Origin of the sequence: Roseburia sp. AM16-25, assembly GCF_003473825.1 — a bacterium.
Lineage (GTDB): Bacteria > Bacillota > Clostridia > Lachnospirales > Lachnospiraceae > Pararoseburia > Pararoseburia lenta.
The window spans coordinates 382-58,052 of sequence record NZ_QUCW01000003.1; the positions used below are offsets into that span (position 1 = coordinate 382).

50 protein-coding genes (1 of these 50 running past the window's edge) are annotated in these 57,671 nt (G+C 43.5%); 44 read left to right on the forward strand and 6 right to left on the reverse strand.

Features of this window, described 5'->3' with window-relative positions:
* Positions 1-152 precede the first annotated feature (152 nt).
* The 8 genes from DW183_RS07485 to DW183_RS07520 all read left to right on the forward strand — a co-directional run bounded on the left by DW183_RS07485 (position 153) and on the right by DW183_RS07520 (position 7,123).
* The gene (locus DW183_RS07485; protein ID WP_118281380.1) at positions 153-365 is read left to right on the forward strand and encodes a hypothetical protein; all 213 of its coding nucleotides are present in this window, start codon (positions 153-155) and stop codon (positions 363-365) included.
* Positions 366-381: 16 nt separating this feature from the next.
* Complete coding sequence (gene ybaK / locus DW183_RS07490) at positions 382-867, forward strand: Cys-tRNA(Pro) deacylase (RefSeq protein ID WP_199649420.1); 486 nt, start codon at positions 382-384, stop codon at positions 865-867.
* A 138-nt stretch (positions 868-1,005) separates the two neighbouring features.
* Entirely contained in the window at positions 1,006-1,659 is a 654-nt protein-coding gene (fsa, locus tag DW183_RS07495; protein WP_118281381.1) for a fructose-6-phosphate aldolase, read from the forward strand.
* A 178-nt stretch (positions 1,660-1,837) separates the two neighbouring features.
* Positions 1,838-2,254 (forward strand): hypothetical protein, encoded by a 417-nt coding sequence (locus DW183_RS07500; RefSeq protein ID WP_118281382.1) that lies wholly within the window; start codon positions 1,838-1,840, stop codon positions 2,252-2,254.
* A gap of 45 nt (positions 2,255-2,299) precedes the next feature.
* On the forward strand, positions 2,300-2,758 hold the full coding sequence (locus DW183_RS07505) for an NfeD family protein (protein ID WP_243069542.1): 459 nt from the start codon (positions 2,300-2,302) through the stop codon (positions 2,756-2,758).
* A 281-nt stretch (positions 2,759-3,039) separates the two neighbouring features.
* Positions 3,040-5,298, forward strand: coding sequence for a glycoside hydrolase family 2 protein (locus DW183_RS07510; protein ID WP_118281383.1), 2,259 nt, complete (start codon positions 3,040-3,042; stop codon positions 5,296-5,298).
* Between the two features lie 227 nt (positions 5,299-5,525).
* The gene (locus tag DW183_RS07515) at positions 5,526-6,461 is read left to right on the forward strand and encodes a D-2-hydroxyacid dehydrogenase (RefSeq protein ID WP_118281384.1); all 936 of its coding nucleotides are present in this window, start codon (positions 5,526-5,528) and stop codon (positions 6,459-6,461) included.
* A 74-nt stretch (positions 6,462-6,535) separates the two neighbouring features.
* On the forward strand, positions 6,536-7,123 hold the full coding sequence (locus tag DW183_RS07520) for an HD domain-containing protein (RefSeq protein WP_118281385.1): 588 nt from the start codon (positions 6,536-6,538) through the stop codon (positions 7,121-7,123).
* Positions 7,124-7,192: 69 nt separating this feature from the next.
* Here the strand turns inward: DW183_RS07520 and DW183_RS07525 are convergent, their stop codons facing one another.
* Entirely contained in the window at positions 7,193-8,176 is a 984-nt protein-coding gene (locus DW183_RS07525) for a zinc dependent phospholipase C family protein (protein ID WP_118281386.1), read from the reverse strand.
* A 231-nt stretch (positions 8,177-8,407) separates the two neighbouring features.
* Between DW183_RS07525 and DW183_RS07530 the strand changes: the two genes are divergently transcribed.
* From DW183_RS07530 to DW183_RS07545, 4 genes are all read left to right on the forward strand, one after another.
* Positions 8,408-9,907, forward strand: coding sequence for a radical SAM protein (locus DW183_RS07530; protein WP_118281387.1), 1,500 nt, complete (start codon positions 8,408-8,410; stop codon positions 9,905-9,907).
* Between the two features lie 443 nt (positions 9,908-10,350).
* Positions 10,351-11,778, forward strand: coding sequence for an ATP-binding protein (locus tag DW183_RS07535; protein WP_118281388.1), 1,428 nt, complete (start codon positions 10,351-10,353; stop codon positions 11,776-11,778).
* Between the two features lie 166 nt (positions 11,779-11,944).
* Positions 11,945-12,802, forward strand: a complete 858-nt coding sequence (locus DW183_RS07540; RefSeq protein WP_256386608.1) for a transketolase — start codon at positions 11,945-11,947, stop codon at positions 12,800-12,802.
* Positions 12,790-13,728, forward strand: coding sequence for a transketolase family protein (locus tag DW183_RS07545; RefSeq protein ID WP_118281390.1), 939 nt, complete (start codon positions 12,790-12,792; stop codon positions 13,726-13,728). Before DW183_RS07540 ends, DW183_RS07545 begins: the two co-directional genes overlap by 13 nt.
* A 124-nt stretch (positions 13,729-13,852) precedes the next feature.
* Here the strand turns inward: DW183_RS07545 and DW183_RS07550 are convergent, their stop codons facing one another.
* Positions 13,853-14,815, reverse strand: coding sequence for an AraC family transcriptional regulator (locus tag DW183_RS07550; RefSeq protein WP_118281391.1), 963 nt, complete (start codon positions 14,813-14,815; stop codon positions 13,853-13,855).
* Positions 14,816-14,929: 114 nt separating this feature from the next.
* Between DW183_RS07550 and DW183_RS07555 the strand changes: the two genes are divergently transcribed.
* The 4 genes from DW183_RS07555 to eno all read left to right on the forward strand — a co-directional run bounded on the left by DW183_RS07555 (position 14,930) and on the right by eno (position 19,558).
* The gene (locus DW183_RS07555; protein WP_118281392.1) at positions 14,930-17,632 is read left to right on the forward strand and encodes an alpha-L-rhamnosidase; all 2,703 of its coding nucleotides are present in this window, start codon (positions 14,930-14,932) and stop codon (positions 17,630-17,632) included.
* Positions 17,610-17,828 (forward strand): hypothetical protein, encoded by a 219-nt coding sequence (locus DW183_RS07560; RefSeq protein ID WP_118281393.1) that lies wholly within the window; start codon positions 17,610-17,612, stop codon positions 17,826-17,828. Before DW183_RS07555 ends, DW183_RS07560 begins: the two co-directional genes overlap by 23 nt.
* Positions 17,818-18,048, forward strand: coding sequence for an alpha/beta hydrolase (locus DW183_RS07565; protein WP_118281394.1), 231 nt, complete (start codon positions 17,818-17,820; stop codon positions 18,046-18,048). Before DW183_RS07560 ends, DW183_RS07565 begins: the two co-directional genes overlap by 11 nt.
* A gap of 214 nt (positions 18,049-18,262) precedes the next feature.
* Positions 18,263-19,558 (forward strand): phosphopyruvate hydratase, encoded by a 1,296-nt coding sequence (gene eno / locus DW183_RS07570; protein WP_118281395.1) that lies wholly within the window; start codon positions 18,263-18,265, stop codon positions 19,556-19,558.
* 291 nt (positions 19,559-19,849) lie between these two features.
* On the opposite strand, the gene DW183_RS07575 is transcribed toward eno, so the two are convergent.
* Complete coding sequence (locus tag DW183_RS07575) at positions 19,850-21,211, reverse strand: M20/M25/M40 family metallo-hydrolase (protein ID WP_118281396.1); 1,362 nt, start codon at positions 21,209-21,211, stop codon at positions 19,850-19,852.
* Positions 21,212-21,361: 150 nt separating this feature from the next.
* Between DW183_RS07575 and DW183_RS07580 the strand changes: the two genes are divergently transcribed.
* From DW183_RS07580 to DW183_RS07610, 7 genes are all read left to right on the forward strand, one after another.
* Positions 21,362-22,336 carry a tRNA dihydrouridine synthase gene (locus DW183_RS07580; RefSeq protein ID WP_118281397.1) on the forward strand — a complete coding sequence of 325 codons (975 nt, stop codon included), beginning with the start codon at positions 21,362-21,364 and terminating at the stop codon, positions 22,334-22,336.
* 76 nt (positions 22,337-22,412) lie between these two features.
* The gene (locus DW183_RS07585) at positions 22,413-22,715 is read left to right on the forward strand and encodes a Dabb family protein (protein ID WP_118281398.1); all 303 of its coding nucleotides are present in this window, start codon (positions 22,413-22,415) and stop codon (positions 22,713-22,715) included.
* 22 nt (positions 22,716-22,737) lie between these two features.
* The gene (locus DW183_RS07590; RefSeq protein WP_118281399.1) at positions 22,738-24,069 is read left to right on the forward strand and encodes an MFS transporter; all 1,332 of its coding nucleotides are present in this window, start codon (positions 22,738-22,740) and stop codon (positions 24,067-24,069) included.
* A 201-nt stretch (positions 24,070-24,270) separates the two neighbouring features.
* Positions 24,271-24,642: a GntR family transcriptional regulator gene (locus tag DW183_RS07595; RefSeq protein ID WP_118281400.1), complete on the forward strand. Its 372-nt coding sequence runs from the start codon at positions 24,271-24,273 to the stop codon at positions 24,640-24,642.
* Between the two features lie 9 nt (positions 24,643-24,651).
* Positions 24,652-25,566 (forward strand): ATP-binding cassette domain-containing protein, encoded by a 915-nt coding sequence (locus DW183_RS07600; RefSeq protein WP_118281401.1) that lies wholly within the window; start codon positions 24,652-24,654, stop codon positions 25,564-25,566.
* 13 nt (positions 25,567-25,579) lie between these two features.
* Positions 25,580-26,191, forward strand: coding sequence for a hypothetical protein (locus DW183_RS07605; protein ID WP_118281402.1), 612 nt, complete (start codon positions 25,580-25,582; stop codon positions 26,189-26,191).
* On the forward strand, positions 26,175-26,849 hold the full coding sequence (locus DW183_RS07610) for a hypothetical protein (RefSeq protein WP_118281403.1): 675 nt from the start codon (positions 26,175-26,177) through the stop codon (positions 26,847-26,849). Before DW183_RS07605 ends, DW183_RS07610 begins: the two co-directional genes overlap by 17 nt.
* A gap of 79 nt (positions 26,850-26,928) precedes the next feature.
* Here DW183_RS07610 and DW183_RS07615 read toward each other — a convergent pair whose 3' ends face one another.
* On the reverse strand, positions 26,929-27,975 hold the full coding sequence (locus tag DW183_RS07615; protein ID WP_118281404.1) for an aldose epimerase family protein: 1,047 nt from the start codon (positions 27,973-27,975) through the stop codon (positions 26,929-26,931).
* A 265-nt stretch (positions 27,976-28,240) separates the two neighbouring features.
* On the opposite strand from DW183_RS07615, the gene DW183_RS07620 reads away from it, so the two are divergent.
* The 16 genes from DW183_RS07620 to DW183_RS07695 all read left to right on the forward strand — a co-directional run bounded on the left by DW183_RS07620 (position 28,241) and on the right by DW183_RS07695 (position 49,649).
* Entirely contained in the window at positions 28,241-30,070 is a 1,830-nt protein-coding gene (locus tag DW183_RS07620) for a family 43 glycosylhydrolase (protein ID WP_118281405.1), read from the forward strand.
* Between the two features lie 293 nt (positions 30,071-30,363).
* A complete protein-coding gene (trkA, locus tag DW183_RS07625; protein ID WP_118281406.1) occupies positions 30,364-31,722 on the forward strand; it encodes a Trk system potassium transporter TrkA in 1,359 nt (452 codons plus the stop codon).
* 26 nt (positions 31,723-31,748) lie between these two features.
* Positions 31,749-33,206, forward strand: a complete 1,458-nt coding sequence (locus tag DW183_RS07630; protein ID WP_118281407.1) for a TrkH family potassium uptake protein — start codon at positions 31,749-31,751, stop codon at positions 33,204-33,206.
* A 162-nt stretch (positions 33,207-33,368) separates the two neighbouring features.
* The gene (locus DW183_RS07635) at positions 33,369-35,195 is read left to right on the forward strand and encodes a Firmicu-CTERM sorting domain-containing protein (RefSeq protein WP_118281408.1); all 1,827 of its coding nucleotides are present in this window, start codon (positions 33,369-33,371) and stop codon (positions 35,193-35,195) included.
* Positions 35,192-35,788 (forward strand): exosortase family protein XrtG, encoded by a 597-nt coding sequence (gene xrtG, locus DW183_RS07640; RefSeq protein WP_118281409.1) that lies wholly within the window; start codon positions 35,192-35,194, stop codon positions 35,786-35,788. The genes DW183_RS07635 and xrtG overlap by 4 nt, the downstream gene beginning before the upstream one ends.
* Positions 35,772-37,169: a TIGR03111 family XrtG-associated glycosyltransferase gene (locus DW183_RS07645; RefSeq protein ID WP_118281410.1), complete on the forward strand. Its 1,398-nt coding sequence runs from the start codon at positions 35,772-35,774 to the stop codon at positions 37,167-37,169. Before xrtG ends, DW183_RS07645 begins: the two co-directional genes overlap by 17 nt.
* A 33-nt stretch (positions 37,170-37,202) precedes the next feature.
* Complete coding sequence (locus tag DW183_RS07650) at positions 37,203-38,309, forward strand: hypothetical protein (RefSeq protein WP_118281411.1); 1,107 nt, start codon at positions 37,203-37,205, stop codon at positions 38,307-38,309.
* Between the two features lie 3 nt (positions 38,310-38,312).
* Positions 38,313-38,786, forward strand: a complete 474-nt coding sequence (locus DW183_RS07655; protein ID WP_118281412.1) for a 6-carboxytetrahydropterin synthase — start codon at positions 38,313-38,315, stop codon at positions 38,784-38,786.
* 2 nt (positions 38,787-38,788) lie between these two features.
* On the forward strand, positions 38,789-41,257 hold the full coding sequence (locus DW183_RS07660; protein WP_118281413.1) for a 6-pyruvoyl-tetrahydropterin synthase-related protein: 2,469 nt from the start codon (positions 38,789-38,791) through the stop codon (positions 41,255-41,257).
* A gap of 6 nt (positions 41,258-41,263) precedes the next feature.
* A complete protein-coding gene (locus tag DW183_RS07665) occupies positions 41,264-43,693 on the forward strand; it encodes a 6-pyruvoyl-tetrahydropterin synthase-related protein (protein ID WP_118281414.1) in 2,430 nt (809 codons plus the stop codon).
* A 2-nt stretch (positions 43,694-43,695) separates the two neighbouring features.
* Complete coding sequence (locus DW183_RS07670; RefSeq protein ID WP_118281415.1) at positions 43,696-44,544, forward strand: class I SAM-dependent methyltransferase; 849 nt, start codon at positions 43,696-43,698, stop codon at positions 44,542-44,544.
* Between the two features lie 117 nt (positions 44,545-44,661).
* Positions 44,662-45,999 carry a TrkH family potassium uptake protein gene (locus DW183_RS07675; RefSeq protein WP_118281416.1) on the forward strand — a complete coding sequence of 446 codons (1,338 nt, stop codon included), beginning with the start codon at positions 44,662-44,664 and terminating at the stop codon, positions 45,997-45,999.
* An 11-nt stretch (positions 46,000-46,010) separates the two neighbouring features.
* Positions 46,011-46,658, forward strand: a complete 648-nt coding sequence (locus DW183_RS07680) for a potassium channel family protein (RefSeq protein WP_118281417.1) — start codon at positions 46,011-46,013, stop codon at positions 46,656-46,658.
* Between the two features lie 15 nt (positions 46,659-46,673).
* Positions 46,674-46,925, forward strand: a complete 252-nt coding sequence (locus tag DW183_RS07685) for a hypothetical protein (protein ID WP_118281418.1) — start codon at positions 46,674-46,676, stop codon at positions 46,923-46,925.
* A gap of 23 nt (positions 46,926-46,948) precedes the next feature.
* The gene (locus DW183_RS07690) at positions 46,949-48,931 is read left to right on the forward strand and encodes a DUF4118 domain-containing protein (RefSeq protein ID WP_118281419.1); all 1,983 of its coding nucleotides are present in this window, start codon (positions 46,949-46,951) and stop codon (positions 48,929-48,931) included.
* Positions 48,924-49,649, forward strand: a complete 726-nt coding sequence (locus DW183_RS07695; RefSeq protein WP_118281420.1) for a response regulator transcription factor — start codon at positions 48,924-48,926, stop codon at positions 49,647-49,649. Before DW183_RS07690 ends, DW183_RS07695 begins: the two co-directional genes overlap by 8 nt.
* 43 nt (positions 49,650-49,692) lie before the next feature.
* Here the strand turns inward: DW183_RS07695 and DW183_RS07700 are convergent, their stop codons facing one another.
* Together DW183_RS07700 and DW183_RS07705 are read right to left on the reverse strand one after the other, a co-directional pair.
* Positions 49,693-50,778 (reverse strand): endonuclease/exonuclease/phosphatase family protein, encoded by a 1,086-nt coding sequence (locus tag DW183_RS07700; RefSeq protein ID WP_118281421.1) that lies wholly within the window; start codon positions 50,776-50,778, stop codon positions 49,693-49,695.
* A 175-nt stretch (positions 50,779-50,953) separates the two neighbouring features.
* A complete protein-coding gene (locus tag DW183_RS07705) occupies positions 50,954-51,961 on the reverse strand; it encodes a LacI family DNA-binding transcriptional regulator (protein WP_118281422.1) in 1,008 nt (335 codons plus the stop codon).
* Positions 51,962-52,096: 135 nt separating this feature from the next.
* Between DW183_RS07705 and DW183_RS07710 the strand changes: the two genes are divergently transcribed.
* The 5 genes in view from DW183_RS07710 to DW183_RS07730 are tightly spaced (at most 53 nt apart) and all read left to right on the forward strand, a layout consistent with a single transcriptional unit that may run on beyond the window.
* On the forward strand, positions 52,097-53,497 hold the full coding sequence (locus DW183_RS07710; protein ID WP_118281423.1) for an L-fucose/L-arabinose isomerase family protein: 1,401 nt from the start codon (positions 52,097-52,099) through the stop codon (positions 53,495-53,497).
* Between the two features lie 15 nt (positions 53,498-53,512).
* Positions 53,513-54,343, forward strand: a complete 831-nt coding sequence (locus DW183_RS07715) for a transketolase (RefSeq protein WP_118281424.1) — start codon at positions 53,513-53,515, stop codon at positions 54,341-54,343.
* The gene (locus DW183_RS07720) at positions 54,344-55,294 is read left to right on the forward strand and encodes a transketolase family protein (RefSeq protein WP_118281425.1); all 951 of its coding nucleotides are present in this window, start codon (positions 54,344-54,346) and stop codon (positions 55,292-55,294) included.
* Between the two features lie 12 nt (positions 55,295-55,306).
* A complete protein-coding gene (locus DW183_RS07725; RefSeq protein WP_118281426.1) occupies positions 55,307-56,830 on the forward strand; it encodes an FGGY-family carbohydrate kinase in 1,524 nt (507 codons plus the stop codon).
* 53 nt (positions 56,831-56,883) lie between these two features.
* Positions 56,884-57,671: the 5' portion of a DUF5060 domain-containing protein gene (locus tag DW183_RS07730; protein ID WP_158573038.1), read on the forward strand. 745 nt of this gene lie beyond the right edge of the window; only the first 788 of its 1,533 coding nucleotides appear in the window; the start codon lies at positions 56,884-56,886; its stop codon lies beyond the right edge, outside the window.

Genomic DNA, 57,671 nt, shown 5'->3' on the forward strand with positions numbered 1-57,671 from the left:
CTTTTTATATCCGTTTTATCATCTGCATCGGCAGGTGATTTTTTATTGTGGTAAAAGATAGAAATATTAAAGAATTATTAAGAAGTCATGACAAGCGTTTACTTTCTATAGTAAATGCTATATGATATGGAAAATATGAAAGAGGTGATTTTATGCTGACAGCATTATTTATTATTGCATTTATCTGGTTTATGTGGAAAGTGATCGCGCTGGCGGTCAAGATGACATGGGGATTTTTAAAGATTGGTTTCTATATTATATTTTTGCCGATCGTAGTCATTGGACTTTTCCTGGGAGGGCTGATCTATATAGCCTTGCCGATCTTGATCATTGGCGGTATCATAGCCCTTGTAATATCAAAATAAGAAATCAGGTGTAAAAATGGCAAAGAAAGCAAAAGAAGAAAAGACAAATGTTATGCGTCTTTTAGAACAGGCAAAGGTAGAATATAAACATTATTCTTATGCAAATACAGATGCCATCAGTGGTGTAGAAGTGGCAGAGGTTTTGGGGCAGAATGTGGATAAAGTCTTTAAAACGCTGGTGACTGTGGGGAAAAGCGGCGAGCACTATGTTTTTGTTGTGCCGGTGGCAGAAGAACTGGATCTGAAAAAAGCAGCAAATGCGGTAGGAGAAAAGTCGATTGCCATGGTAAAGTCCAAAGAATTATTAGGACTTACCGGCTATATCCATGGTGGCTGCTCACCGATCGGTATGAAGAAATTCTTTCAGACAGTCATTCATCAAAGTGCAGAGGATTTTGATACGATCATCTTTAGCGGAGGCAAAATCGGCTATCAGGTGGAGGTGTCCTTAGAGGGCTTGCGCAAGGTCATAGCATTTACAACAACAGACATTATTGTCTAGGACATTATTTATCGAGTGGATTTTTTGAGGAAGTTAGTTCATTTTTTTATCATCATCAGGAAACTGGATTGTACTTTTTCTTTTGAACTCGTACAATGAGGACGTTGAGAGAAAACTACAATTTAGGAGGAATGCAGGATGAAGTTTTTTATTGATACAGCGAATGTAGATGACATCAGAAAAGCCAACGATATGGGTGTGATTTGTGGAGTGACGACCAATCCATCCCTGATCGCAAAAGAGGGCAGGGATTTTAATGAAGTCATCAAAGAGATCACATCTATCGTTGATGGACCGATCAGTGGTGAGGTAAAGGCTACAACCGTAGATGCAGAGGGAATGATCAAAGAAGGTAGAGAGATCGCAGCCATCCATCCAAACATGGTTGTTAAGATTCCTATGACTGTAGAAGGACTGAAGGCAGTAAAAGTTCTTTCCGCAGAAGGCATCAAGACAAATGTTACTTTAATCTTCACTGCAAATCAGGCACTTCTGGCAGCAGAAGCAGGGGCTACCTATGTATCTCCGTTCTTGGGAAGACTGGATGACATCAGCCAGCCGGGTATAGGCCTGATTGAAGACATCGTGACCATCTTTGATAATTATGGATATGACACAGAGATCATTGCAGCATCTATCCGCAACCCGATTCATGTTACGGATTGTGCACTTGCAGGAGCAGATATTGCAACTGTACCTTACAAGGTGATCGAGCAGATGACAAAGCATCCATTGACAGATGCCGGAATTGAGAAGTTCCAGGCAGATTACCGTGCTGTATTTGGTGACTAATATTTATAGATAAGTAAAACTGCGCATGACAGGTGTCGGCTGAGGCTGGCACCTGTTTCTGTTATAGCGTTTATTTGTCGAATTCGAGCGACTTTCGATGACAAAAGTCGTTCCATCATGTATAATAAGACGCAAACAAAGATGTTTATGGCATAAGATATTATATAAGGAGAAAACCATGGCATACGATTTTGAAAAGGAACGCAATGAGGCTATTGCTGCGGGCGAACGCGCATTAACATCACTTCGCGCGGCAAGGGAGGAACTTCGCTCTGCCGGAAACTGGGGTCTGGTTGATCTTTTTGGTGGAGGGATGATCAGTGGGCTTGTGAAACACTCAAAGATGGGGAATGCCCAGCGTTATATGGAGCAGGCTAAGTTAGATCTGCAAAGTTTTAGCAGGGAGTTGCAGGATATAAATATGACGCACAACCTTAATTTGAATGTGGGAGATTTCCTCACATTCGCAGATTTCTTTTTCGATGGACTGATTGCAGACTGGCTGGTACAGGATCGCATCAATGAAACCAAAAATCAGGTGGAAGATGCCATTCGTCAGGTGGAGGATATCGTAAGACGTTTGCGTATACTGTAGTTTATCGAGTATATGGGGGACTATTTTCTGGAATGGAGGATACAGATGGAATTTTGGATGAATTTAGTATTAAGTGATTGGATGTATTTATGGCTGGCGGTCATTGTTATCACGGCTGTAATAGAAATCATAACCGTAGGATTGACTTCTATCTGGATCTCCGGGGGAGCGCTGGCAGCGCTTATCGTGTGTTTGTGTGGCGGACATCCGGGCTTGCAGATCGCGGTATTTTTTGTTGTGACTTTTATCCTCTTGTATTTTACAAGACCATGGGCAAAAAAATATCTGGAGAGTCGAAAGGTTGCGACCAACTACGAGGAGTGCATCGGCAAGGAAGTGCGTGTCATTGAGGAAGTCGACAATCGCAAGGAAAGCGGAAAAGTCCTTTATAACGGTATGGAGTGGACAGCACGTGCTGAGGATGACGAGCAAATATATGCTGTAGATGAGGTGGCGGTCGTATCCGAGATCCGTGGTGTCAAGATGATCTTAAAGCGCAAGTAGCATATAAGGAAATAAGACAGAAAAAAGACGGTAGCATTTACACAGTGTGGGTGTTACCGTTTTTGTGTTATGACGACTGCTAATCAGAGCGAGATTTGCAGAGCGTATCTCGTCTCGGTTTGGTAAATAATAAAAAATTGCAAAAGAACAAGAAATTTTGAATGAAAAAGCAAATTTTTGAATAGGGATTTCTTCAAAATGCTCTATGATGTAGTTAGCAAAGAAGAATGTCAGCATTACACATTCAAATATAGAAAGAAACTACAAAAAGGAGAGCGAGTATGAGCAAGAAATTTACTTGGAATGAAAACTGGAAGTTCACAAAAGATGCTGTCACAGTATCTGATAAGACAACTTCCGCAGGAAACTGGGAGACATTGGATCTGCCACATACCTGGAATGGCGAGGACGGACAGGACGGTGGAAGCGATTATTATCGTGGAACCTGCTACTATGCAAAGAACCTTTCTAAGGCAGAGGTTGCTGAGGGCAAGGAAGTTTATATTGAGTTTGAAGCAGCAAACTCATCCGCAGAGTTATTCGTAAATGGCGAGTCTGTTGCAAAGCATGATGGCGGATATTCTACCTGGAGAGCCAACATCACACCATATTTAAAGGATGAAAACGAGATCGTGGTTGCTGTTGACAATGCACCAAATGATTATGTATATCCGCAGAATGCAGACTTTACCTTCTACGGCGGACTCTATCGTAAGGTATCTCTGATTTTAGTCGATGAGACACGCTTTGATCTGGACTATTACGGAAGTCCTGCCATTAAGGTAACACCGGAAGTGACAGGAGATGATGCCAAGATCACAACAGAGGTATATCTGACAAACGCAGGAAGTACAGAAGAACTGGTATTTACCATTACAGATGGAGACACAGTAGTTGATACCGTGACTGTATCAGCAGACAAGACAGAGGTAGAGCAGACCATCACAAATGTGCATCTCTGGAATGGACGTAAGGATCCACATCTTTATACCATGCATGTAGAGTTAAAGAAAAATGGTACAGTCGTTGATGAGAGAAGCACACGTTTCGGCTGCCGTACCTTTAAGGTTGACCCGGAAAAGGGATTTTTCTTAAATGGCGAGCATTATCCACTTCGTGGTGTATCCCGTCATCAGGACAGACCGCATATCGGTAATGCACTTACACCTGAGATGCATGAAGAAGATGCTAAGATCATTTATGAACTTGGCGCAACCACCATTCGTCTGGCACATTACCAGCATGACCAGCACTTCTACGATATGTGTGATGAGTTAGGATTTGTACTCTGGGCTGAGATCCCATATATTTCTGTGCATATGCCAAATGGACGTGAAAATACCATTTCACAGATGAAGGAACTGGTCGTACAGAATTACAACCATGCGTCTATTTTCTTCTGGGGACTTTCCAATGAGATCACCATGAAGGGTGCAAAGGATCCTGACCTTTTAGAGAACCATCATATCTTAAATGATATGGTTCATGAAATGGATAAGACAAGACTTACCACTATGGCGGTTATCTCCATGTGTGATATTTCAGAGAGCCAGTATATAGAGATCCCTGATCTGGTATCTTATAACCAGTATCTGGGATGGTACGGCGGAAAGATCGAGGAGAACGGACCATTTATGGATTCCTTCCATGAGATGTATCCAAATATCCCGATCGGTATGAGTGAGTACGGCGCAGAAGCCTACAAGTGGCATTCTTCTCACCCGGAGCAGGGCGATTATTCAGAAGAATATCAGGCACATTATCATGAAGAACTCATCAAGCAGCTCTATACCAGAGACTTTGTATGGGCTACACATGTTTGGAATATGTTTGACTTTGCAGCAGATGCCAGAGACGAGGGCGGATGCAAGGGTATGAACAACAAGGGTCTGGTTACCTTTGACCGTAAGTACAAAAAGGATTCCTTCTATGCTTACAAGGCATGGTTATCCGACGAACCGTTTGTTCATCTTTGCAGCAAGAATTATGTAGACCGTGATGAAGATGTTACGACCGTTAAGGTTTATTCTAATCTTCCTGAGGTAGAACTTTTTGCAAACGGAGAATCTGTAGGAAAGCAGACAGCAGAGGATCATTTCTTCTCCTTCACTGTTAAAAATGTAGGAGAATCTCAATTACTTGCAAAGGCAGGAGATTGTGAAGATACCGCTGTAATCAAAAAAGTAGACGAGCCAAATCCGGACTATCGTATGCCGGTAACAGGTGACGTGCTCAACTGGTTTGAGATCACTGCACCGGAAGGATATTTCTCTATCAACGATACCATGGGAGACATCATGGCAAATCCGGAAGGACAGAAGTTGATGGGCGGTCTGATGGCGAAGATGCAGGCAGGAAACCAGAATCCATCCGATGATGACCCACAGAAGGGTATGAAAGAATTAGCAAGCCAGATCGATCCGGCAGCAGCACAGAAGATGATGATGGGCTTCACCGTCAAGAGAATGCTTGGATTTGGTGCCGTTCCAAAGGAGCAGGTACTGGGTATCAATGCTATGCTGAATAAGATTAAGAAATAACACGCTTATATCAAATTCCTTTCCTAAATATAGGCGATCAACAGGATCGTTACCCCAATTATGAGAGAAGACACTCCGCATGAGAAAATCTTGTGCGGGGTGTTTTCTTGTATTTTTAAGAAGATAGAATATATAGATTTATGAAAAATGGATAAAATGAAGGCCTGATTTTATGGTAAAATGCCAGTAGAAAAGCAATGATAGAAAGATAGGTTTAGGAGGCACAAATGAAGATAGTATTTTTGGATCGAAAAACCATAGGAGAGGATATTGACCTTACAAAGTTCCATGCATTTGGTGATCTCGTGGAATATGATTTTTCTACAAGTCAGGAAATTCCGGCGCGTATAGAGGATGCAGACATCGTTATCACAAATAAATGTAACATGAATGAGGAAACGCTGGCGGGAGCCAAAAATCTGAAATTAATCTGTGTGACTGCAACTGGAACCAACAATCTGGATAAGGAATATCTGGAAAAGAGAAAGATCGCATGGCGCAATGTGGCAGGCTATTCGACCGAGACCGTGGCACAGCACACTTTTGCCCTGCTATTCTACCTATATGAGAATTTGGCATATTATGATGCTTATGTAAAAGAGGAAAAATATGTAAACGATAAGATGTTTACGCATTTTTCCAAGACATTTCACCAGTTGGCAGGAAAGACCTGGGGGATTATTGGACTTGGCGCGATCGGAAAACGTGTGGCTGAGATTGCGACTGTCTTTGGTTGTAAGGTACAGTATTTCTCGACTTCCGGTCGGAACCATGATAGTCAATATCAGGAAGTAGACTTGCAGACTTTATTGAAGACATCCGATATTGTTTCCATCCATGCGCCTTTGACGGATGACACCCTGCATTTGATCGGAGAAAAAGAACTTTCCCAGATGAAAGAGAGTGCTATTCTGATCAATGTTGGACGCGGACCGATCATCGTGGAAAAAGATCTGGCAGATGCACTGGATCGCGGAATTATCGCGGCGGCAGGGATTGACGTGCTTGATACAGAGCCGATGAGTGAGGACAATCCGCTGCGCCATATCAAAGACAGCACAAAACTCCTCATCACACCGCATATCGCATGGGCATCTGTGGAAGCACGTGTGCGCCTGATGGATATTATTTACGGGCAGATCAAGGAGTTTTTGGAAAAATAGTGAGGACAAAATTGATAGAACGATGATCTGGCATAAAGATTCTGATAGAATTACCTATGTATAAAGGAGACACTATGGACGAGAGATTAAAAAAGCAACTGGATTTTATTTTGGAGATTGATAAAGAGAAAAATATCCTGCGGCAAACGCATCTGTCCGGGCACGGCAGGAGAGAGAACGATTCGGAGCACGCATGGCATATGGCGATCATGGCATACCTCTTGCGCGATTATTCCAATGAGCCTGTGGATATTGCCAAGGTCATGCTCATGTGCCTGATCCATGATATTGTGGAGATTGATGCAGGTGATACTTACGCATATGATGCAGAAGGATTAAAGACACAAAAGGCGCGGGAAGATGCAGCCAAGGAGCGGATCTTTTCTCTTTTACCGGAGGATCAAAAGGAAGAACTGATCGCGCTTTTTGATGAATTTGAGGATTTTTCAACGGCGGAATCCAAGTTTGCACATGCCATGGATAATTTGCAGCCGCTTCTTTTAAATAACAGCAATGGCGGCGGTGACTGGAGAGAACACGGGGTAAGTGCCGAGCAGGTCTATGGCAGACAGAGAAAGACCGCGCTGGGATCTGAGAAATTGTATGAGGTGACAGATCATATCATCCGGGAACACGTAGAAAAAGGGAACCTGAAAAAGTAAGAAAATTAAAATAAAGCAGGGTATAATGATCGGCTTTTTCATATACAGAAATATTATCTTAAAGATGTTTTAACATATTGATAATGGAAGTCCTGTATTATAAGATAAATCGCCGTGTTCTTCCATGAAGGTATTTCTGGCGTGGTAAATATCTTCCATGGAGACATCGGCGCGCTCACAGACAGCACCAAAGTAAGCATGTATGCGGTCTGCAAAAACCGGAGCCGCCAGATCAAACAGGTCATAAAGACTTTCGGTACGCTTTTGGTCAGGATTCCAAGGGTTGTGCCATGTTTTGTGGCGGAAATTGCAAGGGTCCTTGTAGGCGTAGATCGTGTCACTTGGGATCATAGGTGAAATGACAGGAACCTTTACAAAAATGGCTTCCAAACGGCGGACAAGCCTTTTCTTGATGCCGGTCGGGTCATGCATCAGACGGGATTCTGTCTTCATGGCGCGAAAGGCACCGCGGATCTGCCATTTTGGCATGGCCGCATCCGGAAATACATTTGCAAGGGCAAAAGATAAGACCCTGGCGATCACACGGCTTTCCCTATTAGAAAGGGCAATGGTATCTCCCGGACGAAAATCTGTCGGCTTGCAATGCAGAAAATGTGAGATCATTTCCTGATCGATGCCGGTCTCTAAAAAGACATGACGACCAAAATCATAAAGTCCACCATTGCGGTCTTTATTTTGTAAATGGTGTGTCCGGTCAAAGATGTATGGATGACAGTAGGTGTCGAGCGTATAGTGACCCAAAAATCCGCAGATGTAAGCGTCCGCAATGATGCGTTCGCTATGCGAGGACAATTTATTCCGGGCATCGATCATAGCAATAAAAAATTGCAATGAAGAATTTTCGTGAATCAGGCTGGCGGCATTGTGGTCATAAAGCAGCCATGCCGGCAGGTAATAATAGAAGATGTCAGGTCCCTGCAAGCCCAGATTATAGGCATGTGGATGTAAGGACAGGATATGATATTCCTGATCTTCTTTAAGATGTGAAAGTGACTGTTGTCCAAAAAGGTAATGTGAGGCGAATCCTGGCATAATATGCGCTCCTTTCCGCTGTTATGAGCACTTAGATTTATATTTTAATTATACTTGAACAAACAAAATGTGGCAAACAAAGTATAGATTTTGTCAAGTCAGATATACAAATTCGCGAAAATGTATAATGCGACCATACACAGAAAATCTATTGTATATGTCAAAAAACCACGTTATTTCTTATACTAGCAAAGGTAAAAGACAAAGAAGAAAAAGAGGGAGGAAATTAGCATGGCTTCATTAGTTGAAAACGCACAGCACAAAGCAGAGAGAAAAGTTTTTGAGATAATGGTCAATGGTATCGTTGGTAAGTTGACAAAGACAGATGATATCGCAAAAAGACAGGAAACATTCCTTAATCTTATTGACAAGGCAGAGGCTTTCTGGGGAGAGGGCACAGATAAGGCAACACTGGATAAGGTTAGAGAGTATGTAAAGAATCCGGAGAACAGATGGGTAAAATTTGTGAACCGTGTTCTGGATGAGACAAACCCGAACTATGCTAAGAAATTCCTTCTGAATTTAGGATATGAAGCATTTTTCCGTGGAACAAAGACGATCAGAGCAAACCGTGAGAAGTACAACTGTAACATTCCTTGGCTGATCTTGTTTGATCCGACAGACGCATGTAACCTCCACTGTGTAGGATGCTGGTCTGGTACATATGGTCATAAGAACAACATGTCATACGAAGACATGGATAAGATCGTTACACAGGGTAAGGAACTTGGAACTTATCTTTACTTTATGACAGGTGGAGAACCTACCGTTCGTAAGGCTGATATTTTAAAACTTGCTGAGAAGCATAACGATTGTATGTTTGGTCTTTTCTCTAACTCTACATTGATCGATGAAGAGTTATGTAAGAAGATCGTAGAACTTGGAAATATTACATTCCTTCTTTCTATCGAAGGAACACCAGAGACAAACGATGGTCGTCGTGGTGAAGGACATTATGCAGCAGTTATGAAGGCAATGGATCTTTTGAAAGAATACGGTATCGTATTCGGTACTTCTATCTGCTACACCAGAGACAACGTTGAGGCAGTTACCGATGAGAAGTTCTTACGTTTCATCGCTGACAAGGGTGCTCGTTTCGGATTCTACTTCCATTACATGCCTGTAGGACAGAATGCAGCACCGGAATTGATGCCTACTTTAGAGCAGCGTGAAGAGATCATCAAGAAGATTCGTTGGGTTCGTACCGGTGACAATGATATCGGATTCTTCCCAATGGACTTCCAGAATGATGGAGAATTTGTTGGTGGATGTATCGCTGGTGGACGTAACTACTTCCACATCAATGCACAGGGTGATGCAGAGCCTTGCGTATTTATCCACTTCTCAGACTCTAACATCCATGACAAGTCAATCCTTGAGATGTTACAGAGCCCACTTTTCAAGGCATATCATGAAGGACAGCCATTTAACAGAAACCATCTGCGTCCATGCCCAATGCTTGAGAATCCAAAACTCTTAAGAGAAATGGTAAACAAGACCGGTGCTAAGGGAACAAACGCTGAGGCAGAGGAGACCGTTGAGCATCTTTGCTCTAAGTGCGATCACTATGCAGAAGAGTGGGGACCTGTTGCAGATCGTATCTGGGCAGAGCAGAAGCACAAGAAGCCTTCTTACGAGAACTATACAGAAGAAAAGAGAGAGCATCCGGAACTTGCAGCATTCGAGCATGCAGACGGATCTAATGGACTCAGAGACGAGGACATTCAGTAATTAAATCAGGTTATATTATTTGAAATATATAACAGCCCAACCCGGAAAGAGACTGGCAGACGCCAGTCTCTTTTTCATAGGAAAGCAGAATGCGACTTGCAGAAGATGTAAGAAAAAAATTATGCGTCAGATTTGATTGCTTCCGGTATTGCGAGAAATAATATTTATGAAATAGCATTTGCCTTTGATGGCAAGGAAGTCTTAGTGAAGGAAAGGCATGTGACGGCAAGTGACGATGTAGTATAAGCATGGAGCGATCTGTCGCCCACCATATCTTGTAGGTGAAAGATGGCGTAAACTACTAGTTTTTTTATTTGCTTCAAATGCATTGAAAGTTTAGTTGAAACGTATTACAATAAAACCTGTCGCTTCTTGACAGATTATAGACAGAAGCGCAGGTTTTATTACTTATAGAAGAATTTCGGGGAGACGAAAGCAGACAGATGTTTATTGGACGAAAGAAAGAACTGGAAGCGTTAAACGCATTTTATGAAGGAGATAAAGAAGCCCTTGCCTGTGTGAGTGGTGCGCTTGGTATGGGTAAGACGACACTTTTGCGTCATTTTGCAGATGGGAAAAAGGCAATCTATTTTCATGCTTATGAGACAACAGGAAAGCAGGAACTTTCCATGTTTACGCAGGTATTGGCAAAGGCAGATATAGCAGGCGTGGCAGCGGGAGAGGATACCGGAAAAAGAAGTGAGGCATCATTAGAAAACCTCTTAGATGCGATCACAGAAATAGCAAAGCAGGAAAAACTTTTGCTCGTGATCGATCAATATCCGAATTTTGTTAAGGCGGATGCCGATTTTGATGAAATCTTGTTTTCCTATGTGACGAGAGTTTGGCGGGATCTTCCGATCAAGCTTATCCTTTGCGGAGATGCCTTCCTTTTGATGGAGAAATATCTCTATGGAAAGAAAGCCAGATGGAAAGATACGATCGATCTGCATTTGAATCTGACCGGCATGGATTTTCTGGAGACAAAGCAGTTTTTCCCTGAGGCAGCAGGGGAAGATCTGGCACTCTACTATGGTATCAGTGGTGGAATCCCGGCGCAGATCCTGCGTATGCAGGGAAAGTCCGTAAAGGATGCGGCTGAGGTAATCTTCGCCGGAAATCCGGGACAGGCGGCACTTCTGCCGGAACAGGTCATGGGGATGGAACTCAGGGAGTTGTCCTATTATAATTGCATTTTATCGGCGATGGCGCAGGGCATGAACCGTGTCAATCAGTTATCCGCTGAGGTTGGCAAGCCAAAGGATGTTGTTGTTCCTTATCTGAATGCGCTGATGTCGATCGGTGTTGTCACAAAGCAGACGGCGATCACGGAGGAGACCAATCGCAAAAAAACGCGCTATTCTATCGTCAATAGCAACACGGTATTTTGGTATCGCTTTATCGTGCCGCATATGGATCTTTATGTAGCGGGAGAGTGGGATCTTTTGTGGAATACATATATTGTGCCGGATCTTGACAATTTTATGCAGCAGGTATTCATTGCTATGAGCAGAGAACATCTGGAAGAACGCAGCCGCAGAGGGCAGATGCCGTTTACGATCGAGCGTTCCGGTAACTGGTGGACCAATGATGATGAGGCAGGGACGACCGATGGATTTGATGTGGTATCGCTGGGTAAGACCGAGGGCAAGAGTGCGACGATTTTTACCCTGTGTTTCTATGAACAGCGCGAGATTGAGGTCGCGGAAGTTAAGTCAATGATTGAAAAGACTAAGCAGATGCATCGTGAGGGGGATGCCTTTTACGTTGTGTGTGCTAAAGATCGTTTCCATGAGAATGTGGAGACCGTTGCATCCACGATCAAGAATATTATCTTAGTGACACTGGATGAGGAGTGCAGGCTGGCATAGTGAGCGTATCTCCCATGAAAACTCAAAAATTTGCGTAAAATTGTATAAATTCTGCTATTGATAATAAAATGGGGTCATAGTAAAATTTTATCTGTAAGGTTTTTCTATGACCTTTTTGGTATGAGAACTTTATTAACTGCCGTGGGAGACTGCGGCATATCAAAAAATAGAGAGGATAAATGCAATGACAAATCTTGAATTACAAAAAGAAGCAGTGAAAGTCCGCAAGGGCATCATTGATGGTGTGCATGCTGCAAAAGCAGGACATCCGGGCGGATCTTTATCTGCCGCAGAAGTATTTACGTATCTGTACTTTGAAGAGATGAACATCGACCCAAAGGATCCAAAGAAGCCGGATCGTGATCGTTTCGTTTTATCTAAGGGACACACCGCACCTGGGCTTTATGCCGCACTTGCGAACAGAGGATATTTCCCGGTAGAAGACCTTCTGACACTGCGCCATATCGGATCCCACTTGCAGGGACATCCATGTATCCAGCATACACCGGGAGTTGACGCTTCCAGCGGATCTTTGGGACAGGGCATTTCTGTTGCTGTAGGTATGGCACTTTCCGCAAAACTTTCTAATGAGGATTATCGTGTGTACACGCTTCTGGGTGATGGCGAGATTCAGGAAGGACAGGTATGGGAGGCATCTATGTTTGCCGGATCACATCATCTGGACAACCTCTGCGTCATTGTAGATAATAACAATTTGCAGATTGATGGTACGATCGAGGAAGTTAATTCCCCATATCCGATCACAGACAAGTTTGCAGCATTCAACTTCCACGTGATTGCAGTCGAGGATGGCAATGATTTTGACCAACTTCGTGCAGCATTTGCGGAAGCAAGAGAGACAAAAGGTATGCCGACAGCAATCGTTATGAAGACAGTCAAGGGCAAGGGCGTTTCTTATATGGAAAATGCAGTAGGCTGGCATGGAAAGGCTCCAAATGACGAGGAGTATGCGATTGCAGTGGAAGAATTAAAGAAGGCGGAGGAAGCATTATGTCAGAAGTAAAGAAGATCGCGACAAGAGATAGTTATGGTAATGCGCTAGCAAGTCTTGGTAGAGAACATGAGAATTTAGTAGTTTTGGATGCAGACCTTGCAGCCGCTACGAAGACAGGTATTTTTAAGAAAGAATTCCCGGAACGCCACATTGATTGTGGTATCGCGGAAGCAAATATGATCGGTATTGCAGCAGGTCTTGCCAGCACAGGCAAGGTGCCATTCTGCTCTAGTTTTGCTATGTTTGCAGCAGGACGTACTTTTGAGCAGATCCGCAACTCTGTTGGATACCCACACCTGAATGTAAAGATCGGTGCGACACACGCCGGTATCTCCGTTGGAGAAGATGGCGCAACCCACCAGTGTAACGAGGATATCGCTTTAATGCGTACCATTCCGGGTATGACCATCATCAATCCATCCGATGATATTGAGGCAAAGGCAGCAGTCAAGGCAGCTTATGAAATGGAAGGACCGGTATATCTTCGTTTTGGTCGTCTGGCAGTGCCGGTCATCAACGACAGAGAGGATTACAAGTTTGAAATCGGTAAGGGTGTTGTGTTAAAAGAAGGTACAGACCTTACATTAATCGCAACCGGTCTTGAAGTAGCAGAATCTCTTGCAGCAGCAGAGAAATTAGAAGCAGAGGGTATCAGTGTTGAAGTAATCAATATGCATACCATTAAGCCACTTGACGTAGATTTAGTTGTACGTTCAGCAGCAAAGACAGGCAAGGTTGTTACGGTAGAAGAGCATTCAATTATTGGTGGTCTTGGAAGTGCAGTTGCAGAGGTACTTGCAGAAAAGCAGCCTGCTAAATTACTTCGTATTGGTGTAGAAGATCGCTTTGGCGAGTCTGGTCCAGCGTTAAAACTCCTTGAGAAGTATGAACTGGATGCAGCAGGTATCTACAAGAAGGTTAAGGCATTTTTATAAAATATAAAATAGGGATATTAAAAGCGGCTACAGATGGCTTGATATGAGGGGATTCCTCAAAGCCATTTGCAGCCGCTTTTTGTTGTGGAGGCGGGAAGTTATCGTTTGATTTTATACGCCTTATTCAATTTTTTATCGTATTCCGGTATTCTCCGGGAGTCATATCAAACGCTTTTTTAAAATGCTGAATAAAATTTGCCTCATTTGCAAATCCCACCATAATCCCGATTTTATAACAGGAAATATCCGTAGACTGCAATAACATCTGTGCCTGAAGCAACCGCAGATGTATGAGATATTCTCTGGGAGAAAAGCCTGTATATTTCTTAAATTGCCTGCATAAATGATATTTACTGATTCCTGTAAATTCTGCCATGGCTTCTAACGTAATATCCTGCGCAAAGTGATGTTCCAGGTAATTTTGAAGAAGACTGATCGTATCCGGTATTTCTTCCGTATTCTTAAATTCTTTCAGGCATTCTAAAATATGAAAGAGCATTTTCTCCAATTCAAAAGAAATATAAAAATCACGATTGATCATCGGTTCGTTTTGCATTCTCAGAATTTTCTCTAATTGTGTTTGAAAAGAATTTTGCTGTGTGCAGTGAAATACAGGTGGTTTATTTGCAAAATTTTCGTTGTAAAAAAGCGCAGATTGACCTCCCCAAAAGTGCAGATCAGAATGGCACCAGTGATTGCCCATGGTTTTGTAGAATTGTGCTTCTCTACAGTCGATGATAAAACCGTCTCCTTTTCTCAACGTATAACGCTGTCCCCTGTAAATCAGTTCCCCCATTCCCTCATAGGTATACAGTAGCAGAAAGGATGGGTAATTACTGCGTTTTGTATAGTAAGAAGCTCCTGTGTCCATATAAGAAAAAGACTGTAGATACATTAAGTGTTTTTGCTTTTCCCGGGACAGTGGATGCTGCAGAAGATAACAGGATTTTCCATCAATACAGAATGCTGTGTCTTCTGCCGGAGGAAGATGGTGTTTCTTCGCCATTTTCTGATAAGCCTCATCTTCCAGTACCTCCTGATTTTCTCCATCTGCCTGATGAGTAAAGAAATAAATATGTTCAAACATATATATGCCTCCTTAAAAAACAGCAATTTTCAATAGTCATGTAGCAATAAAACATCTAAAATCAATGTATAAATTATACTATAATGAAGCAAATAATGAAAGGAGAATGCTGAAATGTTAGTTAAAAATCTGAAAGTGCTTCACATGGAAAAACCTCTCGCTATCGATGTTGTGCCGTATTTTTCCTGGATGATGGAAAGTGATATTCCGAATACCATGCAGGAGTCTTATCAGCTCACAATAAAGGATACTGCGGGGAACTGCATATATGACTCGGGGGTTGTTGAAAGCAGCAGCAACGCTTATATTCCGTATAAAGGAGCAAAATTACAGAGTAGAATGAGGTATCTATGGACTGTGCGTGTTTCGGATAATCACGGAAATACTGCGACTGCCACATCTTCTTTTGAGACAGGTCTTTTATCAGAAAGTGACTGGTCTGCAAAATGGGTGAAGGCTCACAGAAGAGGCAAAAAAGGAAAGCCAGGATTTGGGAAACAACAGCCTGCCACTCTTTTTCGCAAACAATTTGCACTAAAAGATAAACCTGTGAAAGCCCGTCTGTATGCTACCTGTCATGGTACTTATGAATTATACCTGAATGGCAGCCGGGCAGATTCCCGTCTTTTAGCTCCGGAACATACCGTTTATGAGAAATATCTGTGCTACCAGACGTATGATGTGACAGAGCAGTTGACAGAAGGTTCGAATGCCATTGGCATGCATGTGGGGGATGGATGGTATTTATGTCCTCAGTCATTGCCCAATATGAAAAAAATGGACTATGCACATGCAATACTCTTTCAGTTGGAAATTACTTACCCGGATGGTTCAATGGATATGATTATCTCTGACGAGGATGTGAAATGTTCCAACGGTCCCGTTCTGTCTGCGGATTTGTATGCAGGAGAATATTATGATGCGAATAAGCAGATAAAAAACTGGAATTGTGCAGACTTTATGGATTCCGGATGGACTTCCTGCATGGAAGCAAATTATGGATATGAGAATCTGGTTTCTCAGATTGGAGAACCCGTCGTGATCGTGAAGGAACTTCCTGTTTCCCGACTGACGAAAAGTCCGAAAGGAGAATGGATTCTGGATTTTGGACAGAATATTGCGGGATTTGTCCGTATGAAGGTAAATGCTCCAAAGGGAACACAGATTACCTTAGAACATTGTGAGATACTGGACAAGCAGGGAAATTTCTTTAACAATATTCAGGGAGCCGGCGGCGTGGGAAAAGGTGTTGACCAGAAGGATGTTTATGTCTGTGATGGAACTTCAGCCACTTATGAACCTCATTTTACATACCATGGTTTCCGCTATGTGCGTGTGACCGGAATTGAGCCAAAAGCAGAAGATTTTACGGCATGTGTCGTATCAACAGAAAAGGAAAATCTCGGTACTTTTAAGACATCAGATGAACGTCTGAATCGTCTCTACGAAAATATCAGATGGTCTCAATGCGCTAATATGCTTTCTGTGCCGACAGACTGCCCGCAGCGGGAAAAAGCAGGATGGACAGGAGATATGCTTGTCTATTCCAGAACAGCTCTTCTGAACGAAGACTGCACCGCTTTCTTTACCCGTTGGCTGTACAATATGGAATGTGATCAGGATGAGTATGGCATTATTCCCATGGTAGTTCCGCAGGATGGAAATTATCCATCTATGGGCAAACTGATGAGTATGATGTATGGGGTAAAAGGTTCCGGAACTTCTTCCGGCTGGGGGGATGCTGCTGTGGTTGTTCCGTATTCTATGTATGAGATTACAGGAAATACAGATATCCTGAGACAACAGTATTATTGTATGAGACGCTGGTGTGACTATATCATTCTTCAGGCAGCATCCAATAAACCAAAAGACAGTACCCTCCCTGATGATATTGAGAAATATCTCTGGGATACCGGTTATCACTATGGAGAATGGTTGATTCCAAGTCAGAGCAAAAATGGTCTGGATATGAAAAATCTGAAAAATATTATGAGTATGAGTTCCTGCTACACAGCTCCGATTTTCGGGTGGAATTCGGTTCATACTTTTGCGAAGATTGCTGAAATTCTTTCTGAAGAGACCGATGACAACATTTTATATTTGTCTGACATGAAAAAATATCAGGATATTGCGGATCGCATGAAGGAAGCCATTCAAAAAGGTGTTATAAAAGAAGATGGTTCTATGCCTTCGGATCTGATGGGAGCATATGTACTTCCAATTTATTTCAATCTGGTTCCGAAAGAACATAAAGAGACTTTTGCTGGAAATCTTGTAAAGTCTGTTGAGAATAACGATATGTGCATGGATACAGGATTTCTGACCACGCCGTATCTGCTTGATGCACTATGCAAAATCGGACGAATAGATCTCGCTTATACGCTGCTGTGGCAGTCAAAAAAGCCTTCCTGGTTATACGAGGTAGATGCGGGCGGCACAACGATATGGGAAAACTGCAATGGCTATGATGATGACGGAAATCCAGGTAACTTAAGCTTTAATCACTATGCATTTGGTGCTGTTGCAGACTGGATCTTCCGCACAGTAGGAGGTATTGATACAAAGGTTGCCGGTTTTAAACACCTTCGTATTGCACCGAAGCCGGATGGAAAGATTCGTTCCAGCAGCAGAAGTTACAGAACGGAGCAGGGTACAGTAGTCTGTGAATGGAATATAACAAAATCTGAGAAGAAAAATATTTTTTCATTGCACACGGTAGTTCCATGTAATACAGTTGCAACGATCGAATTACCGGATGGTACTGTTCATGACGTAGGAAGTGGAGAATATAGATATGAAGTCGAAACATCCTTATAGTAAAGAATTGAAAAGAGCCATAAGTTTTAGCAATATAGATCTGGAAGAAAAAATAAGAGACGGCAGTCTGGCAAAAGTTGCCGGTTTTTTAAATAAGCAGGTCTCCTCATATAAGAGCAAAATAGCAAAAGTCAGAAAGGATACCTATCATTCTTTTGATCAAAAAGGAAGCCTATACCATTCCTATGAAAAATGAGTTACATGATTTGCCGCCTGCTTATATAGAACCACAGCAATTTGATACCTTGCGGGATGAGGCAATTGTTTACGCCAATAAGTTAAAAAATGCCGGAGTAGACGTAGATTTAAATGTAATATCAGGCTCTTATCATGGATTTGATGCAGATTTAAAGAGCCCTCTTGTAAAAAGAGTTTTTGAGAAACGATATGAAGTGATACGAAAGTTTATACAATAAAGTAAGAGCCATGGAGATTTTTTTCCATGGCTTATACTTTATTTGATCAATGCGGATCTTTATCAGCATATGACGACGGCAAAGGTCAAGGTTGTCATAGTAGAAGAGCATTCGATTGTTGGAGGCTGGGAAACGAGTATATTCTGGCGCTGTATAAAAATAATAAATCTGTGGAAAAATAATCCATAAAAAATGAGGAAAGAAGAGGAATGATATGGATTATTTAGAAATTGAAAAAGTGGTAGGAAGGGAAATCTTAGATTCCAGAGGAAATCCAACTGTTGAGGCGGAAGTACATCTTATGGATGGAACGGTAGCTCGCGCAGCAGCACCGAGTGGCGCTTCTACTGGGGAATTTGAGGCATTAGAACTGCGTGATGGTGATGAAAAGCGATATAGTGGCAAAGGTGTTTTGCAGGCGGTAGGACACATTAACGATGAAATTAACGATACCATAAAGGGTATGGATGCTTCGGACATTTATGCGATTGATCGTGCCATGATGGAGGCGGACGGCACGGAGGACAAGTCTCGTTTTGGGGCAAATGCTATTCTTGCCGTATCGATTGCCTGCTGTCGTGCAGCGGCAAAAGCACAGGCTATTCCGCTGTATCGTTTCTTAGGGGGCGCTTATGGCAGACGTATGCCGGTGCCGATGATGAATATTGTAAATGGGGGCGTACATGCGCCGACCTCAGGGCTGGATGTGCAGGAATTCATGATCATGCCGGTGGGGGCAGATTCTTTTCGTGAGGGTCTGCGCTGGTGTGCAGAGGTCTTTCATGCACTGGCATCCCTTTTGCGGGAAAAAGGCATGACGACTTCTGTGGGCGATGAAGGTGGTTTTGCGCCGGAATTGTCATCGGACGAGGAAGCAATCGAAACGATCATGGAGGCAGTGGAGCGTGCCGGATATGAGATGGGCGCGCATTTTAAGATAGCCATGGATGCGGCATCCTCCGAATGGAAATGCACAGCAGACTGCTTTCATGAAGATACCGTTGTCAGCAGCAGTGGGCAGATATTGTATCATTTGCCGAAGACAGGTGTGGATTATACCACAGATCAGTTGATCGCGCATTGGAAGGAACTGGTAGAAAAATATCCGATCGTATCTATAGAGGATCCCTTGGACGAGGAAGATTGGGAAGGCTGGCAGAAATTGACCATAGAACTTGGGGATAAGGTACAACTGGTGGGGGATGATCTCTTTGTGACCAATACCAACCGCCTGCAAAAAGGAATTGCCGGGGGATGCGGCAATGCCATCCTGATAAAATTGAACCAGATTGGAAGCGTCTCAGAGACACTGGATGCAATCCGGCTGGCACAGGAAGCGGGTTATCGGGCGATTGCATCGCACCGGTCCGGAGAAACAGAGGACACAACGATCGCAGATCTGGCGGTTGCCATGAATACCGGGCAGATCAAGACAGGTGCGCCAAGCAGAAGTGAACGTGTGGCAAAATATAATCGTCTGCTCCGCATAGAGGAAGAACTGCATGGATAGAGCAACATGGCATAAAACGTGACATCGGCTGTGCTTAGTCATGTTGGAAAAGTGTATAAGGATTCTACAATGAAGTCACAAAAAAGCAACACGTGTATTAAAACACGCAGAAGGAGGAGAACAAATGCGATTAGAAAAGAAAGCGACTATGGAGAATGCAAAGGAACTTCGTATCGAAGCGATGGAAAAAGACACCATACTTGGAAAGAATGCAGAAAGAATTTTGAAGATATAAAAAAATCCCAGACGTGTCGTGCGTCTGGGATTTTTCACATAATAGGCACATTCTTTTTATGCATCCATACGGCGGATATACTGCATGAAGAAAGAAACACCCGGAAGGATCTGGTCAATCGGGAACCGCTCATTGGTAGAATGCGGTGTATGTGTCAGTTCTGATGGCAATGAAAACGGCGAAAAACGATAAAGATTTTCACAAACGCACTCATAATGGTAAGAGTCTGTGCAGGCTGTCAGCAAGTATGGTGTGCAAAAAGCATTTTCTTGGCCTTCGGCAAAAATAGCGTCGATGGTATGGAAAGCCTGCGTGTCGATCGGGGAAACGGCACTTGCTTCTTTTCCCTTGATCAGGCGGATGCTTGCGTCGTAATCTTTTGCCAGATCCTCCAAATGCGCTTGTACGGAAGCCAGCGTATCCCCCTGCAAAAGGCGGAAATTGATCACACAACTTGCGGATTCCGGAAGTACATTCGGCGCTGGAGACGCAGATGCCATGGTTACAGCAGTGGATGTCTGTACCATGGATGCCGTAAAGGAATTGCCCTTCATGGCTTTTGCAAGGATTGATTTTAATATGCCCGGATGTTTTAAAATTGTCCCGATTGGGGAAGTCATATGGCTTCCGATGGTGGAAAACATAGACAGGACCGGACTGGTAAAGCGCGCCTCAAACGGATGATTTTCAATCTTGGTGATAAGTTCTGCCAAGAGACCGAGTGCGGTATGCTTTGGCGGGAAAGAGGAATGTCCGCCCTGCCCTTTGACCGTGATCTCATAGTCGGCATAGCCTTTTTCTGCGACACCAACCATGGTCACATGGGCATCCAGCAGTTTTTTGGCATGCACATCCATAGAGCCGCCGCCTTCATCCAGGATGCTGTCAAAGTGGATGCCACGCTCGTGGAGAAGTGCTGCAATTTTTTTGGCCCCATTGTCCTTGCCTGCAACAATTTCCTCGTTGTAGTCGAGGCATACATAGACGTCACGCTTTGGCGCATAGCCTTCTTCCAGCAGAGTCTCGATAGCCTCGATGATGCAGAGCAGATGACTTTTCATATCCAGTGCGCCTCTGCCCCAGATAAAAGTCCCGTCGTTAGCACCGGAAAATGGTGGATTTGTCCAGTCGTTCTCAGTTCCCGGAGCAATGGGAACAACATCCTGATGCGCCAGAAATCCAATCGGATCCAAGGAAGCATCGCTGCCTTTCCAGTGCAGGATCAGTCCGGCACGACCGACTTCTTCTACCTCCAAGGTCGAAAAAGTCTTAGGATATGCGTCGCGCAGGAATTGATGAAATTCTGCAAAAGCAGACCAATCCGTATCATCTTCATTTTCATGGGAGACCGTAGCGATCTGAATGGCGCGGCTGAGATTTTGGGCAAAACGCGCTTCATTAATATTCTCAAACTTCATATCTATCACCTCATTTATTGATATTTACAACAAGCCTTTATAGTATTTCTGGATAATAGGACAATTATAGCACAGAAGAAGAATTTGGGGCGGTAAATTCTGTGTTTTCAGTGTATAATAATATGAACAAGACAGAGGAGAAACTTACCAATGAAATATTACATGGCACCCATGGAAGGGCTGACGGGCTATGTCTACCGCAATGCCTATCATAAGTTCTTTTCGCCTATGGATCGCTATTTTGCACCATTTATCGCCAATAAAAAGATGAGTAGCCGGGAACGGAACGATATTTTGCCTGACCACAATCAGGGACTGTGTCTGATCCCGCAGATCCTGACCAACCGGAGTGCGGATTTTCTGGCAGTCGCAAAGGAACTGAAAAACTACGGCTATGATATCATCAATCTCAATGTGGGCTGTCCGTCTGGAACGGTCGTTGCAAAAGGGCGGGGCGCGGGTCTTTTGGAAGACCCGGAGACCTTGGATCGCTTCTTGTATGAAATTTTTGCCGCTTATGATGGCAGGATATCGGTTAAGACGCGGATCGGTATGGAAGATGAGGACGAGTGGCAGGAAATTCTGGCGGTCTATGAGAAATATCCCTTGGAAGAACTCATCATCCATCCCAGAGTGCGCAGGGATTTTTATAAGGGAAAGCCGCGGCTCGATGCCTTTTCTTATGCGGTGAAAGAAAGCGGGCACAGGCTTTGCTATAATGGGGACATCTGCTCGGCAGAGGATTTACAAAATGTAACAGAGGATTTCCCAAAACTGGATTGCGTCATGTTTGGGCGGGGGCTTTTGAGCAATCCTTTTTTGACGGAAATGTGTCAGGCGGTGGGAAATGCAGAGAAACAGGCTGGTAATGCGGTGCGCGATCATATGCAGGAGAACAAAGAGCGCCTCTATGCCTTTCATCAGGAGATCTTACAAAACTATATGCAGATCATGTCGGGAGACCGCAATACCCTCTTTCGGATGAAGGAATTATGGTTCTATCTGGGGGCATCCTTTACGAACTCAGACAAATATTTAAAAAAGATCAAAAAGGCAGAGCGGATCGCCCTTTATCAATCGGTCGTAGATGCTCTGTTTCGTGAGCAGGAATTGCTTATAGAATGATTTCAATAAAAGAAAAATGGTGTACAATATAAAAAACAGGATGTGCCGGTCAAGGGCGCATCATAGGGAGGTCAAAATGGTAAAACATGTGATTTTGTGGACACTGAAGGAAGAGTTTTCAGAGAAAGAAAAGCAGCAGATCAAGGCAGGGATCAAGGAAGGCTTGGAAGGTCTGGCGGGGCAGATCCCGGGCTTGCTTGAGATTCATGTGCAGACAGAGAGTCTGCCAAGTTCTAATGTGGATATCATGTTGGATACGACATTTGAAAGCGCGGAGGCATTGCAGGGGTATAGTGTGCATCCGGCGCATGTAGCAGTTGCAGACGGCAAGGTGCGTCCATACACGGCGACGCGTTCTTGCATGGACTTTGAGGTGTAAAAGACACCGGAAAGGGGAAGGCATGAAAGAAAAGAAACAGGGGGCAAAATTTTGGTTTTTAGTCTGGGGGCTGGGAATTGCAGGACAGATCTGTTGGAACATGGAAAATCAATGGTTCAACACCTTTGTCTATGCAAAGATCGCAAAAGACCCGACGATCATTTCGTGGATGGTCGCCATATCGGCGATCGCAACGACCATATCGACATTTTTGTTTGGATGTGTGTCGGATCGTAAGGGAAAGCGAAAGATCTTTATCGCTCTGGGCTATATTTTGTGGGGGATTTTTACCATTGTGTTTGGACTGACCCAGTACATGACGGATGGCAGTGGAAATAGCACGGGAAGCGTCCTTATCGTGGCAGGAACGGCTGTCGTGATCGCGGATGCAATCATGAGTTTCTTTGGATCCATGGGAAATGATGTCGGATTCAATACCTGGATCAACGATCACATGAATGATGATAACAGAGGGCAATTAGGCGGAGCGCTTGCAACGCAGCCGGTCATAGGAACGATTGCGGGAACAGTGCTCGGGGGTATGCTTGTCGGTGCAGATGACAATTATATGCGGCTCTTTCTTGTCATGGGGATCCTTGTGATCCTGTTTGGCATTTATTGTCTCTTTGCCATGAAAGATGCACCGGGACTCAAAGAGAGTAAACGTGGCAGTTTCGGACAGCAGTTCTTTTCCATCTTTAATGTAAAAGAGTATGTAAAGTTAAAAGAACTGGTCTGGGTAAACTGGTCACTGGCGGTCTATTTTATCGCTTTTAACATGTATTTTACCCATTTGGGAAATTATATGATCTATTATCTGGGCTTTACAGCGGATATGATGGGCTATATGGAAGGCATTGGACTTGTGCTTGCCATGTTGGCAGTTATCCCGTCAACGAAGATCATCAATCAGGGAAAAATTCCGGGCTTGTGTCAGGTAGCAGTCTTTTTAAATTGCATTGGCGTTGGTATGTTGGGGCTTTTTGTACGACCGGAAAATGTAAATACGCAGACGCTTTGGAACCCGGTTCTTCTCTTAGGTATCTTTGTTTTGGGACTTGGTTATATGCTCTTTTTACAGGCGATTACCGTCTGGGGCAAACAGTTGTATCCGGAGGATGCCAGAGGACAATTTGAGGGCATTCGTATCGTATTCTTTGTCCTAATCCCGATGATCGTTGCACCGATGATCTCCAATCCGATTATCATGCGCAGCGGAAAGTTCGTAGATTCCTATGGATTTACGGAGTATCTGCCGACCCATACCCTGCTCATCGTAGGAGCTGTGCTGGTGCTTCTGACCTTGATACCTCTGGCATTTGCCAAGAAATATTACATAAAACGTATAAAATAAGATATGATATCCCGCCTATGATTATGGGGATGTCAAAAGAAACGTTCAAAGCGTAGCAGTCTAAAGGCTGCTGCGCTTTTTTGTGGCGTCAAGGTACATTTTTACATAATTTTTCCATAGCTCTTGACATATAACTGCATATACTGTATATATAACATATAAACAGTTATATAACAGTTAAAAAACAGGTAGGTGATGTCTATGAAATTAATACAAAATTCAGGGATACCGATTTATCAACAGATTGCAGATGCATTTCGCCAGGATATTCTTGCTGGTAAGGTGAAACAGGGGGAATATTTGCCATCCATTCGCGGCTTGGCAAAAGAACTCAAGATTAGCGTTATTACGACAATGAAGGCATACGAGCAGCTGGAAGAAGAAGGGCTTGTGACCGCCATTCAGGGCAAAGGTTTCTGCGTCAATGCACAGGACAGCCAGATGCTACAAGAACAACATCTGCGTCGTGTGGAGGATAGTCTGACAGAGGCCATCAAGGCTGCACGGATGGCGGGAATTTCAAAAACAGAGGTAATGAAGACATTTGATTTGCTATGGAACATGCAGGAATAGGAGCAGAATATGGAACAGGTAAAAACAGCAGTTGCAGTTAACAATCTTAGTAAAAAATTTAAGGGATTTACACTTGATATCCCATGTTTAAAGATTCCACAGGGGTTTGCGACAGCTCTGATTGGAGAAAATGGTGCAGGAAAGACAACGCTTCTTAACGCATTGGCGGGCGTACGACTTGATTATAAGGGTAACATAGATTTTTTTGGAAAGTGGGATGATAAAGACCGTGAAGAGGCAGATTGTCCGGTGAAAGAAATGATAGGATATGTTGGACCGAATAATTATTACCTTCCACAATGGACGGTGAAGCAAGTCGAGGAAATTACAGATTTGTTATATGACAAATTTGACCGGACGAAGTTTGAGCGATATCTGCAGCAGTTACAGATTGTGACGACAGATCACAAAGGAGGCGGGAAAAAGGTCAACGATTTATCGGATGGAAATCGTATGAAACTTATGCTTTCCGGCGTTTTTGCCAGAGAGACACAGATGCTTCTTTTGGATGAACCGGCATCTCCACTGGATCCATTGATGCGTGATGTTTTATGCGATATGATCCGTGGCTATTTGGAGGAAGGTGCTGGAGAAAAGACGGTTCTTTTTTCCACACACAATATTGCAGATATGGAAAACGTAACGGACTATGCTATTATCGTGGAGCATGGACAGGTGGTAGAAAAAGGCTTTGTGGAAGACTTAAAAGAAAAATATGTCTATGTCAAGGGCGAACTGAAAGATATCTCTACGGCAGAGAAATTTATGTACAGCATGACAAAAAACAATTACGGCTACGAAGGTATTTGTCTGGCAGAGGATATGGATAAACTGGCCGGACTGGATATTGCGGTAGAGACACCGACACTATCCCAGATTAGTGTTGCTGTGATGAAGAAAAGCAGCAGAGTACAGTTAGCATAGAGGGGGCATGTACATGAAAGCATTAAAAATGTATTGGAATAATCTGACATTGCTTTACAAAATCATTGGTCTTTTTGCAGTTCCTTTGCTTATTGTGGTAAGCACGATTTTTTCGCAGGCATTATTCAATGAAATGGCTGATCCTGAGTTTAGTCTTGTGGGATATAGTTTACTCACGGTCTACATTTTATTAGAAGTCTTAATTGATGGATGGAATTTTGGCGGTATTTATGGGAAAAATTTTCAGGGTATAGCATTGGTAAAGGCATCGAACACAGGTATGAAATTATATGGTCAGATGATTGTTACAGACAGTCTGCGACGTATCGTATACTTTGGACTATTAGCAGGCATTTGTATGAAATCGGTTGCCTCAGGTGTCATTATGGGAGCTGTTGTAACCTTGGCGGTTATGGTGAGTCGTTTTTTCCCGGGCTATATGAGCAGTTTGTTGTTATCCTACATTGCGCCAATTGTTTCTGTATGTCTGGTGTTTATGTTATATGAAGTCAATCCGGTCGTACACTGGATGGCTGCGCTGGGAATAGCCGTATTTGCAACAATACTGACTGTAAAATTTGCAGTACGTAGTATGGAAAGGAGCTATTATGATCGAGAACGTTAAACTTATATTTGCTTTACAAAAATTTGGATTTCAAAGAAGACTGCAGTTGGGAAGTATGGTGATTTTTTATCTGATTGGAGTTGTGATAGAACTAGCTACCCGCGGTACTTTTTGGTTGGGTATGTTTTTTATGATGATGGCACCAATGTATATGGTGCAGGTGATATATAGTATGTGTATGTCAACGCTTGTTACAGCAAGTCCATATGGAAAACGAATTCAGACTTCTATTGCATCTTGTGGTGATTTGATTTTTTCTCTTGTATCAACGACAATCATAGTCATTATGAAGGCAGTTGAGGTTGCGTTATACCCGCAGCAGAAAGATGTGTTGATTAGCGTATTTGTGATTCTTTCCGTTATGATGCTGGTGCTACATATTTATACAGCATTTGTATACAAATTTTATGTGTTATCTATCGTTCTGTTGTTTGTGATCATCTGGCCGATTTCATTTTATATGGGATATAGTGTGTCGGGCCCTAGCTCTTTCTCATTGCCGACCATTCCGGTATCTTTTGCCGGTGCTGTTTTGATTGCGTATGCAAGTACACTGATAGGTGTTGGTTTGCAGTGTGTTTTGGCAAAACTTATATACCGGGCGCCACTTTCAAAGTATGCGCAAGGTGCGGCAATGCGAAAATATCTGAAAAATTAATCGTGTAAAAAGAAAAATCCCCGGGATGCATGATAGTCAGAAGTCTGATTATCGAGTCGTCCCGGGGATTTTTAGATAATTATACTGTCGTAAATTTGTAAACGGTAGAAGTCTTGACCGTCTCTCCTGCCTTTTCTAGCGGCTGCGGGAAAGATGGGATGTTGATGGCATTTGGAAAATACTGTGTCTCAAAGGCTACGCCATAGCGTTTGCCATAAGTACAGCCGCCCTTGCCGACTAGTCCCTCATTGATATAATTGCCGCCATATAACTGCATGCCCGGCAGATCTGTGTAGACTTCCATCTTGCGACCGGATGCCGGATCATAGAAGGAAGCAGCAATTCCCATTTGACCCAATGGTTTGTCGAGTACGAAGTTGTGATCGTATCCGCCTGCCCATGCAAGTTGCTCGTAAGCATCATCCATCTCCGGTGCCATAGGCTTAGGTGTTGTAAAGTCCATTGGTGTGCCTGCAACATCGAGAAGTACGCCGTCTGGGATAGAAGCGTCGTCTGTCTGGGTAAAACGGCTGGCGTTGATCCAGATCTTCTGCTCCATAGCGGAAAGTCCGGCATCGTGTCCGGCAAGGTTAAAGTAAGAGTGGTTGGTAGGATTGAAGATTGTGTCTGCATCAGAAAGTCCGGTGTAGTCCAGACGCAGTTCCCTATCTTCTGTCAGTGTATAAGTCACGGTATAGGTTGCGTTTCCCGGAAATCCCATATCCATATCCTTCTTCTTATAAGAAAAAGTGATGCTGTTTTCGGATACGGCATCGACATCCCAGATACGGCGACAAAGAGGATGGAAGCCGCTATGTAAATTGTTGACACCGTCATTTTTATCCAGTTCGTAGGTCTTGCCATTCAAGGTAAATTTGGCATCACCGATGCGGTTGCCGCATGGAACGACGCTGCATCCAAAGAAAGCATCGTTGGTAAAATAGTCTTCTAAATGTTCATAGCCAAGTACAATGTCCTTGCAATCCCTATTTTTATCAGGAACAAAGAGTGTCAAAAGATTGGCACCGTAATTCATCACGCTTGCCCGCATGCCATTGGTTCCGGTCAGTTCGTAAACTACAACATCTTCTCCATCGGGTGTCTGTCCCCATACATGTTTTTCCAAAGTAAATACCTCCTGTCAAATCGGTTTTTGGCAGTATTCTGCCAAGTTAGATTTATTATAGCAAAAGATACCTGCATTACCATGTAAAGTAGTTGATTTTTTTGTATCAGTTTTTTGCCAAGAAAGATCAGATGCAAAAAGATATATAAAAATTTGTAAAAAAAGCAAAATTTTGATATCGAAAAAAGAAAGGCTGCCTTATGATACAAAATAAGAATAGATAATTTCGCGCTGGAATGTGCATATAAGAAGGAGGAAAAGGAATATGAAGTATTTTTGTAATCCGTTAAATGTGGATTACCGTTACCAGTTCAACCAGCAGGTTATGCCGGGATTGGGTGAGGGTGCGATCGAAGTATCGCGTGAAGCGGCAGATCCATCTATGATTTATTTTAAAGGAAAGTATTATATCTTTGCATCTATGACACTGGGTGTCTGGGTATCTGAAGATATGGCAAATTGGGAAGCAAAGCGTTTGCCGGACAATCTGCCATTTTATGACTATGCACCGGATGTACGCGTCTTAGGTGACTATGTTTATTTCTCTGCTTCCAAAAGAGGAGAGCCTTGTAATTTTTATCGTACCAAGAATATTGAGGAAGGACCTTATGAGGAGATCAAGGGAAGTTTTGATTTCTGGGATCCAAACCTTTTTGTAGATGATGACGGAAAAGTATATTTCTACTGGGGATGTGCCAATATGACGCCAATCTGGGGCGTTGAGATGGATCCTGAGACCATGCAGCCAAAGACGGAGCGAATCGAACTTGTGCATGGTAATTGGAGTGAAAATGGTTATGAAGTCTGTGGAGAAGACCATTGCGACCTGCCTTTGGAAGACGATGCTTTGGAAGCAAAATATCGTGGATTCATGCAGATGCAAGGAATGGATCCGGATAATCTGCCACCGCAGATGCAGGGTATGGCTATCATGTTAAAGGGTTATGTCAGCGGTCGCCCATACATCGAGGGTGCCTGGATGGATAAGCATGATGGCAAATATTATCTCCAGTATGCCTGCCCTGGTGCACAGTATAATGTGTATGCGGATGGTGTTTATGTATCGGATTCTCCGCTGGGACCTTTCAAATTGGCACAGAATAATCCGTATTCTTACAAGCCAGGCGGATTTATCCCGGGAGCAGGACATGGTTCGACTATGCGCGATCAGAAGGATAACCTTTGGCATACTTCTACCATGCGTATCAGCATCAATCATAATTTTGAACGTCGTGTCGGTGTATGGCCGGCGGGCTTTGATGCAGACGGCGAATTATTCTGTAATCAGAGATATGGTGACTGGCCACAGGCTGTCAGCGGTGATAAGCAGGACCCATGGAAGAATCCGGAGTGGATGCTCTTAAGTTATGGAAAGAACGCGACCGCATCTTCTGCAGAAGAAGGAAAAGGTGCGGATAAGGTTACAGAGGAAAATGTCCGTACATGGTGGCGTGCTGCAAGCGAAAAGCCGGGTGAATGGGTACAAGTAGACCTGGGCGAGACTATGGATGTACATGCGATCCAGGTCAACTTTGCAGACGACAAGATCGAAATCCCAACACCGGGAGAACTTCGTGGAAATCAGACCGGAAAGCGTTATATTGAGGAGCGCGATCTGATCACACGCTGGACATTGGAAGGATCCGTGGATGGCAAAGATTACTTTATGATTGAGGATAAGTCAGAAGTTACAACAAACCTGCCACACGATCTTGTGGTAAGAGAAGATGGCATGCAGGTACGTTTCCTGAAACTGACTGTTTTGGAAGTGCCTTATGATCAGAAAGCCTGCGTCAGCGGACTTCGTGTCTTTGGTAGGGGGAATGGACAGGCGCCAAAGACTCCTACATTTGCAGCAAAACGTGAGGCTGACCGCAGATACATGAAAGTTACGATCGAGAGTCCTAGTGATGATGTCGTAGGTTACAACATCCTCTGGGGACATAAGGCAGACAAGTTATATCATAGTTATATGGTATTTGGCGTGACCGAGAAAGAGATTAAGGCACTTGTTACCACACAGAATTACTTTGTCCGCGTGGATGCTTTCAATGAAAATGGCATTACGGAAGGTCAGGTTATTGCATTATCATAATACCTGCAAAAACTTTATAAATAAGAAAACTCCTGCTGTCTCTGAATTACGTGAGATAGCAGGAGTTTTGTTACATATATAAGTATTTAATTTTTTTCAGTTAAAAAGATCAGCTTGATATCACAAATCCATAAAATCAGTGACATTGCATTAACAAGGGTGGAGACAGATTTTGATACACTTTTTATAGAATTTACAGAGGAATACATGATAAAACAGTTGCCTTTTTGGAACAAGTGATATACAACTATATTGGAGTATGAGCGAATTTGATTTGCTAGGAGGAGTTAAAAGTGAAAGTTATCATTGCTGGTGCCGGAAAAGTTGGCTGTATGCTGACCAAAAAACTGCTGGCAGAAGGTTATGAGGTCACGCTGATTGATAATAATCAACAGGTGATGGAAGTATGTTCTGACCGTTTTGATGTTATGAGTGTACAGGGAAACTGTGCTTCTATGGAGGTCTTAGAGCAGGCAAATATACGAAAGGCGGATCTTTTGATCGCTGTTGCGGGAAAGGATGAGTTCAACCTCTTATGTTGCATGACTGCACATGGCATGAATCCTGATATTCATACGATCGCCCGTATTCGTAACCCAGAGTATGGAGATCAGATCTATAAAATGAGAGATACTTTTGCGCTTTCTATGACGGTAAATCCGGAGAGACAGGCTGCACTTGAGATTGACCGTCTCTTGAATTATCCGGGTTTCCTGCGAAGAGACACCTTTGCGCGTGGCAGAGCAGAGATCGTAGAATTGAAGATAAAAGAAAATTCCAAACTTTGCAACATTGCACTGAATGACCTGAACTCGATCGTAAAGAGTAAGGTCTTGGTGTGTGCTGTGCGAAGAAACGGCGTGGTCAGTGCACCGGATGGTAATTTCGTCTTAAAAGAGGGCGACCGTATCTATGTAACGGCGGCAGCCAAGGAACTGACAAGCCTTTTGAAAAATCTTGGCATCATCACCCATAAGGCAAAACGTGTGATCCTGTGTGGCGGCGGAAAAGTCAGTTTTTATCTGGCACAGATGTTGTCGCGCGCCGATATTGATGTACATTTGATCGAGAAGGACAGAGACCGTTGCGTGGAACTGGCAAAATATCTGCCGGACGTATCCGTGATCTGGGGCGATGCCAGCAATCAGACATTCTTGGAGAGCGAAGGCTTAGAGCAGTGTGACGCTCTGGTTACCATGACAAGTTATGATGAGATGAACATGATCATTTCGCTTTATGCACAAAATTGTAACGTGGAACAGGTGATTACCAAGGTGGATCATACCGAGAATTCCATGATCCAGGATATCTTGAACCTGGGAAGCGTTGTCTGTCCGAAGGAGTTGTGCTGTAACCAGATCGTGCGTTATGTGCGTGCTATGGAAAATACCACAGGTGCGGCGTTATCCGTACATTCTTTTGCAGAGGGACAGATGGAAGCCTTGGAATTTCGCGTGGATGAAAAGACGAGAAACTGTGGCAAGCCGTTAAAGGAATTGCAGTTGCGCAAAAATGTGCTGATCGCGTGTATCACGCGTGGAAAGATGCCGGTCATCCCGGATGGAGAATCGACCTTTGACGTTGGCGATACCTTAGTGGTTGTAACGAACGGCGATGTGGTTCTTCACACATTAAATGATATGTTTGCATAATATAAATTAGAGTAACGAGGTTTGGTATGAACTATAAGATGGTGGGACGTTTCATGTCCCTCGTGATCATTACGGAAGCGGTCTTTATGGTGCCGGCATGGATCATTAGTCTGATCCACGGCGAGGCGACTTCCATTACGGCATTTGCAACAACGATCATAGGATCGATCCTTGTAGGACTGCTTATGTTTATGCTCTGTCGTAGGGCAGAGATGCGTTTTTATGCCAGAGAAGGATTGGTCAGTGCGGGTCTGGGCTGGGCGATCATGAGTCTGGTCGGCTGTATGCCGTTTTTTATTTCCGGTGAGATCCCGGCATTTATTGATGCATATTTTGAGACGGTTTCCGGCTTTACCACAACGGGAGCATCCATTCTTACCAATGTGGAGGCAATGTCCTATGGCATGCTCTACTGGCGTAGTTTCACCCATTGGCTGGGCGGTATGGGGGTTATGGTCTTTCTTCTGGCGGTCATTCCTGCCAGTGGCAAGGGCAACGGCTTTACCATGCATTTGCTTCGAGCAGAAAGTCCGGGACCAAATGTCGGCAAACTGGTGCCACGTATGCGCCAGACAGCGACGATCTTATATACCCTGTATGTGGCCTTGACGATCTTATGTTTTGTGTTTCTGCTTTTTGGCGGTATGTCACCCTTTGAGGCGATCTGTACTGCATACGGAACCGCCGGCACGGGTGGATTCGGTATAAAAAATGACAGTATGGCAGGTTACAGCGTCTACATCCAGAATGTCTGTACGGTATTTATGATCCTCTTTGGGGTCAATTTTACCTGTTACTATATGCTCCTTTTAGGCAAGGTGAAGGATGTCTTAAAGGACGAAGAACTGAAACTGTATCTTGGGCTTATTTTTGCCAGCGTGGTCCTGATCTCCATCAATACCAGATCTATGTTCCACAGTCTGGGAGAGACTGTTCAGCAGGTATTTTTCCAGGTGGCGACCATCATCACGACGACCGGTTTTGCAACCACGGACTTTGACCTCTGGCCGACCTTTTCCAAGGCGATCCTGATTATCCTCATGTTCTGTGGAGCGAGTGCGGGCAGTACCGGCGGTGGTTTTAAGTGCGGTCGTATCCTGCTTTTGTTCAAGAACCTGCACCGCAATCTGCAAAAGACCCTAAATCCGCAAAAGGTCTTAGTTGTAAGAAATAATGGTCAGGTCGTCAGCGAGAAGGTGCTGGATAATCTGAACACTTATCTGATCGCCTATGTGATGATCACCATCGTCAGTTTCCTTGTGATTTGTCTGGATGGTAAGAGTTTGACAACAACCATGACATCGGTCATTGCCTGCTTTAACAATATCGGACCGGGCTTGGATGGCGTCGGACCGACTTGCAATTACCATGATTTCAGCATTCTGTCAAAGATCATCCTGATCTTTGATATGTTGGCGGGCAGACTGGAAATTTTCCCGATCATGATCCTGCTTTCCAAAAATACCTGGAAGAAGTTGGGATAATGGTTGAAATCTGAGAGGAAAATGCCGATAAATTCAGTATAAAACGCACAGGATTGACATATATTTCAAGGGCAGAATTCTTGAAATATGGGCATATAGAGGGTATAATGTTTTACTATAAAAGATGTTAGTGTAGTTTTTTATGATAAGAGGATGAGGTGCATGAAGGGCAAGAAAATAATTTCATTATTATTAGCAGGAAGTATGGCTGTTGCATCGGCAGTCTGTCTGTTGCCGGATCAGGCAAGGGATGTACTGGCATCGGACAGTGTCGTATGCGATGGCAATAGCGCGGATTGGGGCAGTATCGCCAGCCGTGGTTCCGCAGATGGCTCTGTCAGCGATTGGAAGACCTGTGTATCGGGCAGTTATCTGTATTTATATGCAGCGCAGAATCCGACCGGGGCATATGGCGAGGCGATCGGCAATACCAAGGTGAGCCTTACATACAATGACAGTCAACTTTACAATGCCAATTACAGCACCATTCAATTTGTACAAGACTGGTCAGACGGCAGTGGATCTTATGTTGTCAAGGATGGCTGGAACAACAATATATCCGGGGCGCAGTTGGTCTTTGAGGGCGGCAATACAGATTACAATGTAGATTCTGCCTTCGCTGAAGTTGCTATTCCAAGATCCTGGTTCCCATCTGAGGACTTTACTTTAACCTATGCCGGTGTTTCCGTTTCCGGCAGTGATATTGCAACGATCGATGGTGCGTCTGTACTGGAAAAGCCGAAGGATGAGACGGGCTACGGCAATGGTAATTCTTCCGAAGCATCCACAGAGGAGACCGTGGAAGCCATTGATGAGAATGAAGAAGATACTACAGAGGACGCAAATGCTGATCTGGCAGTGACTACAGCAAACGGCATTACGATCGATGGAAATTTCTCGGATTGGAATAATGTGCAAAAAACGCAGAACCCGGCAAGCGCCTTGAAGGAAGGTGCGGCTGTATGGATCGGCGATTACGTTTACCTCTATTTGCGTGAGCAGGACTGGTGGGATGGCTGTGCAACACAGGTAGGCCCATGGAATAATGGTACTTACTGCATTGAACTGAGTGATGGTACCAAGACCAATATCATGATCAGCAATGCAGTTGCCTATGTCAGATCCGGCAAAGAGTTGCGTGAGTTGGACTTCCGCTATAGCAATCATGAGTATGAGATTGCCGTGCCGGTATCCAGCCTGCAAGGTTTTAATGACAAGATCACATCCCTCAATTTCGGTATTATGACGGATACGACACCGATCTATATCACACAGGGCTGTGTCAACCAGTCACCAAGCATTGATACAGATGATACGACGACAGGAACGCTCAAAAAGATTTCCTATGACTATGATTTTTCTGATTGGGAAGGCTATCAGAAGACATCCATCGGTTACAATACCAAGGCAGATGCTTCCGGGGCTTTGTATTCGGACGGTGATATTCTCTTTGGCTATGTAGATTATTATGGTGCTTACTACCGCGATGCATTTAATTTCATTACTTTGAGTGTAAACGGTCAAAACAGCAGAAATACCATGTATTTCACCCTGCGTGGCGTAGATGCCAATGGCAATGTGCAGCAGTGGAAGGATGCAACCAATCTTGGACCCGGAGATTATGAATTTTATCTTTTTGATACAGCATATATAGGATCTGCTAGCAACATCAATAATCCATGGACTTATACATATGGCAGAGCCTATATCCATGTCGATAAGACCGGCAGGGCACAGATGGAATACTACATTGATATTCCAACTTTGGTAGAGGTTGTGAATAAGGCACCGGAGCAATGGGGTGCTTATGACTGGAATCTCAAGCAGTCCGACATGAAGACATTCCATGTGAACTATGTTCGTATCGGACCGCAGTGGATATCCTGTGGCGGTACATCTACAGGACCGATCTTAGGTATTCTCCTGTGTCTGGCAGTTGTTGTGATCGCACAGGTATATCGTAAAAAACGCACCGGAAGGTTAGCATGAAAAATATCATTGGATTCGTTTTAATCGGAGTTTGGATTTATATTTACTATCTGATGCATAAAGCGCAACTCAAAGCCTGGAAGTATTTCTGGGGAGCCTGCGGACTTTTTATCATCATGATGGTATGGGTAAGACCTATTATGACCCAGCCACTGGCAGAAGTAGTTGCTGCAGTGGCTGGTGTTTTTGGTGATATCACAGGTATGTATACGGCATTCTTCAAGTATGGCGTATTATTTGTCAATGCCGCCGACGGAGCCATCACGCTCCAGATCGACTTTGAATGTTCCGGTATTCTGGAGATCATGGCATATCTGGCATTGCTTGTCTTTTTTGAGGCATACAACATTTTTGAACGTATCATTGTAAGTGTAGTTGGCATTTTTTACATTATCCTTGCCAATGCACTGCGTATTGCCGTCATCTGTACCATTATCTATTTCAATGGTATCGGTGCCTATCATATAGCACATACCATTGTGGGCAGATTGGTGTTCTATGCACTGACTGTAATATTGTATTTCTTTGTATTTACCAAGGCACAGATTATCCGGCAAAAAGTGGGAGGATTTGCGTATGGTCACGATAAATAGCGTGTTAAATTCCTTTCTTTTCTGGGCTGCGTGGATCATCATTCCATTTATCATGGAAATGGTCCCGGCGATTGGTAACATCTTTATATTATTTCGCAAACACAAACGTATCAAACAAAAAACAAAGGAGTCAGAGGAGCAGAACTTGGGATTTTATCCTGAGATCACTCTGATGATCCCTGTGTATAATTCTGCGGGCACACTGGAAGCCTGCATCCGATCGATCTATGAGAGCGATTATCCAAATGACCGCATCAATGTCTATCTGATCAATAATCAGGGCAAGGATAACAGTTTTCAGGTATTTTGCCGGTGTCAGTCCAAGTATCCGGAACTGATCATGCAGTGGCTCAATGCAGAACAAGGTAAGTCCAAGGCGCTGAACATGGCGCTTTTTAACAGCAAGGGCAAATACATCATAAATATTGACAGTGACGGTATTTTGGAAAGGTCGGCATTGAAAAATCTGATCGCCAAGTTTGAGGCAGACCCGGAGATCCAGGTCATGACCGGGGCTATTTTGATCGAGCCGCGCTTGATCGAGGAGTATCCTTGGGTATTTCCAAAGTTATTGCGCAAGACAGAGTTCATGGAATATGCGCAGGCATTTTTGGCAGGGCGAAACTATGCATCCGAGACAAATTCGGTCTATACCTTATCGGGGGCTTTTTCTGCCTTTCGTAAGTCGGCCGTGTTAAACTCGCATATGTATAATACGGATACCATTTGTGAAGATACGGAACTGACTTTCCAGATGCGCTACAATAAAAAAGAAAAGGTGCAGATCTGTGAGAATGCCATCTTTTTTGTTGACCCGATCGATGATATGAACAAGTTATATACGCAGAGACAGCGCTGGCAGCGCGGAAGTCTGGAAGTTTCTTCCATGTTCTTAAAGGACAAATTGAAGGTCAACCGCATGTTTTCTGACCCGACCGTGCGCACCCTGGTCTACGATCATACTTTTGCTTTCCCGCGCATGATCTGGTATCTGGCATTGATCTGCCTGCTGTTTATGAATTACTCCATGCAGATGGTTTTGTTTTCGGTAGCGATCCTGTTTTTGGGCTACTTTGTCGTGGGATTTTTCTATTTCTTTTCGACAGTGGTATTCCTAAAGCCATTTAAGGAATTGCAGAAGTATTATAGGAAGCAGTGGTATGTGGTGTTCCTTTTGCCATTCTTTAACCTTTTGGTATTTTTCATCCGCTTTGCAGGGATCATCAACAGTATCAATACCAGCAGTGCATGGAAAACACGTAATTTTACCGAAGAAAAGCAGGCATTTAAAGATGAGTTTTTAGGCAATACATCCGGTATTCGGGGAGCCATCCAGAAGTTCCGTGCATTTGTCAATGTGCCGGGGATGGAAGACGAATGACCGTAAGATATGATGATAAACGGAGGCAGGATTTTGAAAAAGAAAGAACTGCGACAGACAGCAGAATGGCAGAATAAAAAGACAGATATCAGGAAACTGGAAAGAAAATTCCGGAATATACTGATCCTTACCCTGGTCGTGGTGGCAGCCATGTCGGCGATGGGACATTATCTGATGAAGCGCTATACGACTACAATTATGAATGTTTATGCGACCCAGCAGGATAACTATGTGCAGTTGGTGCTGGATCAGATCAATTTACAGGAAAATGGAACCGAGGAAAGCATCATTTCTGATATTATAGAGACTCTGGATAGTGGAAATACACATTACTGGACCCTGTCAAAAGAGGAGAATATCCTTTTTGTCAAAAATGTTACAGAGACAGACAGATATCAGGGGACTTCACTGGATAAGTTTTATGACACAAGTTCGGCAGATGAATTTGTAAAATCCCTGCGCTTGAACCATGTGACCCATGAACTGATCAAGATGGACGGATCCCGTTATGTGGCATCCGGTGTGATCTTTTCCTACAATGACACACAATATACCCTGTGTCTTTTGACGGATGAGACCGTTATCTTAGATAACAACGAATTTTTGTCAACACGTATCAGTATGTATATTTATGTCATCATCATTATGGTACTCATGCTTTTGGTAGCCATGGGAGCAGAAATGACGGTAAAGAAGCGGGAACTTGATAACAATCTTTTGCATAGCCGTCTGGAGATCCAGAACCAGCACATCGAGCGCTTGGAGCGCGAAGCAAAGGAGAGGGATGCCTACGATACGAGATTAAATCTTTATCAGGAGGCAGTGCTTCCTGCATTTGCCCGCAAATTGGATGAGAAAAATGTGGATCAGGCAGTGCTTGCGGTGCTGCGTTTTGCAACAGAGGCGGACACCAAACAGTTTTTGGCAGATTCTATGACCAAATTAGATGATGAGATCCTGCGATTTAAGAAAGATGACACAGGGATCATTCTCCTCATGTGTCACTATACTTATGAAATGGCGTGGCGCGTGATCCATAATGTGGGAGCGGTCGATCAGATCCGCCACATGGAAGATATTAAGGAAAGCAAAAAGACCATTACAGAGGCATGCGCGGAAGCGGAAGAAAAGGAGTGGTAATTCATGGCATTACAGTTGAACCGTACCTATCGTTTTAAATTTTATCTCAATGCGAATCATTATATCATCATCAACGGTGTGGAGGGCGAGACACATCCCCACACTTGGGAATTTACCATTGACATCATGATCAAAAATGATGAATTCGTGGAATTTAATACTTACGAGAAATCTATCAGCGAGTATTTTGCCAAGTATCAAAACGGGATCATGAACAATTTTGAACCTTTTGACACTGTGATTCCGACCCTGGAAAACATGTCCGAAAAGTTTATCTTAGATATCCGCGATATTGTAGAGGCTGGCGATGCCAAACTGATCAAGATGGAGAGCAGCGAAACGCCGACCAGAAGTTACATCATCAGTTTCGAGGAAGACGAGGATTTCAAGGAAACGATCAGAAACAGACGCAAGGAAAGCATGGATGCGGAAATTGATGCAGTCGTTGACCGGATCGCGCAGAAAAAGGAAGACTGACCATGAAAAAAAGAGGTAAGACGATATGCACGATCGCTGTTATGCTGGTGCTTTATGTCCTGATCGCAGTTGGTCTTGTATATATGCTTTATCGCGGTGGAAACTATCCCGCAGGAACAAATACATTACAATATATCTATCGTGCAAAGATGCTTCTCAAAGGCATAGGTGAGGGAAACGGGTTTCCTCTCTATGATCCTTATTGGTTTAATGGGGAGCAGTTACTCCGTTATGTGGAGCCTCTGCCGATCTATCTTATAGCAGCGTGTCAGGCTCTTGTGGGCGGCGATGCCAATACAGGATATCTCCTTTTTGTGGGATTGCTCTATTTTGCAGGCGCGGTCGGCTGGATCTTTATCGGAAAGAAGATCGGACGCCTGAAGACCGGATTTCTGGTCGGCACGCTTTGGTTCTTTATGCCCAATAATATGCATACCCTCTTTTTATTGGGAAATTTGGCAGAAGCATGTGCCATGATCTTTTTGCCGGTATTGATCGGCTTTACCTATGAGTGGTTTTTTACGGAGGTCAAAAAGAGCAGAACTTTAGCTGGTATGATCGTCAGCCAGTTTTTGATCGTGGCATGCAGTGTGCGCTACAGTATTTTTGTGGCGATCACGGTCCTGCTGTTTGGCATTTTGGTACATTTTATGTATAAAAAGAAGCCGGGTATCCTACCTGCAGTTGCAGCCATGGTGCTTGGCATCCTGCTTCTGGGCGTATGGCTTTATCCATCCTTGCAGGGGGACGGATCGGATACCTACAATGTCACAGTCATGAAAAATTACTTCCAGAGCGCCTTGCAGTCTTTAAATCCGGTCTATCGTTTGCAGGGAAATGACCAGCATTATTATTTTGGGCTGGCTGCCTTTTTACTGACAGTCTTTGGCGTGCTTGCAGGTTCCAAAAAGTCACGTGTTGGCTATGTGGCAGGCATTATCCTCTTTCTGGGAACGACCAGCAGTGCCTATATTGTTTTATCCAATATGCCGGGCAAACGATATTTCTGGATGACAGAGTATATCTCCATAGCCCTGTGTATGATCCTGCTTAGTTTTGTTTATTGGAAATCTTTGAAAAAGATCTTTTATCTTGCCTGTGTGGCGGTGCTTGTCATAGATGCCTATCCATCGATCAAGGTAAATCAGGGGCAGGCATACTATGATGCGACAGGCCAGTTGGATGTTTTTGAAAAGACGACTTTGCTGGATCAGGCACGACAGATCACAAAGCAGCGCATGTATTTTCTGGATGGTGATATTTATGGCGCAAGTGCAGCCTATGTGGCAACGGTAGCGGATGACGGACAGGGCATAGTGGCACAGAGCGGAGGCAATGGCTGGCAGTATGCGGCAACATCCGAGAATATCATGGATGTGAACGAAGCGGTTGGAGCCAGACACTACACCTATTTATTTGACCGGCTCCTTTTACTTGGAAATGATACGGTGTTGATCTATACGGATGCGACCAAGTATCTCGCAAAAGATATGGAGGATGTGATCGCGGCGGCGAAAAGTTGTGGCTATGATCTGGTTGCCAGCAAGGGCAAATATTATCTTTTCCATCAGGACACACCGGAAACCTTTGGTGTTGTCAGCCGGTATGATGCTATCAGTATCGGCACGTCGGGGAAACTTTTGACCTATTCCTATGCGGATATGATCCAAGGGAAATCAAATAATTTAAACGATTATTCTTTTGCTGATTTAAAGGGCTATAAACTGGTCTATCTGTCCGGTTTTACCTATGACGATCAGACCAGCGCGGAAAATCTGGTCATGAAACTGGCAAAGGCAGGGGTTAAAGTCGTGGTCGATGCCAGCAGTATTCCAACCGATACCTACACGGGTATCCAGGAATTTTTAGGTGTGGATTGCCAGAGTGTCAAGTTTGAAAATGGTTATCCTATCCTTTATTACAACGATCAGGAAGTTCTGTGCGAACTCTTCCCGAAAGACGAGACAGAGTGGAAGACCGTCTGTATGAACGGTCTGACCAACGTCAAGGGTTATTTGTATGAAAACGGCGTACAGATGGCGTTTGCCGGAACAGCCAAGAATGAAAATATTACTTTTATCGGTATCAGTCTGGCATATCATTATTACCGGACACTGGATGAGGATGGCAGCAAAAAGATCATAGACGATCTGATCGGTTCTTATGTGACCAAGGAGCCGGATCATAAGATCGTGCCGCTGACCGTAGATGTGCAGAATAAGGAAGTGACGATCACATCCCAATATGACAATGTCAACACGACACTTGCCGACACGGATAATATGCTTGCATCTGACGATTATGACATCAATGGGCATCAGGTTTATGTCAACAAAGGTACGACGACGATCATCCTGTATTATCCATATTTTACGCAGGGTATGCTCTTGTCTGCGGGAGCACTTGTGTCAGCGATACTGTTATTGATCGGTGTAAGAAAGCACGGAAAAAAGCAATTAGAACGAGTTTAGAGGCTTATGAAACAAAAAAACAAAGAACAGAACCAAAATAAAAAATATATTGCCATTGAAATTTTGGTCGGCATACTGGTTTCTCTCGGGATCTTTTTGTTCTTGTATCTGAGAGGATATCAGCCGGCAGGAGAAGATGTCTATGGACACTTGTATAAGGTGGAATTCTTAGGAGAAAACATCAAAAAAGGTGTGCTTTTTCCCCTCTATACAGAGGACTGGTACAATGGATTTCAGATGTTCCGCTATTGGCCGATCTTTGCTTATTATGTGATGGCGATCGGCTATCTGCTGACAGGTAGTCTGCTCTTATCTTACTATCTGCTCTTTGTGACCATTTTTGCGGTTGGTTATATCGGATTTTGTCTGATCGCCAATCGTGAGCAACGGTTTTTCTTTATCGTGATCGGCATTTGTTATTTCTTTTTGCCGGATAACGTGCGTCTGATGTTTGGTGAGGGAAATCTTGCCCGTGCCTTTATGTCGGGTATGCTGCCGCTTTTCTTTTATTTTTATACGAATCTGATCGAAAAGAAAAAATCTTTGATTCCGACAGTGATCATGGTATTTTTGTTTGTTGCGACTCATATCATGTTGACTGCTATGTGTGCCATTATTTTTTCACTGTATAGTATTTTTGCCGGAGCAAAAAAAGGAACATGGTATTTAGGACCTTTAGCTTTTGTACTGGGAATCCTGACTTCCGGGATTGTTCTCCTGCCAGCGCTTTTGGGTGACGTTGTGACGGGATCCTCTTCTTCGACGGCAAACCGTATGTCGGATTGGAGCCAGAACCTGCTCTTGTCTTTAAGTGTGACAACCAGACAGCAGGGCGAGACATCCTGTACCTTTGGGCTGGCGATGTTTGCGATCGCCATTGTCATTATCATCTTTGGTAAGCGAAAGGCGGGCGCGATCATCGGTCTGATCTTCTTTGTCTTATCGGCAGATGCATTTTTGCCATTGGTGAGTCATATGCCTTTGCCGCAGGCATGGTGGATGCTACGTTATGTGCAGATGTGCTATGTTTTGATCTGCTATGAGTGGGGCTTTCTGGAATTTAAGAAGAAGGGGCTGATCTGGCTGACACTGGTTGCGGTGCTTTTAGATACGGTGCCGTCCTATTTCTATTTTACCCAGATCGAGGAGCCGGTATCCGGGGAAAACCTCTTGGACGAGGCGGCAGACCTGACTTCAAACCGTATGGGCCTTGTGGATGAAAGTACGCTGAAATCCTATGTTTCCTATTTTGTACTGGAAAAGAATGTGGATTATGTGCAGGGCTGGGATATTCAGGGTGCGACGACCAATGTGCGGATCGTGCATATGACGGAGGCAGCGCGCTATGGATATTATGATTATACTTTCCAGGAATTGCTGGAATTGGGCTGTGACAGTGCGCTTTTGAAAAAATCTATCCTGCCAAAGGGATTTTCGACAGAGGACATTGTAGCGGCGGCAAAGAGATATGGCTATACCTTTGTGGACGAAAATGCAGATGTGATCCTCTTTGATCTGGAGGGGGTAGACGGACAGTTCGGTGTGAATATATCGGCTGACAATCTGGCGATCGGATCGTCTGCCTTGTATGTTTCCTACATGTATCCGTCCTTTGTGGCTGGTGCAAGTGAGGATCTGGATGACTATTCTCTGGATGATCTCAAACAGTACAAAAAGATCTATCTGTCCGGATTTACCTATAGTGATCAACAAAAGTTCGAGGAATTGTTGACATCTTTGGCAGATGCCGGGACAGAGGTGTATATCGATGCCAGAAGTATTCCGAAGAATCGTTATGGTATAGGAAATCTCTTTGGTATTGAGGTTCAGGATATCACTTTGACAAAGGTTTCCGAGTGGCGGTATGGGGATGATACTTATACATTTGATCTGCCATATAAGTGGGTTTCCCAATATCTGACGAGCAGCAATGATGACGTGGCGATGGAAAATTTTGTGACAGATGGCTTGGAACTGGGATATTTTGCGACCTACGACAAGAATATTCATGTCGTGGGCATGAGCCTGCCTTATATGCTGGCAGAGGACCCACAGGCAGACCTGCGGACCCTGGTGGAAAAGATGTTTGCCATGAAAGAGGCAGATACCAATGTTTCTTATGAGATCGTTCCGCTGACGATCACTTATGATGCAAATGGCATGACGATCAAGACGGACCAGGATGTATGCACCAATGTAGCATACCAGGACAATTTTGTGTCTGACCGGAAATTCGGTGTAAAGAATGAACTGATCACGGTTAAGGCTGGAACAACACGGATCCATTACGTTTACGCATATTTTAAAGAGGGCATGATCGTCACACTTATTGGCGTTTTTGCAACGATCTTCCTATGGATCCTGCTCTTTAAGAAGAAATGGGATCCTCTTGTGCCACTGCGCAAACTGACAGATAAACTATTGGAGATGAACTGAGTATGGATGAGTTGACGGCTCACTATAATAAATTTAATGAGGATAAGCGCCTGATGCGCAGGCACGGGCAGGTGGAGTATATTACTTCCATGAAATATATCCATAAGTATCTGGAGATTCTGCAAGGGGAAAACGCAAAGGATACAACATTACAGATTCTGGATATCGGTGCCGGAACCGGACGCTATGCGGTGGAACTGGCAAAAGAGGGCTATGATGTGACGGCGCTAGAGTATGTCAGATACAATCTGGGGCGCTTGAAGCAAAATGCTGATCGGGCAGAAAAGGAGTGCTGTGCGGTGGGCAAGAAATTTTTCCTGCAAGCCTATCAGGGAGACGCTAGAAAGTTAAAGCGTTTTGCGGATGCAAGTTTTGATCTGACGCTTTTGTTTGGACCCATGTACCATTTGTATTCCTTCGAGGATAAGTTGCAGGCGCTGACAGAGGCAAAACGTGTGACAAGACCGGGGGGTTATATTCTGGTCGCCTATCTGATGAACGAATACGGCGTACTCACCTATGGTTTTAAAGAGGGGCATGCGTTGGAGTGTATGGCAGATGGGAGATTGGACGAGGATTATCACTGCCATTCTAAGGAAGAAGATCTATACGATTATGTGCGTCTGGAGGATATGGAGGCATTGCGTCATGCAGCAGGACTGGAACATGTGCAGACAATCTCTGCGGATGGACCTGCAGACTATATGCGCAGGGAATTAAATGCTATGTCGGAAGAGATGTTTGCGAAATTTATCGAGTATCACTTGTCAACATGTGAACGTCCGGAGCTGCTTGGCGCCGGGGCGCACACAGTGGATATATTAAGATGTAAAAAGAGTCATCTGGGTTAAACCGGATGGCTTTTTTCATCTTTATACAATCTTTATATCAGAAAAAAACAATTTATGGCACCTTATTTTTTATGACGTAAAATATTTGTAGAAAAAGAAAGAACGGAGGAAGTATAGGTGTCAGATCTTGTAAGAATAAAAGAAGAGTTAACATCTTTCCGAATTATAACATTAGGATTTGTGGGGGTAATTTTATTAGGTGCAATGTTATTGATGTTGCCTATTTCGTCGCAAAGAGGTGAGATTACTACCTTTGGAAACGCTTTATTTACAGCCACATCTGCGGTTTGTGTTACAGGATTAGTGGTATATGATACGGCTACATATTGGTCATATTTTGGACAAACAGTGATTTTAATACTGATACAAGTTGGCGGATTAGGAGTTATCTCTGTAGCCTCTTTTTTTTCTATGATTGCAGGAAGAAAAATTAGTTTAATGCAACGTCAGACCATGCAAAATGCACTCTCAGCACCACAGGTTGGTGGTATTGTCAAGCTGACGCGATTTATTTTTTTGACTTCATTTACAATTGAGGGGATCGGCGCATTATTGTTATTTCCAGTATTCGTGCCACGATATGGGCTAAAAGGAATATGGCTATCCGTCTTTCATTCTATATCTGCGTTCTGCAATGCAGGATTTGACCTTATGGGAGATAAGACAGGGAAGTTTAGTTCGTTAACCTCATTTTCAGGAAATGTATATCTAAATATGGTGGTATGTATTTTGATTATTCTGGGAGGAATGGGATTTCTTACATGGAGGGATATTGCAACGAAGAAAACACGCCTTAAGGAATATAAAATGCAGACGAAAGTGATTCTGGTAACGACAATAATATTGATTTTCGTACCCGCGATTTTATTCTTTTTTGTAGAATTTTATGACAATCCTTTGGAAAAACGTATTTGTATGTCTATCTTTCAGGCTGTAACGCCAAGAACGGCGGGATTTAATACAGCAGATTTATCAAAAATGTCTGATGCAGGAAAAACTATGACAATGATTCTAATGTTAATAGGTGGATCTCCGGGTTCTACAGCAGGAGGAATGAAAACAACAACGGTTGCTGTTTTATTTGCAAATGCCGTTGCAGTATTTCGGAGAAGGCAGAATGCAAATTTTTATGGACGAAGAATAGACGATTCCATTGTAAAAAGTGCAACAACTATTATGTTTATGTATCAGTTTTTTGCAGTGTCAGCTGCTGTTATCATCAGTATGGTTGAAAGATTGCCGATATTGGATTGCATGTTTGAAAGCTTTTCAGCTATTGGTACCGTGGGGCTTACTCTTGGAATCACGACAAGCCTTTCAGAAGTCTCGCGTATCATATTGATTTTGCTGATGTTTTTTGGACGTGTGGGAGGCTTGACAATTATATATGCAGCTTTTTCACATAAGGATACAAGTACATTAAAGTATCCAATAGAAAATATTACAGTAGGATAAGGAGAGAAAAAATGAAATCAGTATTGGTAATAGGTCTTGGCAATTTTGGGATGTTGATTGTGAAACAAATTCATGAATTGGGACATCAAGTAATGGCGATAGATAAAAACGAGAGCAGAGTAAATGAGGCGTTGCCATATGTAACAAATGCGTTGATAGGAGATAGTACAAATGCTAACTTTTTGGAATCTTTAGGAATTAATAATTACGATGTATGTATTGAAACTATTGGAAGTGATTTTCAAAGTTCTCTAGAAACAACATCGTTATTAAAAGAACTTGGTGGAAAGATGGTTGTTTCAAGGGCAAATCGTGAAGTTCAGGAAAAATTTCTTTTACGAAATGGCGCGGATGAAGTGGTGAATCCGGAGAAACAAATTGCAAAGTGGACAGCAATAAGGTATACATCAAATTACATTTTGGACTATGTAAAGCTAGATGATAATTATGCGATTTTCGAAGTGGAACTGCCAGATGCCTGGATTGGAAAGAATATACAAGAAGTCAATCTCAGACAGAGATATGGGATTAATATTATGGCAATTAAGGAGAAGGGGAGTATGAAATTGGCTATATCGCCAGACGATATTTTGAACGAGGGACAAACACTTCTTGTGGTTGGCGAACATAAAGCAATTCAAAAATGTTTTCACATATGAAATGAGGCGATTTGATTGGAAAATATCATAGTAGTATTGGTAATTATGGCAGTCTTTGTTTTTGGATATTATGTGATGAGGGCTGTAGATCGTTTTCTATTAGAAAATGAGAGAAGAATGACAAAAGAAATGGAAAAAAGGAAGCCAGTGGTCGTTCGTTTATCTGGAAATATGTCACTTGAGGAGATTGACAAGGAAATTGACAAGTTTAGAAAGGATCATATAAATTTTGAGATTATCTTAATAGAAAAAAGTGGTATGATGTAAGAAAAAATTGGAGCATAAACTGAATGAGTCAAAATGATAGTATAGTAAGAGAAAAACAGCAACATATCTTGGTATGTCTGTCATCGTCACCTTCTAACAAAAGGATTATTGATGAAGCGGCAAATCTTGCAAATGCATTTCATGCAGAATTTACAGCTTTATATGTATCAAATGTAAGGCAGAATTCACTCAATGAGGTGGATCGGGAGAGATTACAAAATAACATAAGATATGCAGAGGATAAAGGAGCGGAAATTACGACTGTTATTGGGGAAAATATCTCATTTCAGATAGCGGAATTTGCCAGAATCTCTGGTGTCACAAAAATTGTGATTGGTAGAAGCAACACAAAAAAATTTTATTTTTGGGAGAAGCAGACTTTAACCGAGCAACTCATTATGACTGCTCCTAATGTAGACATCTATATTATCCCGGATTCAAAAATGGACATAAAGGAAAACCGAAAGATAAGACTGACGGAGTATATTATACCAACCAAAAAGGATATTTTGATTACCGTAACACTGTTGCTGGTTACGACAGTGTTGGGATTGTGTTTTAGTCGTAGCGGATTTACAGAGGCTAACATTATTACGGTGTATATCTTTGGGGTTTTGCTTAATGCTGTCTTAACAAAAAGTCATTTTTGCAGCTTAATTAGTTCGTTGTGTAGTGTACTTCTTTTTAATTATATTTTTACGGAGCCGAGATATACCTTTCATGCATATGAACCAGGATATTATGTGACGTTTATTATCATGCTACTTGCCGCATTACTCACAGGCTCATTGGCATATCGCCTGAAAGACAGCGCAAGAGAGTCTGCTCGCGCTGCTTATCGGACAAAAGTATTATTTGACACAAATCAACTTCTACAGAAAAGTAGAACGTATGATGATGTATTACAGGTAATGGCAAACCAAGTGGTTCTATTATTGGACAAAGATATCGTTATTTATCCCGTTAAAAATGGAAGGATTGATAAAGGTTATATTTATGAAAAAGAAGTATATGGAAACAGTGCTATATATATGGATGATTCAGAAGATGAAGTGGTGCAGTGGGTGTTGAAAAATAAAAAGAGAGCAGGTGCTACAACAGAAAAATTTTCAGAAGCCAAACATTTATATCTGGCAGTTCGGAACAATGACATTGTATATGGAATCCTAGGGATTTTAGTGGAACATGAATCGCTGAGTTCTTTTGAATATAGCGTGTTGTTATCAATTTTGGGTGAATGTGCATTGGCTTTCGTAAATCTTGATAATGAGAAAGCTAAGGAAGAGGCATCCATGATTGCCCGTAAGGAAAAGCTCAGAGCAAATCTTTTGCGTACGATATCACATGATTTAAGAACGCCTCTTACCTCTATATCAGGTAATGCATGTAACTTGTGTAACCATTATGAAATGTTAGATAATGAAACCAGGAAACAAATATTTTCGGATATATATGACGATTCGGAATGGTTGATACAACTTGTAGAAAATCTTTTATCTGTCACTCGCATTGAAAATGGTGAAATGAAATTGAATCAATCAATAGAGATTATGGATGATGTCATAGACGAGGCACTAAAACACATTGATAGAAATAAGGTGGAGCATGATATAGAAGTTTGTCGTCCAGAGGAGTTGATTATTGCTAATATCGATGCGAAGTTGATTATGCAGGTTGTTATAAATATTGTGAATAATGCAATAAAATATACACAAGCAGGTTCGATTATTAAGATTGCATATGGAAATAAAAATGACATGGTTTATGTTAATATATCAGATAATGGACCAGGAATGGATGATACAATAAAGGAACATGTATTTGATATGTTCTATACGGGACAAAATAAAATTGCTGATAGTAAGAGAAGCATGGGCCTGGGACTTGCATTGTGTAAATCTGTAGTAGAGGCACATGGTGGAAGTATAGAAGTAAAAGATAATATTCCATTTGGCTGTATATTTACTTTTTACTTAAAAAAAGGAGAGGTAATAATAAATGAATAAGTTTCAGATACTTGTAGTTGAAGATGATTCTCCTATTAGAAATTTAATTGCAACTACCTTGAAAACACATAATTATAAATATTTGCTGGCGCAAAATGGAGAAGAAGCTATTATACAGGCATCAACGCATGATCCTGATGTGGTCTTTTTGGATTTGGGGCTCCCTGATATGGATGGAGTTGAAATTATAAAAAAGATTCGGGAATGGTCAAATATGCCTATTATTGTTATTAGCGCAAGGAGTGAAGATGAAGATAAAATAGAGGCTTTAGATGCAGGAGCAGATGATTATCTTACAAAACCATTTTCTGTCGAAGAGTTGTTGGCAAGACTAAGAGTTATGCAACGCAGAATTGCGTTACTTCAAGTAGACAATAATGTAAACAAAAGTTCAATATATACGAATGGAAAGCTTAAAATTGATTATGTGGCAGGATGTGCATACAAAGATGATGAAGAATTAAAGCTTACGCCGATAGAATATAAATTGTTATGTATTCTTGCAAAAAATACAGGGAAAGTACTTACACACAAATATATAACGCAGAAAATTTGGGGAAGTGCATGGGATAGCAATGTTGCGTCTCTTAGAGTATTCATGGCAACTTTGAGAAAAAAACTGGGAAATGATTCAAATTCTTATATTCAGACCCACGTAGGGATTGGATATCGCATGTTGAAGGTTGAAACTAATATAGAAGATGAAATGTTACCATAATAAAAAGGCGGGAGCAAATGTGCTCTCGCCTTTTTGTCATTTCTTATTTGGTTACGGTTACGTTCATAACGATTGGATTATGATCAGAGTTCTTAAATCCAAGATCTCTTGTCTCAACTGTGTTGATGGTAAGATTATCAGAAACGATAAATCCATCGATCATGTAATACTGGAATACGCTTGGATCACTGTCGTTGCCGGCAAGTGGACGATCCAGAGAGCGGCAGGACGGTGTGGAGTTGTCGGTTACAAAAGTCAGATTGTCGTCAAATTCATCGACATCAATGACACCTGGTGTCCACATATCTTCGCTGACAAGCGGATAAGCGCTGTTGTCATAGTTTGAGAATGCCTGGTTGAAATCACCACCGGCAATGACATAGTTGCCCTTTTCTGCTTCTTCCTGTAAGAGTTCGCGCAACTGCTTGGTCTGTGCAGCCTTGCCTTCGCCATCGTCATAGGCCTCCAGGTGCAGGTTGACCAGCACCAGTTCTTTGTCACTGCCCTCAATGGCAACGCGATCGACCATGAGACAACGCTTGAGGTTGCCGAGGCGGATCGGGTACTTGAACGGACATGGCAGAGAGATACGCTGGGAATCATCTACGCTAAAAGCAGATAAAGTGGAGATACCACAATCGACCTTGCCAATGGTAGGAAGCGGATAAGGAACGTAGGCTACCTTGTAGTTTCTGGCAAAGGTAGAATTGTAACCATCCAGAGAAGAAGTGATCTTTTCTAATTCATCAATGCCGTAAGATCTCTTGGAATCACGATCGACCTCCTGTAAAAAGACAACATCGGCATTCTCCTTCTGGATCTGTGCCACAACAGCATCGATATTGTCATTGACCTGTGACTCGGTGCAGGAGCGGACGTGTTCACCGCCATCCATAAAGAAATCAGCGTTTTCGCCAAGTCCGGCATAGCCCATATTCCATGTCATAATGGTAAAGTCATCACCTGCGGCGAGTGTCTCGGAAGAAGATCCGTCAATGTCCAGAGACTCGGTATCCTTCGGCTTGTACTCCGTGATGGTCAGATACCCGATAAAAAGAATGACTGCGGCTACCAAGACCAAAAGAATGATGAGGATGGTCTTAAGAACCTTTTTGAGTGTTTTGTTCATGTAAAATACCCCCTATTGATAAATGTAAGAAGATGCCCTCCCCAGAGCATCTCGACCTTGCTCTATTTTAGCATAAAAAGAGAGGCAATAGAACCATTGATCCTTGGAAACTTTACATAAATTTTATATAAGAAATTTGTTTAAATTGATAGGAAAAAGCAGAAACGATAGCGGCCTACACCGAAAAACGCTTAATGAGCGATGTGGAGATCTGCAATTTGACGGTATGACTGGCAGGATCTTCCATCTGGCGGATCAACTGGTCGACGGCGGTCTGACCCATGAAACGTCTTGGAATATCAATGGTCGTCAGTGAAGGATCTAAAATACGTCCCTCGGAAATATTGTCAAATCCGATAATGGCCATATCATCCGGGATCTTGTATCCACGCAGTTTGAGAGCCTTGATGGCGCCGATGGCGATCAGATCATTGTCCGCAAAATAGCATTTGGCAAGCGGTGTGCCACTGTCAATGATCTCCAGCATATCCGAAAAGGCACCCTCGATGGATGGGGCTAATTCATGGGAAAGGGACTTGCTGACGGACATGCCGTGTTCGCGCACTGCCTTTTGAAAACCGGTCTTGCGTTCGGAAAAATTGGCAATCGAATAGGAGGAGCAAAGGTGACCGGGCTGTTCGTTGCAACGGTCGATCAGATAGCCGGTGGCAAGGTAAGCCCCCTGCACGTTGTTGATAAGGACGCTGCTACAGTCGATGGCATCGAAACTGGCGTCCAAAAGCACCATAGGCAGGGATGCTTCGAGAAAGCGACGGCAGATGCCTGCTGAGAGTTCGGTGCCGAGCAGGATCATGCCGACACAACCGCAAATGCGCAGTTCCTCCACAACCTGTGTCAGGTCATCCGTATTTTCATAGACCTGCAAAGTTTTCAGACCATAGCCCTTATGGCGGCACTCTGCTTCGATCCCTTCCGTCAGTTCGGAAAAGATAGGCGTGTAATTTAGGATGGCGTTGTGGGCGCGGTAAATGATGCAGTAGATATCCCCCGAATGATTTTTCTTTAATTGCAGTCGGCTAAAGTCATAGCCGGCTTTTTCTGCCTCTGCGATAATGCGTTTGCGCATCTCGGTAGAAACGCCCGGTTTTCCATTCAAAGCCATTGAAACGGCGGTAGCCGAGATATTTAATTTTTCAGCCAGTTCTTTTCCTGTGATCCCCATATATTTTACCTTCTTTGATCGATTTCATAAATAAAGTAAAAATAAAGTTATATTTACTTTATTTTACGTTTCAATAAAGAAAGAGACAAGGTATTTTATAGAAAAAGTCGTAAATCGGAGGAAAGGAGCATTTTTATGGATCATATTAAATTGGGTTACGCGCCGACCAGACGCAGTATTTTCAGTGCACCGGACGCGATCAAGTACCGGGGACTGACCGCACAGAGTCTGACAGAACTTGGCGTAGATTTTGTAGATATCACGGACATCAATGAGGAGGGGCTTCTTTATAATGATGCCGATATGCTTAAGATCGCTGAAAAGTTTAAGGCAGAAAAAATAGATGGTCTGTTTTTACCACACTGCAATTTTGGGACGGAATACGAATGTGCAAGGCTGGCAAAGGAACTGGGGGTGCCGGTTCTTTTATGGGGACCATTGGATGAGCGCCCGGAGCCGGATGGTACACGACTTCGGGATACCCAGTGCGGGCTATTTGCAACCGGAAAGGTATTAAGACGCTTTGGCGTGCCATTTACCTACATGACAAATTGCCGTCTGGAAGATCCGGTATTTGAGCGCGGACTTCGTGACTTTATGGCGGTCTGCAACGTAGTCAAGACCTTCCGCCATATCCGTATCTTACAGATTTCGACCAGACCTTTTGATTTCTGGTCGACCATGTGTAATGAAGGCGAACTTCTGGAAAAATTCAATATCCAACTGGCACCCATTCCTATGGGCGAATTGGTGGACGAAGTCAGGAAAAATCTGAGAAATGTCGCCGAGACACAAGAAGTCATGACTTATTGCAGAGCCAATATGAATATTGCCATCAAGGACGATGAACTGGAAAAAGTGGCAGCCATGAAGGTAGCCATGAAACATCTTGCAGAAAAATATGGCTGCAATGCCATTGCTATCCAGTGTTGGAATCAGTTGCAGACGGAACTTGGGATCATGCCATGTGCGGCAAGTGCGCTTTTAAACGAAGAGGGTATTCCGACGGTCTGTGAGACGGACATTCACGGAGCCATTACAGCACTTCTGGTAGAGGCAGCAGGCATGGGGCAGGTGCGGTCTTTCTTTGCGGATTGGACCATCCGTCATCCGGATTGTCCGAACGGAGAACTCTTGCAGCACTGTGGACCATGGCCGATCTCTGTGGCAGGCGAAAAGCCGACCATTACCTATCCTTTGGCATTTGACCATCCGGGAAGTATTACCGCGGAGGCAAAACACGGAGATGTCTCACTGGTGCGTTTTGACGGAGATCTGGGGCAGTATTCTTTGTTACTTGGACATGCCAAGGGCATTGACGGACCAAAGGGTATGGGTACCTATCTTTGGGTAGAGGTGGATAACATCAAGCGTCTGGAAGCAAAACTGGTGGAAGGACCATATATCCATCACTGCGTGGGTATTCATAAGGATGTTGTTCCGGTGCTTTATGAAGCATGCAAATACATTGGCGTCAAACCGGATCTGTACGATCCAATCGAGGAAGAAGTCAAAGCCTACTTGCGTGGGGAATGAAAGAAGGGCAGGGAAATGAAAAATAAAGAATTAAAAAAACTCGCCTATGAACTGCGTCAGGATACTGTGGATATCATTATGGCAGGGGGCGGCGGTCATATCGGCGGCGATATGTCTATTATGGAAATTCTGGTGGAACTTTACTTTGACCAGATGAATATTTCTCCGGAAAACCAGAACGACCCGGATCGGGATCTCTTTGTCCTTAGCAAAGGACATTCGGTGGAAGCCTATTACAGTGTTCTGGCAAAAAAGGGATTTTTCCCTTTACAGGAGGTAAAAGATCAGTTTTCTAAATTCGGCTCCCCATATATCGGACATCCCAACAACAAATTGCCGGGAATTGAGATGAATTCCGGTTCTCTGGGACATGGGCTTCCGGTCTGTGTCGGCATGGCTTTGGCAGGGAAACGTGATGGCAGAGACTACCGCGTTTACACGGTCATGGGTGACGGAGAACTGGCAGAGGGCTCCATCTGGGAAGCAGCCATGGCGGCACACCAGTATCATCTGGACAATCTTTGTGCAGTCATCGACCGTAATCACTTGCAGATCTCCGGTAATACGGAAGATGTCATGGGTCATGAAAACCTGCATGACCGTTTCGCAAGTTTCGGCTGGCATGTCATAGATGTTTCCGATGGAAATGATATTGATGCTTTGCAAAAGGCATTTATAGAAGCAAAAAATACCAAGAACCAGCCGACGGTCATCATTGCCAATACCATTAAGGGCAAGGGGTCGCCGGTCATGGAAAATAAGGCATCCTGGCATCATCATGTGCCGAGTCAGGAAGAATATGCGACGATCATGGCAGATCTAAAAAAGAGAGAGGAGGCGGTTTAAATGACAGCAGATAAGAATACTGTGGCAAATCGAAAGGTCATTTGCAATGTATTGTTAGAACATGCAAAAATGGATAAGCAGATCACGGTGCTTTGCAGTGATTCCAGAGGCTCTGCTTCCATGACACCTTTTGCGGATGCCTACCCGGACCAGTTTGTGGAGATGGGGATCGCGGAGCAGGATCTGGTTTCGGTGGCAGCCGGCATGGCGCACTGTGGAAAGAAGCCTTACGCTTTTTCGCCTGCCTGCTTTCTTTCTACCAGATCCTATGAGCAGTGCAAGATCGATGTGGCATATTCCCATACCAACGTAAAACTCATTGGGATCAGTGGAGGCATTTCCTATGGCGCGCTTGGCATGAGTCATCATTCTGTGCAGGACATTGCCGCTATGAGTGCTATCCCGGGGATGCGCGTCTATCTGCCGAGCGACCGTTTCCAGACAAAAAAACTTATGGAGCATCTGTTACAGGATAAAGAACCGGCTTATGTTCGTGTAGGGAGAAATCCGGTTGGGGATATTTACGATGAGAAAAATTGCCCCTTTACCATGGATCAGGCTGTGATTTTACAAAAGGGAAGCGATGTGACCCTGATCGCCTGTGGTGAAATGGTAAAAAAAGCAGTGGATGCAGCAGAAATCCTTGCAAAAGAGGGTATCAGTGCAAGTGTCATTGATATGTACTGTGTGAAACCGCTGGATAAAAAGGCAGTCGTTGAGGCGGCACAGAATACAAAACTTGTAGTTACCGTGGAAGAACATGCGCCATTTGGCGGGCTTGGATCTATGGTGAGCCAGGTGGTTGCTGCGGAATGCCCAAAGAAAGTCATCAACATTGCCTTGCCGGATGCACCTGTCATTACCGGTAACTCCCAAGAGGTATTTTCCTACTATGGCATGGATGGCGAAGGTATTGCAAAGACAGCAAGACAGGCACTTTTTGCTGAGTAAAGAGGGAATAGCATGGCGGAGAAAAAATATGTATTGGCAATCGATCAGAGTACACAGGGAACCAAAGGTATTCTGTTTGATGCAGAAGGGCAATTGATCTGTCGGCGTGATGTTGCGCATGAGCAGATCGTAAATGAAAAAGGCTGGGTTTCCCATGATCTCGATGAGATTTATCGAAATACGCTTCAGGTCGTGCAAGATGTGGTGACAGAGGCTGGCATTGCAAAAGAAGAAATAGCCTGTCTTGGCATCAGCAACCAGCGTGAAACATCAGCTGCGTGGGATCGCAAGACAAAAGAGCCGCTGGCGAAAGCAATCGTCTGGCAATGTTCGCGTGCGGAGGATATTTGTAAACGAATAGAAAATAACGTTATTCTGGATACCAAGCAGGAGCAGAAGGCATCCGGTGGTGTCGGCGAAGCCATTCGACAAAAGACCGGCATGCAGTTATCTCCTTATTTTCCGGCGGCAAAATATGCATGGCTGCAGGAAAATGAGCCGGAGGTAGCGCGTGCCAAACAGGAAAATCGTCTTTGTCTGGGTACGATCGACTCTTGGCTGGTATTTAAACTGACAAAAGGAGAAGCCTTTGCAACCGATGTATCAAATGCATCACGCACACAACTTTTTAACATCACGGATTTAAAGTGGGATGAAGAGATATGCGGTTGGTTTTCCGTGGATGCCAAAACACTTCCGGAAGTAAGAGACAGCAATGCTTTTTATGGCAAGACGGACTTTGAAGGATTTTTTGCGGAGCCGATCCCGATTCTGGGAGTGATCGGTGATTCGCAGGGAGCCTTATATGGGCAGAATTGTCGGGAAAAGGGATTGGTAAAAGCGACATATGGGACGGGTTCTTCTGTCATGATGCATGCGGGAGATAAGCCGATCGTCTTGGATAATGGTATGGTAACATCGATCGCCTGGGGCGTGGATGGAAAGGTATCTTATGTTTTGGAAGGCAATATCAATTATGCCGGGGCAACGGTCAGTTGGTTAAAGGACAATCTGGGGATAATCACAAGTGCAGGTGAGACAGAGGCGATGGCATTTGCTGCAAATCCGACCGATGAGACATATCTCATCCCGGCGTTCAGCGGTCTGGGCGCACCTTATTGGAAAGCAGATGCTAAGGCGATGCTATATGGCATGAGCCGTACAACCGGAAAAAATGAGATCGTGTGTGCGGCATTGGAATCCATCGCTTATCAGATTGCAGACATTGTGGAAGGAATGCAGTATGATAAAGGTATGTCAAAGTCAGTGCTTCGGGTCGATGGAGGAGCCACAGAGAATGCCTATCTCATGCAGTTTCAGAGCGATATTTTGCAGAAAAAGGTGGAAGTATCTTCCTGTCAGGAGGCATCGGCTTATGGAGCAGCACTTTTGTCAGGAGAAAAAGCCGAAATTTATGATGACAAGGTGCTTTCTGATTTAAGAGCGTGCCAGGTTTATGAGCCTAAAATGCCGGAAAGCAAGCGACAGGAAAAATGGCAGGGCTGGCGCAATGCCATGGAGAAAATCTTGCGTTAAAAAGTAGTGTGGTAAATGTGTATATGAATGAATTTCAAAAGGAGGATGAGACAATGAAACAATTTGAAATGTATGAACTGACCATCAAAGGAGAGGAGCCACAGGGCTCGCAGGCTCTGGTAGATGTGACGGCAGAATTTACCTGCGGCGGTCAGACTACCAAGGTCAAGGGCTTTTATGCCGGGGATGGAAACTACAAGGTGCGCTTTTACCCAAGTCTGGCAGGCACTTATACCTATCGTGTGAGCGGTCTGATGCAGGCAGAGGGCAGTCTGGTATGTCTGCCGAATGAGGATAAAAAGGCCGGTATCGTGCGTGCCGAGGGGACACATTTTGTCTATGATGGCGGTGGGCTGTTCAAACCATTTGGAACGACCATTTATGCTTTGAGTCATCAGGAAGAAGAAAGAATCGCACAGACCATGGAAACTTTATCGACTGCACCATTTAACAAGGTGCGCCACTGCGTATTCCCGAAGCATTATGATTACAACCACAATGATCCGGAATTATATGCATTTGAAAAGGATGCCGATGGCAAGTGGGATGTCAACCGTCCTTGTTTTGCTTTCTGGGAGCATCTGGAAAAACAGATCTTTGCGCTGGCAGACATGGGGATCCAGTCAGACCTGATCCTTTTTCATCCATATGATAAATGGGGCTTCTCTCATATGACCATGGAGGAAAATCTCATCTATCTGGATTACCTGCTCCGTCGTTTTGCAGCCATTCCGCAGATCTGGTGGTCTATGGCAAATGAGTATGATCTTGTTATGGATCGGACGATGGAAGACTGGTACGATATAGAGTCCTTTATTGTGGAAAATGATCCATACCATCA

What these genes read in the sequence shown, in the direction of transcription:
- DW183_RS07485 (WP_118281380.1), top strand. Translation starts at nt 153, where the DNA reads ATGCTGACAGCATTATTTATTATTGCATTTATCTGGTTTATGTGGAAA.
- DW183_RS07710 (WP_118281423.1), top strand. Translation starts at nt 52,097, where the DNA reads ATGGATCATATTAAATTGGGTTACGCGCCGACCAGACGCAGTATTTTC.
- DW183_RS07660 (WP_118281413.1), top strand. Translation starts at nt 38,789, where the DNA reads ATGAAAAAAAGAGGTAAGACGATATGCACGATCGCTGTTATGCTGGTG.
- DW183_RS07560 (WP_118281393.1), top strand. Translation starts at nt 17,610, where the DNA reads ATGAAGTCGAAACATCCTTATAGTAAAGAATTGAAAAGAGCCATAAGT.
- DW183_RS07575 (WP_118281396.1), bottom strand. Translation starts at nt 21,211, where the DNA reads ATGAAGTTTGAGAATATTAATGAAGCGCGTTTTGCCCAAAATCTCAGC.
- DW183_RS07700 (WP_118281421.1), bottom strand. Translation starts at nt 50,778, where the DNA reads ATGAACAAAACACTCAAAAAGGTTCTTAAGACCATCCTCATCATTCTT.
- DW183_RS07690 (WP_118281419.1), top strand. Translation starts at nt 46,949, where the DNA reads ATGAGTCAAAATGATAGTATAGTAAGAGAAAAACAGCAACATATCTTG.
- DW183_RS07680 (WP_118281417.1), top strand. Translation starts at nt 46,011, where the DNA reads ATGAAATCAGTATTGGTAATAGGTCTTGGCAATTTTGGGATGTTGATT.
- DW183_RS07545 (WP_118281390.1), top strand. Translation starts at nt 12,790, where the DNA reads ATGTCAGAAGTAAAGAAGATCGCGACAAGAGATAGTTATGGTAATGCG.
- fsa (WP_118281381.1), top strand. Translation starts at nt 1,006, where the DNA reads ATGAAGTTTTTTATTGATACAGCGAATGTAGATGACATCAGAAAAGCC.
- DW183_RS07720 (WP_118281425.1), top strand. Translation starts at nt 54,344, where the DNA reads ATGACAGCAGATAAGAATACTGTGGCAAATCGAAAGGTCATTTGCAAT.
- DW183_RS07725 (WP_118281426.1), top strand. Translation starts at nt 55,307, where the DNA reads ATGGCGGAGAAAAAATATGTATTGGCAATCGATCAGAGTACACAGGGA.
- DW183_RS07505 (WP_243069542.1), top strand. Translation starts at nt 2,300, where the DNA reads ATGGAATTTTGGATGAATTTAGTATTAAGTGATTGGATGTATTTATGG.
- DW183_RS07585 (WP_118281398.1), top strand. Translation starts at nt 22,413, where the DNA reads ATGGTAAAACATGTGATTTTGTGGACACTGAAGGAAGAGTTTTCAGAG.
- DW183_RS07530 (WP_118281387.1), top strand. Translation starts at nt 8,408, where the DNA reads ATGGCTTCATTAGTTGAAAACGCACAGCACAAAGCAGAGAGAAAAGTT.
- DW183_RS07705 (WP_118281422.1), bottom strand. Translation starts at nt 51,961, where the DNA reads ATGGGGATCACAGGAAAAGAACTGGCTGAAAAATTAAATATCTCGGCT.
- DW183_RS07590 (WP_118281399.1), top strand. Translation starts at nt 22,738, where the DNA reads ATGAAAGAAAAGAAACAGGGGGCAAAATTTTGGTTTTTAGTCTGGGGG.
- DW183_RS07595 (WP_118281400.1), top strand. Translation starts at nt 24,271, where the DNA reads ATGAAATTAATACAAAATTCAGGGATACCGATTTATCAACAGATTGCA.
- DW183_RS07620 (WP_118281405.1), top strand. Translation starts at nt 28,241, where the DNA reads ATGAAGTATTTTTGTAATCCGTTAAATGTGGATTACCGTTACCAGTTC.
- DW183_RS07525 (WP_118281386.1), bottom strand. Translation starts at nt 8,176, where the DNA reads ATGCCAGGATTCGCCTCACATTACCTTTTTGGACAACAGTCACTTTCA.
- DW183_RS07580 (WP_118281397.1), top strand. Translation starts at nt 21,362, where the DNA reads ATGAAATATTACATGGCACCCATGGAAGGGCTGACGGGCTATGTCTAC.
- DW183_RS07630 (WP_118281407.1), top strand. Translation starts at nt 31,749, where the DNA reads ATGAACTATAAGATGGTGGGACGTTTCATGTCCCTCGTGATCATTACG.
- DW183_RS07715 (WP_118281424.1), top strand. Translation starts at nt 53,513, where the DNA reads ATGAAAAATAAAGAATTAAAAAAACTCGCCTATGAACTGCGTCAGGAT.
- DW183_RS07515 (WP_118281384.1), top strand. Translation starts at nt 5,526, where the DNA reads ATGAAGATAGTATTTTTGGATCGAAAAACCATAGGAGAGGATATTGAC.
- DW183_RS07600 (WP_118281401.1), top strand. Translation starts at nt 24,652, where the DNA reads ATGGAACAGGTAAAAACAGCAGTTGCAGTTAACAATCTTAGTAAAAAA.
- DW183_RS07565 (WP_118281394.1), top strand. Translation starts at nt 17,818, where the DNA reads ATGAAAAATGAGTTACATGATTTGCCGCCTGCTTATATAGAACCACAG.
- DW183_RS07605 (WP_118281402.1), top strand. Translation starts at nt 25,580, where the DNA reads ATGAAAGCATTAAAAATGTATTGGAATAATCTGACATTGCTTTACAAA.
- DW183_RS07645 (WP_118281410.1), top strand. Translation starts at nt 35,772, where the DNA reads ATGGTCACGATAAATAGCGTGTTAAATTCCTTTCTTTTCTGGGCTGCG.
- DW183_RS07695 (WP_118281420.1), top strand. Translation starts at nt 48,924, where the DNA reads ATGAATAAGTTTCAGATACTTGTAGTTGAAGATGATTCTCCTATTAGA.
- eno (WP_118281395.1), top strand. Translation starts at nt 18,263, where the DNA reads ATGGATTATTTAGAAATTGAAAAAGTGGTAGGAAGGGAAATCTTAGAT.
- DW183_RS07655 (WP_118281412.1), top strand. Translation starts at nt 38,313, where the DNA reads ATGGCATTACAGTTGAACCGTACCTATCGTTTTAAATTTTATCTCAAT.
- DW183_RS07535 (WP_118281388.1), top strand. Translation starts at nt 10,351, where the DNA reads ATGTTTATTGGACGAAAGAAAGAACTGGAAGCGTTAAACGCATTTTAT.
- DW183_RS07610 (WP_118281403.1), top strand. Translation starts at nt 26,175, where the DNA reads ATGATCGAGAACGTTAAACTTATATTTGCTTTACAAAAATTTGGATTT.
- DW183_RS07500 (WP_118281382.1), top strand. Translation starts at nt 1,838, where the DNA reads ATGGCATACGATTTTGAAAAGGAACGCAATGAGGCTATTGCTGCGGGC.
- DW183_RS07665 (WP_118281414.1), top strand. Translation starts at nt 41,264, where the DNA reads ATGAAACAAAAAAACAAAGAACAGAACCAAAATAAAAAATATATTGCC.
- ybaK (WP_199649420.1), top strand. Translation starts at nt 382, where the DNA reads ATGGCAAAGAAAGCAAAAGAAGAAAAGACAAATGTTATGCGTCTTTTA.
- DW183_RS07555 (WP_118281392.1), top strand. Translation starts at nt 14,930, where the DNA reads ATGTTAGTTAAAAATCTGAAAGTGCTTCACATGGAAAAACCTCTCGCT.
- DW183_RS07670 (WP_118281415.1), top strand. Translation starts at nt 43,696, where the DNA reads ATGGATGAGTTGACGGCTCACTATAATAAATTTAATGAGGATAAGCGC.
- DW183_RS07510 (WP_118281383.1), top strand. Translation starts at nt 3,040, where the DNA reads ATGAGCAAGAAATTTACTTGGAATGAAAACTGGAAGTTCACAAAAGAT.
- DW183_RS07520 (WP_118281385.1), top strand. Translation starts at nt 6,536, where the DNA reads ATGGACGAGAGATTAAAAAAGCAACTGGATTTTATTTTGGAGATTGAT.
- xrtG (WP_118281409.1), top strand. Translation starts at nt 35,192, where the DNA reads ATGAAAAATATCATTGGATTCGTTTTAATCGGAGTTTGGATTTATATT.
- DW183_RS07550 (WP_118281391.1), bottom strand. Translation starts at nt 14,815, where the DNA reads ATGTTTGAACATATTTATTTCTTTACTCATCAGGCAGATGGAGAAAAT.
- DW183_RS07635 (WP_118281408.1), top strand. Translation starts at nt 33,369, where the DNA reads ATGAAGGGCAAGAAAATAATTTCATTATTATTAGCAGGAAGTATGGCT.